The 57,671-nt window shown below is 45.3% G+C and carries 57 protein-coding genes and 1 pseudogene (1 of these 58 running past the window's edge); 38 read left to right on the forward strand and 20 right to left on the reverse strand.

Annotated features, from left to right (window positions below; translation table 11 throughout):
- Positions 1-45 precede the first annotated feature (45 nt).
- The 6 genes from DW205_RS13715 (at position 46) to DW205_RS13740 (ending at position 9,214) form a co-directional block, all read left to right on the forward strand.
- Positions 46-3,189, forward strand: a complete 3,144-nt coding sequence (locus DW205_RS13715; protein WP_036623335.1) for a TonB-dependent receptor — start codon at positions 46-48, stop codon at positions 3,187-3,189.
- A gap of 17 nt (positions 3,190-3,206) precedes the next feature.
- Positions 3,207-5,006, forward strand: a complete 1,800-nt coding sequence (locus tag DW205_RS13720; protein ID WP_005865951.1) for a RagB/SusD family nutrient uptake outer membrane protein — start codon at positions 3,207-3,209, stop codon at positions 5,004-5,006.
- A 32-nt stretch (positions 5,007-5,038) separates the two neighbouring features.
- Positions 5,039-5,935 carry a sugar phosphate isomerase/epimerase gene (locus DW205_RS13725; protein ID WP_005865953.1) on the forward strand — a complete coding sequence of 299 codons (897 nt, stop codon included), beginning with the start codon at positions 5,039-5,041 and terminating at the stop codon, positions 5,933-5,935.
- 183 nt (positions 5,936-6,118) lie between these two features.
- Positions 6,119-6,313: a PspC domain-containing protein gene (locus DW205_RS13730; RefSeq protein WP_005865954.1), complete on the forward strand. Its 195-nt coding sequence runs from the start codon at positions 6,119-6,121 to the stop codon at positions 6,311-6,313.
- Between the two features lie 3 nt (positions 6,314-6,316).
- A complete protein-coding gene (gene uvrB / locus DW205_RS13735; protein WP_005865956.1) occupies positions 6,317-8,338 on the forward strand; it encodes an excinuclease ABC subunit UvrB in 2,022 nt (673 codons plus the stop codon).
- Positions 8,339-8,341: 3 nt separating this feature from the next.
- A complete protein-coding gene (locus tag DW205_RS13740; protein WP_005865958.1) occupies positions 8,342-9,214 on the forward strand; it encodes an N-acetylmuramoyl-L-alanine amidase-like domain-containing protein in 873 nt (290 codons plus the stop codon).
- Here DW205_RS13740 and DW205_RS13745 read toward each other — a convergent pair.
- Positions 9,208-11,412, reverse strand: coding sequence for a DUF5686 family protein (locus tag DW205_RS13745; protein ID WP_121963103.1), 2,205 nt, complete (start codon positions 11,410-11,412; stop codon positions 9,208-9,210). The two genes, DW205_RS13740 and DW205_RS13745, sit on opposite strands and share 7 nt — an antisense overlap.
- Before the next feature lie 213 nt (positions 11,413-11,625).
- Here DW205_RS13745 and DW205_RS13750 point away from each other — a divergent pair, with 213 nt between their 5' ends.
- Positions 11,626-12,276: a Crp/Fnr family transcriptional regulator gene (locus DW205_RS13750; RefSeq protein ID WP_369799702.1), complete on the forward strand. Its 651-nt coding sequence runs from the start codon at positions 11,626-11,628 to the stop codon at positions 12,274-12,276.
- Between the two features lie 62 nt (positions 12,277-12,338).
- On the opposite strand, the gene kdsA is transcribed toward DW205_RS13750, so the two are convergent.
- The 10 genes from kdsA to DW205_RS13805 all read right to left on the reverse strand — a co-directional run bounded on the left by kdsA (position 12,339) and on the right by DW205_RS13805 (position 18,943).
- Entirely contained in the window at positions 12,339-13,142 is an 804-nt protein-coding gene (kdsA, locus tag DW205_RS13755; protein WP_005865962.1) for a 3-deoxy-8-phosphooctulonate synthase, read from the reverse strand.
- Positions 13,139-14,062 (reverse strand): tRNA (adenosine(37)-N6)-dimethylallyltransferase MiaA, encoded by a 924-nt coding sequence (miaA, locus tag DW205_RS13760; protein WP_005861832.1) that lies wholly within the window; start codon positions 14,060-14,062, stop codon positions 13,139-13,141. Before miaA ends, kdsA begins: the two co-directional genes overlap by 4 nt.
- 69 nt (positions 14,063-14,131) lie before the next feature.
- Entirely contained in the window at positions 14,132-15,133 is a 1,002-nt protein-coding gene (gene gap, locus DW205_RS13765) for a type I glyceraldehyde-3-phosphate dehydrogenase (protein ID WP_005861834.1), read from the reverse strand.
- A gap of 185 nt (positions 15,134-15,318) precedes the next feature.
- Entirely contained in the window at positions 15,319-15,693 is a 375-nt protein-coding gene (locus DW205_RS13770; protein WP_005865964.1) for a hypothetical protein, read from the reverse strand.
- Positions 15,653-16,060 (reverse strand): phage holin family protein, encoded by a 408-nt coding sequence (locus DW205_RS13775; RefSeq protein ID WP_005861838.1) that lies wholly within the window; start codon positions 16,058-16,060, stop codon positions 15,653-15,655. The genes DW205_RS13770 and DW205_RS13775 overlap by 41 nt, the downstream gene beginning before the upstream one ends.
- 7 nt (positions 16,061-16,067) lie before the next feature.
- Positions 16,068-16,289 carry a YtxH domain-containing protein gene (locus tag DW205_RS13780; protein ID WP_005861840.1) on the reverse strand — a complete coding sequence of 74 codons (222 nt, stop codon included), beginning with the start codon at positions 16,287-16,289 and terminating at the stop codon, positions 16,068-16,070.
- A gap of 89 nt (positions 16,290-16,378) precedes the next feature.
- Complete coding sequence (gene prmA, locus DW205_RS13785; protein WP_005865966.1) at positions 16,379-17,230, reverse strand: 50S ribosomal protein L11 methyltransferase; 852 nt, start codon at positions 17,228-17,230, stop codon at positions 16,379-16,381.
- 78 nt (positions 17,231-17,308) lie between these two features.
- On the reverse strand, positions 17,309-17,755 hold the full coding sequence (locus tag DW205_RS13790) for an N-acetylmuramoyl-L-alanine amidase (RefSeq protein WP_005865969.1): 447 nt from the start codon (positions 17,753-17,755) through the stop codon (positions 17,309-17,311).
- Between the two features lie 317 nt (positions 17,756-18,072).
- Positions 18,073-18,171, reverse strand: coding sequence for a smalltalk protein (locus DW205_RS22155; RefSeq protein WP_005861849.1), 99 nt, complete (start codon positions 18,169-18,171; stop codon positions 18,073-18,075).
- A 274-nt stretch (positions 18,172-18,445) separates the two neighbouring features.
- Complete coding sequence (locus DW205_RS13805) at positions 18,446-18,943, reverse strand: HU family DNA-binding protein (RefSeq protein ID WP_005865971.1); 498 nt, start codon at positions 18,941-18,943, stop codon at positions 18,446-18,448.
- 227 nt (positions 18,944-19,170) lie between these two features.
- Here DW205_RS13805 and DW205_RS13810 point away from each other — a divergent pair, with 227 nt between their 5' ends.
- Positions 19,171-19,410, forward strand: a complete 240-nt coding sequence (locus DW205_RS13810; protein WP_005865973.1) for a DUF4248 domain-containing protein — start codon at positions 19,171-19,173, stop codon at positions 19,408-19,410.
- Between the two features lie 233 nt (positions 19,411-19,643).
- On the opposite strand, the gene DW205_RS13815 is transcribed toward DW205_RS13810, so the two are convergent.
- Together DW205_RS13815 and DW205_RS13820 are read right to left on the reverse strand one after the other, a co-directional pair.
- Positions 19,644-21,449, reverse strand: a complete 1,806-nt coding sequence (locus DW205_RS13815; RefSeq protein ID WP_005865975.1) for a DUF3987 domain-containing protein — start codon at positions 21,447-21,449, stop codon at positions 19,644-19,646.
- A gap of 27 nt (positions 21,450-21,476) precedes the next feature.
- On the reverse strand, positions 21,477-22,109 hold the full coding sequence (locus tag DW205_RS13820) for a BT4734/BF3469 family protein (RefSeq protein ID WP_008778054.1): 633 nt from the start codon (positions 22,107-22,109) through the stop codon (positions 21,477-21,479).
- A 142-nt stretch (positions 22,110-22,251) separates the two neighbouring features.
- On the opposite strand from DW205_RS13820, the gene DW205_RS13825 reads away from it, so the two are divergent.
- The 21 genes and pseudogenes from DW205_RS13825 to DW205_RS13915 all read left to right on the forward strand — a co-directional run bounded on the left by DW205_RS13825 (position 22,252) and on the right by DW205_RS13915 (position 40,661).
- Entirely contained in the window at positions 22,252-23,184 is a 933-nt protein-coding gene (locus DW205_RS13825; RefSeq protein ID WP_005865979.1) for a site-specific integrase, read from the forward strand.
- 516 nt (positions 23,185-23,700) lie between these two features.
- Complete coding sequence (locus DW205_RS13830) at positions 23,701-24,822, forward strand: transcription termination/antitermination protein NusG (RefSeq protein ID WP_005865981.1); 1,122 nt, start codon at positions 23,701-23,703, stop codon at positions 24,820-24,822.
- A gap of 53 nt (positions 24,823-24,875) precedes the next feature.
- A complete protein-coding gene (locus DW205_RS13835) occupies positions 24,876-25,277 on the forward strand; it encodes a hypothetical protein (RefSeq protein WP_005865983.1) in 402 nt (133 codons plus the stop codon).
- Between the two features lie 14 nt (positions 25,278-25,291).
- Positions 25,292-25,429, forward strand: a complete 138-nt coding sequence (locus tag DW205_RS22280) for a hypothetical protein (protein WP_005861865.1) — start codon at positions 25,292-25,294, stop codon at positions 25,427-25,429.
- Between the two features lie 2 nt (positions 25,430-25,431).
- The gene (locus DW205_RS22285) at positions 25,432-25,575 is read left to right on the forward strand and encodes a hypothetical protein (RefSeq protein ID WP_005865985.1); all 144 of its coding nucleotides are present in this window, start codon (positions 25,432-25,434) and stop codon (positions 25,573-25,575) included.
- A 17-nt stretch (positions 25,576-25,592) separates the two neighbouring features.
- The gene (locus DW205_RS13840; RefSeq protein ID WP_005865987.1) at positions 25,593-26,717 is read left to right on the forward strand and encodes an MraY family glycosyltransferase; all 1,125 of its coding nucleotides are present in this window, start codon (positions 25,593-25,595) and stop codon (positions 26,715-26,717) included.
- A gap of 82 nt (positions 26,718-26,799) precedes the next feature.
- Entirely contained in the window at positions 26,800-27,060 is a 261-nt protein-coding gene (locus DW205_RS13845; RefSeq protein WP_005865989.1) for a DUF3791 domain-containing protein, read from the forward strand.
- A gap of 155 nt (positions 27,061-27,215) precedes the next feature.
- Positions 27,216-27,422, forward strand: a complete 207-nt coding sequence (locus tag DW205_RS13850; protein WP_008778057.1) for a DUF3791 domain-containing protein — start codon at positions 27,216-27,218, stop codon at positions 27,420-27,422.
- 87 nt (positions 27,423-27,509) lie between these two features.
- Positions 27,510-27,754 (forward strand): annotated as a pseudogene (locus DW205_RS22550) (IS66 family transposase); the annotation flags it as partial.
- A gap of 116 nt (positions 27,755-27,870) precedes the next feature.
- Positions 27,871-28,689: a hypothetical protein gene (locus DW205_RS13860; protein ID WP_005865991.1), complete on the forward strand. Its 819-nt coding sequence runs from the start codon at positions 27,871-27,873 to the stop codon at positions 28,687-28,689.
- Between the two features lie 56 nt (positions 28,690-28,745).
- Positions 28,746-29,579 (forward strand): hypothetical protein, encoded by an 834-nt coding sequence (locus DW205_RS13865; protein ID WP_005865993.1) that lies wholly within the window; start codon positions 28,746-28,748, stop codon positions 29,577-29,579.
- Positions 29,580-29,590: 11 nt separating this feature from the next.
- Complete coding sequence (locus DW205_RS13870) at positions 29,591-31,132, forward strand: lipopolysaccharide biosynthesis protein (RefSeq protein ID WP_005865995.1); 1,542 nt, start codon at positions 29,591-29,593, stop codon at positions 31,130-31,132.
- Positions 31,122-32,252 (forward strand): UDP-galactopyranose mutase, encoded by a 1,131-nt coding sequence (gene glf, locus DW205_RS13875; protein ID WP_005865998.1) that lies wholly within the window; start codon positions 31,122-31,124, stop codon positions 32,250-32,252. The genes DW205_RS13870 and glf overlap by 11 nt, the downstream gene beginning before the upstream one ends.
- 12 nt (positions 32,253-32,264) lie before the next feature.
- Complete coding sequence (locus DW205_RS13880; protein WP_005866000.1) at positions 32,265-33,155, forward strand: DUF4422 domain-containing protein; 891 nt, start codon at positions 32,265-32,267, stop codon at positions 33,153-33,155.
- Between the two features lie 21 nt (positions 33,156-33,176).
- Positions 33,177-34,397, forward strand: a complete 1,221-nt coding sequence (gene wzy, locus DW205_RS13885; RefSeq protein ID WP_005866002.1) for an oligosaccharide repeat unit polymerase — start codon at positions 33,177-33,179, stop codon at positions 34,395-34,397.
- Complete coding sequence (locus tag DW205_RS13890; protein ID WP_005866004.1) at positions 34,369-35,517, forward strand: hypothetical protein; 1,149 nt, start codon at positions 34,369-34,371, stop codon at positions 35,515-35,517. The genes wzy and DW205_RS13890 overlap by 29 nt, the downstream gene beginning before the upstream one ends.
- The gene (locus tag DW205_RS13895; protein ID WP_005866006.1) at positions 35,514-36,593 is read left to right on the forward strand and encodes a glycosyltransferase family 1 protein; all 1,080 of its coding nucleotides are present in this window, start codon (positions 35,514-35,516) and stop codon (positions 36,591-36,593) included. Before DW205_RS13890 ends, DW205_RS13895 begins: the two co-directional genes overlap by 4 nt.
- Positions 36,590-37,705 carry a glycosyltransferase gene (locus DW205_RS13900; protein WP_005866007.1) on the forward strand — a complete coding sequence of 372 codons (1,116 nt, stop codon included), beginning with the start codon at positions 36,590-36,592 and terminating at the stop codon, positions 37,703-37,705. The genes DW205_RS13895 and DW205_RS13900 overlap by 4 nt, the downstream gene beginning before the upstream one ends.
- Positions 37,702-38,742, forward strand: a complete 1,041-nt coding sequence (locus DW205_RS13905; RefSeq protein WP_005866009.1) for a dehydrogenase — start codon at positions 37,702-37,704, stop codon at positions 38,740-38,742. Before DW205_RS13900 ends, DW205_RS13905 begins: the two co-directional genes overlap by 4 nt.
- On the forward strand, positions 38,739-39,332 hold the full coding sequence (locus DW205_RS13910) for an SIS domain-containing protein (RefSeq protein ID WP_005866011.1): 594 nt from the start codon (positions 38,739-38,741) through the stop codon (positions 39,330-39,332). Before DW205_RS13905 ends, DW205_RS13910 begins: the two co-directional genes overlap by 4 nt.
- Before the next feature lie 6 nt (positions 39,333-39,338).
- Positions 39,339-40,661 (forward strand): HAD-IIIA family hydrolase, encoded by a 1,323-nt coding sequence (locus DW205_RS13915; protein WP_005866013.1) that lies wholly within the window; start codon positions 39,339-39,341, stop codon positions 40,659-40,661.
- Positions 40,662-41,078: 417 nt separating this feature from the next.
- Here the strand turns inward: DW205_RS13915 and DW205_RS13925 are convergent, their stop codons facing one another.
- Positions 41,079-42,209 (reverse strand): type II toxin-antitoxin system HipA family toxin, encoded by a 1,131-nt coding sequence (locus DW205_RS13925; RefSeq protein ID WP_005866016.1) that lies wholly within the window; start codon positions 42,207-42,209, stop codon positions 41,079-41,081.
- A complete protein-coding gene (locus DW205_RS13930) occupies positions 42,209-42,544 on the reverse strand; it encodes a helix-turn-helix domain-containing protein (RefSeq protein ID WP_005866018.1) in 336 nt (111 codons plus the stop codon). Before DW205_RS13930 ends, DW205_RS13925 begins: the two co-directional genes overlap by 1 nt.
- Positions 42,545-42,765: 221 nt before the next feature.
- Here DW205_RS13930 and rplU point away from each other — a divergent pair, with 221 nt between their 5' ends.
- The 5 genes from rplU to gcvT all read left to right on the forward strand — a co-directional run bounded on the left by rplU (position 42,766) and on the right by gcvT (position 47,374).
- Positions 42,766-43,083, forward strand: a complete 318-nt coding sequence (gene rplU / locus DW205_RS13935; protein ID WP_005861907.1) for a 50S ribosomal protein L21 — start codon at positions 42,766-42,768, stop codon at positions 43,081-43,083.
- 22 nt (positions 43,084-43,105) lie between these two features.
- The gene (gene rpmA / locus DW205_RS13940) at positions 43,106-43,372 is read left to right on the forward strand and encodes a 50S ribosomal protein L27 (protein WP_005861909.1); all 267 of its coding nucleotides are present in this window, start codon (positions 43,106-43,108) and stop codon (positions 43,370-43,372) included.
- Between the two features lie 156 nt (positions 43,373-43,528).
- A complete protein-coding gene (locus tag DW205_RS13945; protein WP_005866021.1) occupies positions 43,529-44,935 on the forward strand; it encodes an amidophosphoribosyltransferase in 1,407 nt (468 codons plus the stop codon).
- 119 nt (positions 44,936-45,054) lie between these two features.
- Positions 45,055-46,275, forward strand: coding sequence for a peptidase T (gene pepT / locus DW205_RS13950; RefSeq protein ID WP_005866023.1), 1,221 nt, complete (start codon positions 45,055-45,057; stop codon positions 46,273-46,275).
- Between the two features lie 13 nt (positions 46,276-46,288).
- The gene (gene gcvT, locus DW205_RS13955) at positions 46,289-47,374 is read left to right on the forward strand and encodes a glycine cleavage system aminomethyltransferase GcvT (RefSeq protein WP_005866025.1); all 1,086 of its coding nucleotides are present in this window, start codon (positions 46,289-46,291) and stop codon (positions 47,372-47,374) included.
- 83 nt (positions 47,375-47,457) lie between these two features.
- Here the strand turns inward: gcvT and DW205_RS13960 are convergent, their stop codons facing one another.
- Complete coding sequence (locus DW205_RS13960) at positions 47,458-48,045, reverse strand: DUF4251 domain-containing protein (protein ID WP_005861917.1); 588 nt, start codon at positions 48,043-48,045, stop codon at positions 47,458-47,460.
- A gap of 166 nt (positions 48,046-48,211) precedes the next feature.
- On the opposite strand from DW205_RS13960, the gene DW205_RS13965 reads away from it, so the two are divergent.
- The 4 genes from DW205_RS13965 (at position 48,212) to DW205_RS13980 (ending at position 54,835) form a co-directional block, all read left to right on the forward strand.
- Complete coding sequence (locus DW205_RS13965; RefSeq protein WP_005861919.1) at positions 48,212-49,225, forward strand: Gfo/Idh/MocA family protein; 1,014 nt, start codon at positions 48,212-48,214, stop codon at positions 49,223-49,225.
- Between the two features lie 154 nt (positions 49,226-49,379).
- The gene (locus DW205_RS13970) at positions 49,380-50,567 is read left to right on the forward strand and encodes a hypothetical protein (protein WP_005866027.1); all 1,188 of its coding nucleotides are present in this window, start codon (positions 49,380-49,382) and stop codon (positions 50,565-50,567) included.
- Between the two features lie 85 nt (positions 50,568-50,652).
- Positions 50,653-51,222, forward strand: a complete 570-nt coding sequence (locus DW205_RS13975; RefSeq protein ID WP_005866029.1) for a hypothetical protein — start codon at positions 50,653-50,655, stop codon at positions 51,220-51,222.
- Positions 51,206-54,835, forward strand: a complete 3,630-nt coding sequence (locus DW205_RS13980; protein WP_005866032.1) for an ATP-binding protein — start codon at positions 51,206-51,208, stop codon at positions 54,833-54,835. Before DW205_RS13975 ends, DW205_RS13980 begins: the two co-directional genes overlap by 17 nt.
- A gap of 145 nt (positions 54,836-54,980) precedes the next feature.
- Here DW205_RS13980 and DW205_RS13985 read toward each other — a convergent pair whose 3' ends face one another.
- The 4 genes from DW205_RS13985 to DW205_RS14000 form a co-directional block, all read right to left on the reverse strand.
- Positions 54,981-56,903 (reverse strand): NAD(+) synthase, encoded by a 1,923-nt coding sequence (locus DW205_RS13985; protein WP_005866034.1) that lies wholly within the window; start codon positions 56,901-56,903, stop codon positions 54,981-54,983.
- A gap of 12 nt (positions 56,904-56,915) precedes the next feature.
- Positions 56,916-57,239 (reverse strand): type II toxin-antitoxin system RelE/ParE family toxin, encoded by a 324-nt coding sequence (locus tag DW205_RS13990; protein ID WP_005866036.1) that lies wholly within the window; start codon positions 57,237-57,239, stop codon positions 56,916-56,918.
- A complete protein-coding gene (locus DW205_RS13995) occupies positions 57,218-57,415 on the reverse strand; it encodes a hypothetical protein (RefSeq protein ID WP_227154411.1) in 198 nt (65 codons plus the stop codon). The genes DW205_RS13990 and DW205_RS13995 overlap by 22 nt, the downstream gene beginning before the upstream one ends.
- Positions 57,416-57,621: 206 nt before the next feature.
- On the reverse strand, positions 57,622-57,671 hold the 3' portion of the coding sequence (locus tag DW205_RS14000; protein ID WP_121963104.1) for a glutamine synthetase III. It continues 2,137 nt past the right edge of the window; the window shows 50 of its 2,187 coding nt (coding positions 2,138-2,187); its start codon lies off the right edge, out of view; the stop codon is at positions 57,622-57,624.

The raw sequence follows: 57,671 nt of genomic DNA on the forward strand, positions 1-57,671 counted from the left end.
CCCCCCCCCCCCCCCCCCCATAATTATTCTGTAAATCAGGGTGATATAAGATTTACGGGTACCGTTATTGATGAAGCCGGTATACCTGTGATTGGTGCGAACATTCTTGTAAAAGGGACGACAAACGGAACGATTACCGATATGGATGGTAGGTTTACGTTAATCAATGTCCCTGAAAACGCAATCTTGGTGGTTTCTTATATCGGATATCTAGACCGCGAGATTCCTGTGGCAGGGAAAAGTACGTTGGAAATCCGTTTGAAAGAGGATACACAGAAGTTGGATGAGGTCGTTGTCGTAGGTTATGGCGTGCAGAAAAAAGTGAACATGACCGGGTCTATATCGAACGTGAAAGCAGATGATCTATCAGTGATCCCGAGTACAAACCTTTCAAACTCTTTGGCCGGACGTGCGCCGGGAGCTACGATCACGGGTAACTCTGGTTTGATGGGAGCTAAATCCGAGATCCGTATGCGTGGAGGATTCGGTGATCCTTTGTTCGTTATTGATGGGGTGATTCGCGATAAAGAGGCTTTTGACTTGCTGGAACCTTATGAAATAGACCAAATGAGCTTTTTGAAAGATGCGGCTACCGCCTCAATCTATGGTTCCGCTGCAGGAAATGGTGTCGTGTTGGTAACGACCAAGGGAGGAACGAAAAATCAGAAACCGATATTTAATTACCAAGGTTCTTATGCGTTTAGTAAACCGACTCAGGAATTGTTTGCCGACCGTTGGGATGCGATTGATGATTTGGACTATCAGAATGCGGTAGCTCGTTTCCAAGGTACGCCGCTTCCAAATGGCGAGGAGGAGTATGCCTATTTCCGTGACAATAAGATCAACTATAACGTGAACGATTATATTTGGCAGAATCCCTGGAATACGAAACACTCCTTGAGCGTGAACGGTGGTACGGACAAGGTAAAGTATTATGTGATGGGATCGTTCTTGGCCGAGGAGGGATCGTATGTGTCATTGGCGAATAAGAAATTTTCTTTACGTTCGAACCTTTCTGTCGATTTGACCAAGTATATAACCATGAATGTGAACTTGGATGCGAATCAATCGAACGATAAGCGTTTCTACTGGCCTTTCTCAGACGATGACGACCAAGCGGTGTACGATTTATACCGTTGTACCTTCAACGCAATGAAGACAACGCCGTTTTACTCTTACTTAGACGGAACGCCCGCTAACACCATCACGGACTATCCGATCTATCAAGACTATGGTTCTTGGCAGGGATGGAATCCCGTGGATCAAGTGGTTGGAAACCGTTATTTGAAGACACGTCGGCGTAACTTGAACGGTATCGTTTCGTTTAATATCAACCTTGATTTCATAACGAAAGGTTTGAGCACGAAAGTGATGGCCTCTTATCTGGGCCACGATTACAACCGGAAGCGCTTTATGACCTTCCAGAAAAACTATAAATTCCAGCAAGCGGATCCGCAAGGCAATCGTTTCTTGCCGGCTCCATTGAATCTGAATGAATATAATACCTTCAACTTCTCGCAGAATTACGAGAATCTGGAGTATAAGACTAAACAATTGTGGACCGAGCAATTCAACTGGTTCGTGAATTATGCCAATACGTTCGGTAAGCATGATGTGGCAGCCATGGTGGTATTCGAGCAGGCATCTAATGGTGGCGAGGAGGTATCGGCCAAAGGTGAGTCTCCGCTTACGAATTTAGACCAGATGTTCAACTATTCGTCCGATGCTTTGCGGCGCTGGGGCGAGGCGAAGGAGAAGACCGGAGGGCGCCTTTCTTGGATCGGCCGTTTCAACTATACATTCGATCAGAAGTATATCGCCGAGTTCTCTTTCCGTTACGATGGTAACACCCTCTTCCCGGAAGGTAAGCGTTGGGGCTTTTTCCCCTCAGTGTCCGCCGCATGGCGTATCAGCCAAGAGTCGTTTATGGAGTCGACGTCCGATTGGTTGAGTAATTTGAAGATCCGTGCCTCTTATGGTACGACGGGTAACGATATGGATTTGAGCAAGAACCCGGTAGACAAGGTGGATGCGTTCTCTTATTTGCAAAAGTACAAACTGGGTGAAAAATATATCTTCGGTAATAACTTGGCAAATACGATTGTGGCTGGAGCGACTCCGAACTATGCCTTGACATGGGCAACCTCTACTACTTATAATGGTGGTTTGGATTTTGGTTTCTTCAATAATCGTTTGTCTGGAACGTTCGATGCCTTTTATCGGAAAGAGGTAGATATCCTCGGACCGCGTACGGTGACACTCCCAAGCACGTACGGACAGGCTTTGGCTCCGGAAAACTATGCCGAACGTTCTTGGCGAGGCGGTGAGTTGGCCTTGACTTGGATGGATAAGGCTGCGAATGGCGACATTACTTACTCCGCCTATTTGAATCTGGGATTCGCACGTGATCGTTGGGATGTATTGGATGAGGATGCCACTTATCGAGAAGGGGGTAACCTGCATGCATTGTCGAAATTGGGCAAGGCTGAGGGAATCTTGACGGGTCTGATCGCCGATCACTTGCTGACGGATCCGGCTGAGGTGGAAGCCTTGAAGGCGAAAGGTTTCAAGCAATTCGGACGAGATCCCTATCTGGGTGGTATCTTGTATAAGGATACGAGAGGTGATGGCTACTCGGAGGGACCAGACGGACGGATTGATAGCAATGATGAGTATAATTTGTTGAGTGAGAATGGTACGCCGCGTATCAATTATGGTTTTGGCGGTAGTATCAAGTGGAAGGGAATCACGCTGGATGTGCATTTTCAAGGAGTCGGAAAATATGATCGCTTCGTAGGTGGCGTAGATAAAGGTTTCTATCAACATGGTGGTACGATTCGTCCTTATTTCCCGATTTGGACGAGTGATAAAGTGTACGATCCGGAACTTAATCCGGATGGAGTTTATCCACGTATCACGGGTACGAGTTGGTATGAGTCTGGAGCGGGTAATACGAGTTACTGGATGCGTAATGGCGCTTATTTGCGTTTGAAGAATCTGAATATTGGTTACGATTTGCCTATGGCTATTCTTCGTCCGTTAGGAATCACGCATGCTCAGGTATTTGCGAACGCTACTAACTTATTCTGTATTTCAGCTGTGACCGAGTTCTTGGATCCGGAACAGGAATATTATGATTCTTATCCTTTGATGAGAACGTTCTCTTTTGGTCTTAATTTCTCATTCTAAATATAATATAGGAAGATATGAAAATGATTCAATTTAAATACGCGATAATTAGTACAGCCTTTTTGTTAGGTGGAATGACAACAGGCTGTGACACGTTGGATATCGACAACCTAGAGACCTACGATGAGTCTATGGTTTGGGGAGACCTTAATCTGGCTCAGGCTTACGTGAACAATCTGTATGAGGAGTGTTTTGAGGGATGGAGTGTTTCTGCCGACCAAAATTCGGATCAAGTGACGGGTATTCCTTGGTATTTGGGTACGATCACGGAGACCGGGGATAGTTATAAAAAATGGGACTATACCAAGATCCGCCATATCAATGAGGCGATCTTTAAACTGGAGTCTAGCGTGATAGAGGATAAGGATGCTGTGGATTTCATGTTGGGACAAGCCTATTTCATGCGTGCCTATATGTATTATTGGATGGTGTTGCATCATGGTGGCGTACCTTATTTGAAAGTGCCGCAAGATAAAGATAAGGATGATTTGTACGTGAAACGTAACTCTACGCCGGAATGTTTCCAGTTTATGATAGAGGATTTGGATCATGCGATTTCCTTGTTGCCTGCCAAGATTGCTGGTAGTTCCAGTGATTATGGGCGTATAGACCAGTGTTTCGCAAAGTCTTGGAAAGCAAAGACCTTGTTACTGAAAGCTTCTCCTCAGTTCAATCCGAAACGTATGTATGATAACGCATACTGGAAAGAGGCTTACGTGGCGGCTAAGGAGGCGTATGATTTTTGTGTGCAGAATGGCATCGCATTGACTGAGAATCCGGCGGATATTTGGTTACAAGAAAAAGGTCCGGAGGTAATCTTCCCGGTTATTTATTCAAATCCGAACCGTGTCGCTACTTGGGAGTATGGGACGCGTCCGGCTTCCGTGAGCCGTGATAAACCTTATCATAATCCTACTTGGGAATTCGTAAAGGATTTCCCGATGTTGGATGGTAAGCGTTACGACGATCCTACGGGTAAGTATTACGTGGGCGACGAGCAGGCTTTGCTGAAGGCTTTCTGGAAGAATCGCGATCCGCGTTTCAACAGGGCTTGTTTGTATAACGGACGCGAATGGCCGGTTGCTGGTAGACCTGCCGACAACCGTATGTATAATGCCTTGGGTGTGAGCAATGCGGACGATCAATATGGTGTCAATCCGAATGCGGGTGTCAATGCGGCCAACAATGATATTTTTTCTGGAATGTATAATTACAAAGTGTCCGATCTTTCCTTGACACAAGACAAGGTGATGACGTTCGATATTGATTATATCTTGATGCGCTTTGCCGAAGTGATGTTCATCTATGCGGAGGCCGCTAATGAGAACGGGCATTCAGATGTAGCTATCGATTTGTTGAAACAGATCCGCAAGCGTGCGGGTATAGAGGCTGGAGCTGATGGTTTGTATGGCTTGAAGGTGGGTAGCCGTGAGGAGATCCGTCAGGCGATTTTGGATGAGCGTCATATCGAGTTGTGCTATGAGGGACATCGTTTCTGGGACTTGCGCCGTACGCGTAATATGATGATGTTGGCCGGTTGGACAAAACATGGTATCGAGGCGATCGCAGTCAACCCGGATGGCTCGGATATGGACTTGAACATCGCTCGCGACCGGATCGCCAAGAATGAGTTGACTACCGGTGATTTCCGCTACGTAATCCATCAAGTTCCTTATACGGAGGCAGCTGAGCGCCAGTTCGTGATCGAGGAAAGCTTCTATTTCTTCCCGATCAAGAAAACTTACTTGGACGAGAACCCGAATTTGGAGCAGAATAATAATTGGGGAGGTACGTTCAATCCGACTATGGAACAATAATTAATTGATTCTTAGATTGAATAATAAGGAATATGAGCATTAGGAATTATATATGGACGTGCGCGGTGGCTATGGCCTTGATTGGTCCAGTCATGAAGGCGCAGGAACAGATCACGATCGGTGTCATCCAATATGATGTATGCGATATAGACAAGAGCTTCAAAGACCTGCATGAGCAGGGCTTTGGTTCTTGTGAGTTAAATTATAGTGAAAAAAGATTTACGAAGGAATTGGCGGAGCAGGTGAAGGCCGCTTCCAAGAAGCATCGGATCCGGGTAACTACGTTGGTTGGTGTGCCGGGAAGTAAAAGTACGTGGAATTTTCGTCAAGGACCGGCCACGATCGGCCTGGTACCTACCGATGAGCGTTCCGAGAAGTTGGACGTATACCGTAAAATGATCGATTTTTGTGTGCAGGCAGGTATTCCGGCTATGCACTCGCATTTTGGATTTATTCCAGAGGATCCGTCTTCGGTGCAGTATAAGGATTTCATCGAGGTGATGCGTGGCTTGGCTACTTATGCGAAGGAGCGTAATGTCATGATTTATTTCGAGACAGGGCAGGAGACTCCTATCACTTTAATTCGTGCGATCCGGGATATCGGTACGGGTAATTTGTTTATCAATTGTGATTTGGCGAATTTACTAATGTATGGCAAGTCGAACTCCTTGGATGCGGTCAAGTTGTTTGGTAACTTGATTAAGGAGTTCCATGCGAAGGATGGCAAGTATCCGGATCCTGGCAATCCGTATGAGCTGGGCCGTGAGGTACCGATCCCTACGGGCGATGTAGATTTCCCCGCTGTGATCGCTGAGTTGAAAAAACAAGGATTCAAGGGCGCTATAACAATTGAATGTGAGCTGAATGGTACTCGCCATGATTATGTGATCCAAACTCGTAAATATTTGCAAGAGTTGCTGGAACGATAGGCTGCTTAACCGCAATTGTAAGCGGTGTTGAATGCCCATTGTAAGTGCTTTATAATGCCCATTATAAAGAGCCTGCAATGGGCATTGTCGTAATTGTAAGAATTATCGACTGGAGTTGTTATTTTATTAGAAGGAAAAAATTATCTTTGCGTGTATACTGTCTAATTGTTAAAATAGAGGATAATGGAAGAGAAGAAAAGATTGACTCGTTCGGATGATAAGATGATAGGTGGCGTTTGTGCCGGTCTTGCGGAATACTTGGATATCGATCCGACGATCGTACGGATCGTATGGGTATTGATGGTTCTTTTCGCCGGATTCGGTATACTGCTTTACGTCATATTATGGTTGATAATGCCTAAACAACAGATCGGATAAAGAATGAATTTTGAAATATCGTCTTCGTTCAGTCCCACGGGTGACCAACCCGAGGCGATTGCGGCATTGTCGGAAGGGATCAAGAACGGCGTTCCTTTCCAGACACTTTTAGGTGTTACCGGTTCGGGTAAGACGTTTACGATCGCTAACGTGATAAAGGAAGTTCAGAGACCGACCTTGATACTCAGTCATAATAAGACGCTTGCCGCTCAGTTATACGGTGAGTTTAAAGCGTTTTTCCCCAATAATGCGGTAGAGTACTTTGTCTCTTATTATGATTATTACCAGCCGGAGGCCTATCTACCTTCTACCGATACCTATATAGAGAAAGACTTGGCGATCAATGAGGAGATCGATAAGCTGCGTTTGAGGGCCACGGCTTCCTTATTGTCGGGTCGTAAGGACGTGATCGTGGTCTCATCCGTGTCCTGCTTATATGGCATGGCAGACCCTACGGCTTTCGCCGAGAAAGTGACGCATCTGGAACGGGGTATGCGTATCGACCGGGATAAGTTGTTGCGCCGGTTTGTAGACGCTCTGTACGTGAATAATAAGCTGGAGTTCAAAAGCGGCTGTTTCCGTGTGAATGGCGATACGGTGGATATTTTCCCGGCGATCGAGACCTTCGACGGCATGGCGTACCGTATCGAGTTCTGGGATGATGAGATAGACCGCATCTCCTCTTTCAATCCGTTGACAGGCGAGGAGTATGATGAGCAAGATGAGCTGAATATTTATCCTACCAATTTATTCGTGACCACCCAAGAGCGTATCAATACGGCGATCGGTCAGATCGATGTGGATCTGGGGACGCAGGTGAATTTCCTCAAGGAGATCGGTAAGCCCTTCGAGGCGAAACGCCTGTATGAGCGTGTCACGTTTGATCTGGAAATGATCCGGGAGCTAGGGCATTGCTCGGGTATCGAGAACTATTCCCGTTATTTCGACGGACGCGCGGCGGGAGATCGTCCTTTCTGCCTGTTGGACTATTTCCCGAAAGACTTCATGCTAGTCGTAGACGAGAGCCATGTGACGATCCCGCAGATTCGTGCGATGTATGGCGGGGATTATGCCCGGAAGAAAAACTTGGTGGAGTATGGTTTCCGTTTGCCCTCGGCGATGGATAACCGTCCGCTTACCTTCGATGAGTTCGAGTCGTTGACGCCTCTAGGCATTTATGTGAGCGCTACTCCCGCCGATTACGAGTTGATAAAGAGCGAGGGAGTGGTGGTGGAGCAGGTGATACGTCCGACAGGCCTGCTGGACCCGATTATCGATGTCCGTCCTTCATTAAACCAAATCGACGACTTGATGGAGGAGATCACGCAGCGCTCGGCAAAAGACGAACGAGTCTTGGTGACTACCTTGACCAAGCGTATGGCGGAAGAGCTGACTACGTATATGACCCGCATGGGGGTACGATGCAACTATATACATAGCGATGTAGATACCTTGGAGCGGGTACAGATTATGGATGACCTGCGGAAGGGCCTGTTTGACGTGCTGATCGGTGTCAACCTGCTACGCGAGGGGCTGGATTTACCGGAAGTCTCGTTGGTCGCTATCTTGGATGCGGATAAGGAAGGCTTTTTGCGTTCCCACCGATCCTTGACGCAGACAGCCGGACGTGCCGCCCGAAACGTGAACGGAAAGGTTATCTTCTATGCCGATAAGATCACGGCGAGTATGCAGCAGACCATGGACGAGACCAATCGCCGGCGGGAGAAACAGATGGCTTATAACGAGGCGCATGGCATTACTCCGAAGCAAGTCATGAAAAACAGTGTATCCATGCTTGCCGAGAAACAACAAACGGCGGAGCCATACGCTTATATAGAGCCGGAACCAAGCTTGGTGGCGGACCCGGTCGTGCAATACATGAACCGTACGCAGCTTGAGAAGGCGATCGAGCGGACTCGCAAACAGATGACGGAAGCAGCGAAGAAACTGGATTTCATCGAGGCTGCCCAATTCCGTGACGAGCTGGTGAAATTGGAGGATTTACTGAAAACGAAAAAGGATTAGCTTATGAGAAGGGGAATGATACTGCTCGGTTTTTGGATGTGTGTATGTATGGTGTTTTTAGTGAACGCCCAAGAGCATACATCCCGTAAGTTGTATTGTACGGATGAGGATCGTGCTATTTTCGATCGGTATTGTACTCAGATGGAACCTAAGAAGTCGTTACCCCTAGACGAGCTAATGATCCATACCGCCCTTTTCTTCCGGGGGACTCCTTATGTCGCCTCTACCTTGGAAAAGGAGCCGGAGGGCTTGGTGGTCAATCTGCGGGAACTGGATTGTACCACATTCGCGGAGACCGTATTGGCTTTATCCCGCACCCTGTGGGAAGAAAATCCTACCTTTGAGAACTTCTGTGAGAATTTACAGCAGCTCCGGTACAGAGAGGGTACGATAGGGGATTACACGGATCGTTTGCATTATATGACGGACTGGTTCTATGAGAATGAGCGAAAAGGAATCGTGAAAGATATGGGGAGGGAAATCGGTGGTGCCTCCCTACCTTTGGATTTATCTTTTATCTCTACGCATCCGGATAGCTATAAGCAACTGAAGAACCATCCGGAAAGAGTTCGAAGGATGGCCGATAAGGAAAAGGAGATAAACCTACGTCCTCATTATTATGTGCCTAAACAAGAGATCGACAAATGTTCGTTCAGAATCAAGAATGGCGATATCCTCTGTTTTGTTACTTCTATCAAGGGGCTGGACGTGACGCATGTCGGGATCGCCTATTGGAAGGATGGACAACTGACATTTATCCATGCCTCTTCTTCCGCTAAAAAGGTAATCATCCAAGCATCCTCCTTACGAGATTACGCCGAGGGGATAAAGAGCTGTAAAGGGGTATTGGTAGCCCGCCCGCTATCCATTCATTGAAATAACTCGAAGGCAAACTTGAATCCCATGCTTTGGTAATGCCAGCGATCGAATCCGGCGAATATCCCGATATTAAAGATATGGTTCCCGATCCCGTATCCGACTTCCGTATAGCTAGGCAAGACCGGTGTCCATAGCTGGCTCCAATAAAAGCGTTCGGAGAGGATATAACGTGAGGCCGTTTGCATGAACTTTTTCGTGGAGTTGATGCGGAGGATCTTGAATAAGACAAAAGGGCTTTCATACATGAAATGCGCTTGTATATACTTATCGGAGGCATTGAACCACTCGCCTTTCAGCAGATTGAAGACTCCGCCGATCTGATCATCCCATGTATCGGGGAAATTCCTGCGGGTGAAATACCTAAAGTCCGCGAAATAGGTAGACTTCTGTTGCGTATAAAGACCGGCGCTGATATGATAGTTCAATCGTCTGCATAGGCCAAGCATAAGGCTTTGATGCACGTCCGCCTCTATACGTCCGTAATCTCCCGAGCTTTTCCCGACTCCGGGGATACCTCTCGCTATTTCGATTGATATCGTGGGATAGTAAGAATAGACATACTCCTTCCGGTATCCGTCCATGCGATAATATTGGCGGGGGGTATAGGAGAAACCGAGCGTGGGCGTAAAGTCATTATAATTTTGGCTGAGTATTTCCTCTACATCATCCCCGGGATCGATCTCCACTCTCTTTTTAGAGGGGATACGCCGGTGGTAAGTGATACCCGTCGTTAATTGAAACCCATTGAATAACTCGATGGAGTTTTTTATTTCCGCATAGTAATGTTTGAAATACTCAAGGTTTAAATCATCGAAATTGAAGGTGGAATCCTTCAATTCCTCATTGATCTTTTGGGTGATCTCGGAAGAATAACTCTCATTACTGTTTCCTACTTCTACCGATAAGATTCCCCGTTTCTGCGGCGAGTATTCCCAATCGCCTCCGACCTTGAAAAATATCTGCTTGAGCTTGAATACGTAACCAATCTCCGGACGGAAACGAATTTGTTTGTCACGGGCGAATGTCTTGCTGATACGGAATCGCTGTTTGTAAGTGATGCCGTTACGGGCGGAATAACCCAATTGGAACGGATTTAGAAAGCCGGAATATTTAATACGGGTCGTTTTATAATCCATATTGACCGTATTCGTCAACTGCTCCGTTAGCTTAACGTACTTCTGGAGATCATCGGCCGTATCGATTTTACTTATATTCTGCTCTTGGGCTTTACTGTATAAGTGGGCTTCATCCGGACTCAAGGGATTGTCACGATGGATATTCCAATACGTGGAATCCCTGATAATAGGAACCGTATCGGACGAGAGTTTGTAATAATTGGTCAGGTCCAAGGATTTCCACTTATGGCTTTCGTTGTCCTCCTCCACCCATTCCACTTCCTGATACTTAAAGGAAGAATGGTAGGTGGTTGCCACCGCGTTTCCCAATACCCTGTATCGGAGGAATAGATCCGCCTTCTCGGGTAGGATGAACCGCCTGAAATCCCGTCCGTAGCTCATGACTAGGTTGAATTCGGCGAAAGAGTAACGACCGTTCATATCGATCTTGTCGATCGTCCATGACTGGTCGATGACATATAAATCCCCGCATACCAATTTCTGGCTCCATTGCTTCGGCAGGAAACGGATTTTGTAAATCGTCAAGCCGTTGATAGTCTCCAGCCCTTCCAAGTTGAACGTATAAAACTTAAAAGCGTTGCTGGCTATCGGCATGAAGATGGCATCATCGTAAGCGGTAGGGGAATATACGTTCAAATTCAAGAAAGCCAAGGCCTCCTGTTGCTTTTTCCCGTTGGGTATGCTGTTTCCGTTGACCGCCTTTAGATCATGAAGATAATTCTGCGGGGCGTTAAATTTAGATTGGCTGACCATTTCAAAAAGCATATCCTTATTTTTCCGGTCGATAGGAAAGATATGATGGGCGAGACGTATTAACATATTTTGTTTTAAAATTTCTGTACGTCCTTTGATATAAATCTCAGCCTCGTATTTCGATACCGTATTTTGGTATTGGGTCGCTTTTTCGATGACAAGGTGCATGATCGAGTCCGCCCGTTCTCTCGTTTCTCGATTCCCCTTGCCAAAAGACAGGATCTTATCACTATAAGTATCAGTGCTCTTTGCGAAAATACTTATAGAGATTAAAATCAAGGTAAGTATCGAATATAACTTTTTCAACGATTTTACATTCTTTCCAGACAAACATAATGAATAAATTTCAGTTTAGACGTGAAAGAAAGTAAAATGTTACAATATGGTGTAATTAATCGTACAAAAGTTTTTATTTTATCAAAAGAAAAATCGTATATTTGTGCTTCATAAGTATGTTATATAGCAGTCGTGGTTAAACAGCAAAAAGAAGAGGTCGATTTATCGGCCAGTTTATCAGAGGTGTGGAGGGTTCTGACCGATAAGGAACGTGAGATCCTCCGTAGTAATTCGACGATCCAGCATTTCAAACGTAACGAGTTGATTTATTGCGAGGGCGACGAACCAAAGGACATGATGTGCTTGTTAAAGGGTAAAGTGAAGATTTACAAGGATGGAGTAGGTGGCAGAAGCCAGATTATCCGAATGATTAAGCCTGTGCAGTATTTTGGTTACCGGGCTAGTTTCGCTCAAGAAGATTACTTGACGAACGCTTCCGCATTCGAGGCTTCTACGGTTTGCATGATTCCTATGACAGTGGTTACGGGCCTTTTAATGAGTAATCCGAATTTGGCTATGTTTTTCATCCGACAATTATCCATTGATCTCGGTATCTCGGATGAACGTACGGTTAACCTTACGCAAAAACATATTCGTGGGCGATTAGCTGAATCTTTGTTATTCCTGAAAGATAGTTACGGACTGGAAGAAGACGGTGCTACGTTAAGCATCTATTTGGCTCGTGAAGATCTGGCAAATCTATCTAATATGACTACATCGAATGCTATTCGCACGTTGTCCACCTTTGTGGCGGAACGTATCATTGCTTTAGACGGTAGAAAGATTAAGTTGATAGATGAAGATCGGTTGAAGAAAATCAGCAAGATGGGATAATTAGATTATTGATCGTAAAAATAAGAAATAAAGGGGCCTTTTTAGTAAGGGCCCCTTATTTTTTATAGGATCGCTTGGCGTAGACGTACCAAACGTGTCAAAAGATCTTCCAATAAATCCAGTCTGAGCATATTGGCCCCGTCGGATTTGGCTTGGCTTGGTTCCGGGTGGGTCTCTATAAACAGGCCGTCCGTGCCTACGGCTATAGCGGCTTTCGCTATCGTCTCGATAAGGGCGGGCAATCCACCGGTCACGCCGGAGGTTTGGTTCGGTTGCTGCAAGGAATGGGTTACATCCATAATGACTGGGAAACCGAATGTTTGCATTTGCGGGATACCCCGGAAATCGACAACAAGGTCGGTATAGCCGAATGTCGTTCCCCGCTCGGTGATCATGACATTATCATTTCCTGCGTCCACTACCTTTTGTACGGCGAATTGCATGGCACCCGGCGAAAGGAACTGTCCTTTCTTTATATTGACGATCTTCCCGGTCTCGGCCGCCGCTACCAATAAATCCGTTTGGCGGCATAGGAAAGCCGGGATTTGAAGGACATCGACATATTCGGCGGCCATGGCAGCTTCCGTTGTCTCATGGATGTCGGTAACGGTGGGAATATTGAACGTCTCGCCCACCTTCCGTAAGATCTTTAACGCCTTCTCATCCCCGATGCCCGTAAAAGAATCCAGACGGGAGCGATTCGCTTTCCGATAGGAGCCTTTGAATACATAGGGTATATGCAGTCTTTCCGTGATACCCACTATTTTCTCGGCGATACGTAACGCCATATCTTCCCCCTCGATTACGCAAGGACCTGCCATCAAGAAGAAGTTCTCGCTTTTATTTAGATCGTTTATTGTTATCATAGCTGATTATTTAGAATTCGCATTGTTGTCGCTATTTTTTCTTCGGTCGGTAGGGTGGCGTCTATCCAATGAATCTCGCAACCCCGGCGTTCCATGCCCCGGAACCAAGTCATTTGCCTCTTGGCGAATTGATGGATCGCTATCTCGAGTTGCGAGACCATCTCCTCAAAAGAAAGCTCCCCGATAATATATAAAGTAAGAAACTTATATTCCAATCCGTAATAGATCAAGTCCTCCGGTTTAACACCCGTAGCCAAGATCGTACGAACCTCATCCACCATTCCTTCGTCCAACCGGGTCCGCAAGCGTCTGGATATTTTTTCCCTACGTAATTCCCGGTCGATGTGGATACCGATGATCAGGCTGTTGATCGGATTATATTCATTTACGTCTGGTGCCTGAGTCTTATAATACTCCTCGATCTCGATCGCACGGATAGCCCGCTGGGCGGTGTCCACGTCCGTTTTATTATGTAATATCTTATAAGAGGCGAGGATGGTTTCCAGCTCCTCCAAGGTTTTATTCCTCAAGGATTCCCTTAGCTCAGGATTTTGAGGCACGTCTAATAGCTTATATCCTTTTAATACGGCCTCTATGTACATCCCGGTTCCTCCGCATAAGATCGGGAGTTTACCCCTCCGCTTCATATCCTCATAGACCCGGAAAAAGTCATGCTGATACTCAAATACGTTATATTTATAGCCGGGCTCGCAGATATCGATCAAGTGATAGGGGATTTGTTTTCCATTCACGTTGTAATCGGCCAAATCCTTACCCGTCCCGATATCCATAGAACGATAGATCTGCCGGGAATCAGCGCTGATGATCTCCGTATCCAACTGGGCGGCGAGAGCGGCGGCGAAGGTCGTCTTTCCGGAAGCCGTAGGCCCTAGAATCGTGATAAGTTCATATGATTTCATGATACAAACGTACGAAAAAAAAGGCCATCCTCAAAGAGGATAGCCTTTTCTATGTAGAGTGGTAATAAATTACTTACCAGCGATAACGCGAGCCATCTCACAAACTTTGTTTGAATAACCCCACTCGTTGTCGTACCAAGATACGATCTTAGCGAAGTTAGAATCCAAAGAGATACCAGCTTTAGCGTCGAAGATAGAAGTGTTAGCACAGCCACGGAAGTCAGTTGAAACAACTGCGTCTTCAGTATAACCAAGAACACCTTTCAATTCGCCTTCAGAAGCTTCCTTCATTGCAGCGCAGATGTCAGCCATAGAAGCCTCTTTCTCAAGAACTACTGTCAAGTCAACAACAGAAACATCAGAAGTCGGTACACGGAAAGCCATACCTGTCAATTTGCCGTTCAATACAGGTAATACTTTACCTACAGCCTTAGCGGCACCCGTTGAAGAAGGGATGATGTTCTCAAGGATACCACGACCACCTCTCCAGTCTTTCTTAGAAGGACCGTCTACAGTCTTCTGAGTAGCTGTAGCAGCGTGAACTGTCGTCATCAAACCTTTAACGATACCGAACTTGTCGTTCAAAACCTTAGCGATAGGAGCCAAGCAGTTTGTAGTACAAGAAGCGTTAGAGATAATGTCTTGACCTGCGTAAGTTGTATGGTTAACACCGTAAACGAACATAGGAGTAGCGTCCTTAGAAGGAGCAGACATGATAACTTTCTTAGCGCCAGCTTGGATGTGCTTGCGAGCTGTCTCGTCTGTCAAGAAGAAACCAGTAGACTCAACAACAACGTCAGCGTCAACCTCGTTCCATTTCAAGTTAGCAGGATCCATCTCAGCAGTTAAACGGATCTTGTTACCGTTTACAACCAAAGCGCCGTCTTCTACAGCTACTTCGCCGTCGAAACGACCGTGTACTGAGTCATATTTCAACATGTATGCCAAGTAATCAGCATCCAAAAGGTCGTTGATACCTACAACTTGAATATCGTTGCCAAAGTTAGCAACTGCAGCACGGAACACCATACGTCCGATACGGCCAAAACCGTTAATACCTAGTTTGATCATTGTAATAAAACTTTTTATGGGTTTATTAATAATAAGTCTTTATTTTTATCTCTTATCCATCGCAAGGAGTAGATATTCATTTTATCCTTGCTTTAACGACTGCAAATGTAGTCATGTTTTTTGTATTGAGCCTTATAATATAGCGAGAAAAAAACTGCCCTCTAACATAAATTAATTGTTGGAGGTTATTTCTTTTTCTTGAATAAGAGATTTGAGAACCATTTTTTCGCTTTTTTGATTCCCCACGTCATAATAAATGGTTGAGCGAGATCCCAAGCGATGGGAATCATACCTTTCGCTATGGATAAATAGTCTGAGATCCCTAAAGCGATGGAGGGTTGTCCGGCCGTTACGGGAGCTGTGTTCTTGTCGTTTGTTTTTGTCGTTGACTTATTGCTAGGGAAAAGGAGAGACGATAGTCCGGATAACAACAAACTTCCGGCGTTCTCCTGTATATAAGAGAAATCCTCATTCAATTTCTGTTCCTGCCGCTTACATTGTCTCTGTATGCGTTCTTTGTCAGAAATCAGTTTCTCCAGTGGGGTTTGCTGGTTGTTCATCGTTTGTCGCATTATTTTTATCGTCATTCGCCGTCATGGCGGCTATTACCTCATTTAATACTTTTGTGCTGATCCTGTCCCTATTCATTATTATAATGCCGATAAGTAGCAGGTACAAGACCGCCACGATACCGAATCCGAACCCGGAGGAGCCGAGCCAATCCCCTAGGAAGAAGCCCAAGGCCAAGAATATGAACAAGATGGCGAAGAATGCCAAAAACAATAATATCAAGCCATATGAGAGAACGGCTATGACTTTACCCGTTCTCTCATATGTACTCAACTTTAGGAGCTCAAGTTTTAACTCCACATAAGCCGATACATCTTCTTTCAGCTCACGGAAGACTGTTCCTGAATCTTTCTCCATACAAAGCTTATTCAGCTACGATTTCTTCTGTTGCCTGTACTACTTCTTGCTTTCCTTCTTTATATTTGGCAAGAGCGGAGTTAAAACCTTCTTTTACTTTTCCGACAACACCGTTCAATTCTTCCAGTAATTGTTCTCTCTTATCTGTCGCTGCCAAATAACCTACAGCGGCACCAACAGCCGCGCCTACTACAAGGCCAAGTAATAATTTTGAATCTACGCTTTTCATAACTTTTTCTTTTTAGAAGTTTCCACTAAGATAACGTATTTATTTGGATTAAGGTTTATCCTTGTCTTAACTTTTGTTGTTAAAAAAAGTTATCCTTTTAAGACCTTCACGGCAACCCAGTTATTTCTTTCGTTATAAGAATCCAATTTCAGCCCGTTTTTCTGACATTCAGCTTCTATCGCCGGGATATCTTCTACATAAAAGCCGCTCATAAATAGGATGCTTCCCTGTTTCATACTGTTTGTATATTGACAAATGTCATTCAGGAGGATGTTCCGGTTGATATTGGCAAAGACGATGTCGAATAGTCCGAATTCCTTGATTTTCTCGGCGCCGCCCAAGGCAACTTGTATGTCTTCGGTATGATTCAGGCGGATATTCTCTAGGGCGTTGTTATAAGCCCATTCGTCGATGTCGATGGCCGCTACCCGTTTCGCCCCTTTCAGCCGGGCCAAGATGGCCAGCACGGCTGTGCCGCATCCCATATCCAGTAGCTCCTTGCCTTCTAGGTCTAGTTTCAGCATCTCGCTTATCATCAAATAAGTCGTTTCGTGATTGCCGGTGCCGAAAGCCATTTTCGGGTCTATTATTATATTATATGTATAGCCGGGCTCCGCCTCGTGGAAGGAGGCACGGATGATGCATTCGCTTCCGATCCGGATGGGTTTGAAATAATTCTTCTCCCATTCCTCATTCCAGTCCTTGCTTTCTACCCATTTGGAGGTGTAATCGATCCGGGTATTCTCTAGCGGAAAGTCGACCAGTTTATCATCCAATGTCTTTTTGTCGTATAAAGCCTCGGATATATATCCCAGCAAACCCTTCTCGCTTTCCGTAAAGCTCTCAAAACCGATTTCCCCCAACTCGGCGGCCAGCACGTCATTGATAATCTCTTTCTCGATAGGGGAGGTGTATGTGAAACTAAGTTCGTAGTAGTTCATGTCGTATCTTTTTGTTTATTTTCTATATTGTCCGCAAACATACGAAAAAATCTGTTGCCTATTCAAATATCACGAAGCCTAATACAATTCCGCATATTCTTTCTCTGCGTCGAAGCAGGGGCAAGCCTTGCGAATGTTGGTGCTGAGTTGATAATGTCCTAAGATACGTGCCGACGGGTAATCCCTTCGTAATTGCCGTAACAGGTCCATCAAGGTACACCGCTGGGCATACGTCCGGGTATCCGCGGGAAGTCCTCGCTCATCCAATCCGCCCTCGTAGCAAATACCCAGACTGTGATCGTTCCAGCCCGAGGCGTGTGCCCCGATCTGGTTCTCCGGCCGGCAGCGGTGCAGCTCACCATCCCGGGTGATATAGTAATGATAGCCGATGTCGGCGAACCCACGATCCTTATGTGCGCTTCGAAGCGCTTCCACGGGAAAATCCCGGTCGTAGCGTGTTGCGCTGCAATGAATTACAAGGAGGCGAACCTCCCTGTAATTCTGGTAAAAGCAATATTGTTTCATTTTTATTCTTTTTTTAGTTTGTGTGTTACTTTTCTCTTGAAAGAAAAGTAACCAAAAGTTCAAGGCTGACGCTGACGGGCTACTCGTCGGCCTTCGCTCGCTGTCGCATCCCAACTCGCTTCGCTCAAACAGGGACGCTCCTGTCGCTCACTTCGGCCGCCTCGCTTTACGCCCGCCCGCTAAGGCCGGATGGAGAGCCGTTCCCGGCTCTTTGAGGAGAGGCCGGCCCCTTGAGAAAGACTGTCCTTCTGGTAGAGGGTGTCCTCTTTTGGGGAGGTTGTCTTCTTTAGGGAGTGGGAACGGGTGGGGGAGGCTTGCTAAAACAATTGGCAAGCTTGCAGGCCGAAGGCCCCTGCGATGGCGGTAGCAACGGCGATGATCACTTTGAGAATGGTACTCCAAACAGACTTCTTCATGATAATTAATAATTAATAGTGAACAATGAATAATGATATCCCGGCTGATATAAGAGGAAAGCGACGCTTTCCTTTGGACGGCCTCAGCGGACGGGCGTGAAGCGAGGCGGCCGAAGTGAGCGACAGGAGCGTCCCTGTTTGAGCGAAGCGAGTTGGGATGCGACAGCGAGCGCAGGTCTCGAAGTAGCCCGTCAGCGTCAGCCTTGACCTTTTGGTTACTTTTGGGTCAAGCCAAAAGTGACATACCGATTGGGTGCAAGCCAAAAGTGACACGCTAGATCTCGTCAGGCGATTCCGAGTCGTCCCCTCCGGAAGCGGGCTTCTTGCTGATATCGACAGAGGTCTCCCCAGCCTTCTCCGCACGAAGCACGGCTTGCTGAGCCTTGCGACTGGCCACCGGCTGGAACTCCAGTCCGGCGAAGATGTTCTTCAGGTCCTCACCCGGTATATACTGGATGTTGACACCGGTGATGTTTGTAGATGTGAATTTCTCAAGACTCTCCGCCCCCTCGTTGAGTATCTGTAGACGGAATTTGCCTAAATCGCCGAAATCCACCTGCTTTCCCTCTTGGAGGGCATCGAGCAGGTTCTCGACGGTGGAGATCAATACCGCTACCACGTCCGCACGGCTGACGGTGGTTTGCATGGATACCCGGCGACTCAGTTGCTTGAGCGACAGCTCTCCATTGACCTGTGCCGTGGCGTACGCTTTCGCCGGCTCGTCTTTCTTCAAAGGGTTGGGCCGAAGGGCCACACTGTAATTTAATGCCATAGTTTTAATAATTAAAAATTGATAATTGATAATTGAAAATGGGATCGATCTGTTTTCGATTACGAATGTACGACTTCCGGTTTCCTCCGGAATGAGTCTCGTAGAGGCGGTGTGAAATCGGGGTATATAAGGTGATAAAAGATGAATATTAGTGGATCGGATCGTTGCCGGATTCGTACTTTTTCAGTATCTTTATTCCTGTAAATGAATTGAAAAACACCTATTTTATGCAGACAAATAACGAATATCAGGAAGGGTGGCCGGTGCGCCCTTATAGCAAACGGGAGTTGGCCATGGCCTATGCTCCCGATATCAGTCCGAGTTCCGCTCTCAACCGCTTGGCGGGATGGGTCCGACATCATCAGAAGCTCAGCGATGAGCTGGACGAGACAGGTTACCAAAACCGGCAGCGGATTTTCACCTCCCTGCAAGTGGAACTGATCTTTCGCTATTTGGGCCGTCCTTGAACGAGGGTCTTCCATGTTCGCTTTCGCATGCGTATATCGGCATCGCTTCATGCGTATATTGACGTTAGCCCACACGTATATCGGCGTGGCCCTGTACGGGCGTAGGCGTGAGGCGATGCCGGTGTACGTGTGGGGCGTGCGACTTATGCGAGTAATGCAAATAATGCAAGTAATGCAGTACCTGTTTTCCCACACACGTGCGTACATACTTAAAAGAAGAGGAGGAAGAGGGATTATGTTTTCTTATAATCCCCTCGTTTTTCTCCCTTTCGGACGATTCTCTGTTTCTGCCAACGTTGCAAGCAACTGCATGCGGTGTTTTTGGGTATCTTCAGCTTCTCGGCTTCTTCCAAGAGGGATTGATAGGTGAAACCCGTATCCAAGGTGATGAAGAGACGTTCTTGGTCGGCCATGCCCCGGTTCTTCACCTCGTTGGCGGGAAGGAACGAGAGTATGTGTACGGCGTGTAGGTACATAGGCTCGGCCAAGGAAAGGACCGCTTGGAAATCATCCTCTTGGATGGAGAGATCCCAGCGGGTGATGATCCCGTCCTTGATGTTGTCGGAGCAGGTCTGCGGGTCTGGCGTGAGCCGGGGCGACTTGCGCAGGCTGGCGGCGAAGTCTCCCGCCTCCTCGCATTCCCCTGTTATTCGCAATAGGGCGACGATCGACAGGATACGTCCGATATTGATGGCCATCCGTACGACGGAGCTGTTCATCTCGTTGCCGGTGCCCTTCCGGGAGCGCTCGAACAAGGTTTGGAACACCTCGTTGAAGGAGACGATTTGCGCGTCGGTCAAGCGAAGCGAGATCACCCCCAGTTTCTGGATCTCTCTCAAGTGAGCGATCCAGTCCTTGCCCAATTTCTGGAACTCCAGCGACGTGTCGGTCCGCTGTAGACTGAACTGGTTGATCCAGTGAAGTACACGGGGCATATAATAGAACATTTGCCGGGAGAACAATCCGTTCTCGCTGGAAGGGATCAGCGGCTTCACCTGCCCGGGCGTTCCGCTTATCAATACCGACAGGTGTGAGTGCCGCAGCTCCCGATACTCCCGGTCTGTCCGCCGGTTGTAACTGAGCGGGTCGTGATCGAACGAGCAGCGGATCACCTCGCTCCAATGGCCATAATCCGAGGCGATGGAGTTGCTGACCATGTCCGCCTCGGTCTCGCAGATGATCCCCACGCCGCCTGAGTCGATGATATTCTGCAAGATACCGGTACCGGTGTTGTTGCCGGAGAATATAAACATACGGTTGAGAGGCATTTCTGGCTCCTCGGCTTTCGCCTTTTCCCGTCCCAAGGAATTGAAGGAGGTCATCTCTTTCTTATACCTTTTCATCTCCTCCGCCACGGTCGCCCGGATCTCGTCGTGGATCGGTTGCACGAGCATTCGCGTCCATGCGAGCACGCCTTTTCCGGAGGCGGGGGGAGCGACGACGAAGGTTTGCAAACTGGAGAAGAACCATTTGCCTCCATATAGGAACCGCAGCGTCTGGGCGAGCGAGGCGCCCAAGGTGGTGAGCCCGCCCAGAAGGAGTACATCCCGTTGCTCCCGGCTCTGTCCGAACGCCATGATCTGCCGCAACATCCGGGGCCACTCATGCCCCTCGGGGAAGAAGGGCAGGTGGGTGAACGGATCGACCTGCTCTTCGATCTCGATCTCTACATTATTATCGCACGCACGTGTGTGGGAAACAGGTGCTGCATTATTTGCATTACTTGCATTACTTGCGTGCGTATCGCGGGGGCGGCTTGGAGGCTCCAAGCGTACGCCCGCCAGTTCGGCCAAATGGAAGGCCGTACCGAGGTGTATCCTGTGGTCTCCCTTTTTCAAGGAGTTGGAGAAAAGTCGTTCGGCCTTCTCCCGGTTGAACTTCACCGATAGGGAACACAGGGCGATGAAACCTTCTCGTCCTGCCTCGCCGCAATCGTTGGCGATGGCAAACGCCAAGCGCACGTATTCACAATATCCGGGGGCGATATCTACACCCGCCGAACGAACCGCTTCTACTAAGCGGGATAAACTGTCTGACATGTAATTTATGATTTATGAGTTATGATTTCAAATCCTAAAGAGCGCGTTGGGATCATGACATAGGAAACAGGAGCGGACGATGTCTTTGCCGCTCGGGTCTACTTTCTGGGAGCCTCGCGTCTCTCCGTCGCCATACACATATTCCACGTAGTTCATTACGCCTAGGATATGCTCGGAGATATAGGCGGGTGTCTCGTTTCCGGGATGTTCCGGATAGGGGACGAAAGCCTTTACGCCTCGTTCGCTCGGGCTGATGAAGCAGAGGGCGGGGCATAGGTAGGCATCGTCGAACAGCTGTCTTCGGAGAGCTTCCGCCTCCGCGGTAGAGTCCAATCCGTCTACATCCACAACCACCAATCCGCTCGGGGCCAGGAGCCGATCGCTTTTCCGGTATGAGAAAGTCCCGCAAGGCGTGACATACGGTAGCGTTTGCCGTTTCAGCTCGCTGAATCGTTCCTTGTCACCCGTCTCAAGCGGGAGGCGGAGCTGCCGGGTGAGGCGTTCGAGGGCCGGATCGCCGGTGATGAGTCGGACCACCTCCTGTAAGGTGACTTCTCGACTGGGATATACGGTAGCCGGTCGTGATACTCGTCCCGTTAGGCTATCTTTGACCGGTGAGATCGGGGCTGCGAAAAGGGACATTTTAAATTCATTTTTCATGTATTCTTTTTCTTAGATTAACGGCGGTGAAGGTCGGATTAATAAAATAAAGTGCGGGACGAACAGTTCGTCCCAATGTTAATGGTGTTGACATGATTAAATAAAAGATAACAGAATAAACAAGGATTTAAGGAGGATTTATATGAAAAAAGAAGACGTGGTGGGGGGTATGTTGGCTTATATAGCCCACCTTCGTGAGGTGGGGCGTTATTCCACGGCGAAGAGTTATCTGGACGCTTTACGCTCGTTCAAGTGTTTTTGCGGGATGGAGGAAATCCCTTATGCCTATATAGACAAAGAGAGGCTCTTGCTTTATCAGGCATGGCTGTCGAAGCGGGGCTGTATGCGCAATACGGTGTCCACCTATATGCGGCGAATCCGGCATATCTATAACTTGGCGGTGGAGGCTGGCGAGGTTTCGTATATCCCGAATCTGTTCAAGGGGGTGTTTACAGGCGTGGAGAGCAAGCGGAAGAAGGCGTTGCCTCTGGATAGCTTGCGCTCGTTGATGGGGACTCCGAGAGTTGAGCCGGAGATGCGGAGAACCCAGCTGTGTTTTTGCCTGATGTTCTCGTTCAGCGGGATGGCGTTCGTGGATTTCGCCCATTTGCGGAAAGAGAATGTCAAGGACGGGGTCTTGTCGTACCACCGTCAGAAGAGCGGGTCTTTCATCCGGGTGGAGATCCCGGCCGATGTACGGCTCTTGTTGGATGAGTTGGCGGTTTGCACGGACAAGGACTCGCCTTACCTGTTCCCGTTTCTGAGCGGGAAGAAAACGGGTGAGGCGGCCTATGCGGAATACAACGGCGCCTTGTTGCGCTTTAACCGCAACTTGAGGTCGCTGGCGGAGACTTGTGGTGTGGGTGAGCCGGTCACCTCGTACACGATCCGTCACTCTTTCGCCACGACCTTGAAGGAACAGGACGTACCGATCGAGATGATCAGTGAGCTGTTGGGGCATACGTCTATCAAGACCACGCAAATTTACTTGAAGAGCTTTTCCTTGGAACGTCTGTCGGCGGTGAACCGGGCTTGCTTCGAGAGCGTGTATAAACCGGTATCCGAGGTGGGGTAAGAGATTGGCTACTCGGGAAGTAGCGTAAAAGGAGGGGAAAATTACCCAGCTGTAGAGACGGAGCGTGCTCCGTCTCCCATCGTCTGACGGTAATTTAAATACCATTTTGAGGAGATGAGACGAGGCACGCCCCGTCTCTACAGGAATACACACACAGGTTATGAGGCATGGTGGAATGATACCGGGAACAAGAGGTCGTTTCACCCGCATCACCATGTCTATACGTTTAGGATAAAATGGGAAAATCAAAGAATAGAGAGGATCAAACGCCTACAATGAGTAAACAAGCGGATCTATTCGCTTGTTTTTAATTATTTTTTACTATATTCGCGGCATGAAAGAATACGCTACTTCCCGAGTAGCTAAATATTCACTAGGTATGGTAATTTTCAGAAATGCCATAATTGAAAACTTAAAGTGCTGTGTGTTAGGCGTAAATAGGGTACGCTTGGCAGGGCTTTGAATTGTCGTTTAATCAGAGGGGAACTCCTCGTATATCTTAGGGAAAAGAGAATCATGCCGACGCGTATTTTGAGAAACGATCGTCCGAAGGGGGGCCTGACACAGGCCGGCAAGCGTCATGACTTGAAAGCCGTGCGCTGGTACGTGCTCACGCTTCCTACCGCCGCGGGTGGACGGCGTGACCGGATCAGCCCCTCCAAAGGCTTGGACGTGGAGCTTTCCCGGCGGGAACGTCGGGGAGAGGCTCTTTTCGAGTATTTCGCCCCCTCGTACGTGGAGGTGCGAAAGGTGGGTGGCAAGCTGGTCAACACGAGGCGACCTTTGCTGTTCAACTACGTGTTTATCCGTTCTTCGGTAGAGGAAATCTTCCGCATGAAGCAGGCACTCCCCTTGTATAATTTCCTTCCCCGTGTCTCTTCCGGGAGTACGACCTATTTCCCGCACCTCTTGGATCAGGAGATGGCGAATTTGCGCTGGGTGGCGGAGGCTTACTCCAACGAGCTTCCGGTGTACGTGCCGGAGAGTACCCGCTTGTTGAAGGGGGATCGGGTACGCATCACGTCCGGTTATTTCACCGGGATGGAGGCCGAGGTGGTGATCCAGCCGGGCGGCGGTCATAAGGAGGTGATGGCACGCATACTGGATTGCATGTGGGTACCCTTGTTCGAGGTGAAGGCGGGTGAGTACGAGTTGATCGAGTTGAACGCGAGGAGCAAGCACGTTTATACCCATCTGGACAACGACCGCCTGTCGGAGGGCCTGCACGAGGCCTTGGGACGTTACCATGCTTCCGGCAGTGTCTGCGAGGAGGATCGACGATTGGCCGGCGAGGTACTGCGGGGATATGCCTCTTTGCGTGCGGAGACAGACGTGATGCGTTGCAAGCTGTGCGCGTTGCTCCTCCCGACCTATAAGCTGTCGGGCGATGAGGAGGCTTTCGTTCGCTTGCACGACACGATGCGCGGCTTATTGCCTGTCGTGAAAGCACCGCAATCCCGTGCCCTGTTGCTGGTCACCTTGTACGGCTGTACGGATAACGCTCTCTACCGTCGCATGGCACACGAGCTAGTGGATCCTTGGCAAGTCGATCCCTCGCCTAAGAAAAGTAAATTATCCTTGATCCGCCGGCTGGGCGACTATGATAGATGGCTGGGCCACGAATCAGTTGACAGTTGAGAAGTGGCAGTTGACAGTTTAAATCATAATCCAAAATTCATAATTCAAATTTGATGTCTACCCTTCCTTCCGGCGTTCGTTTGGTGGCGTTGCTGAACGACCATTTGCGCGAGATCATGGGGCGCGAGCGTGCGAACCATACCTCCATGCACTTGTATTGTACGGGGCCTTACTGGGTCGCCTTCGAGCGTTCGGCCTATCAGTTGCGTCGTGCGTTCCCGGACAGCGAGACCACGCCGATGCGCCTGTTCGGGTATCCGTTTCCGGTCGTGATGGTGTCCGTAACGGATCGCTCGCTGCGTTCGTACGCCCGCAAGCATATCTTGCGGATCGACGAGCCGGATTATAAGCGATTGACCGTCCCCGTTTTCCCCGCGGAAGATTACCGGTCGTGGCACGAGCGGGAGGTATCGGGACTGCCGTATCCCCACACGTACGGATTTCAGAGAAATTAATACGATTATCACATATGTACCGACAACAATTCTTTCCCCGTCTGGGTGATTACATCGACACGCTGCTGAAAGTCACCAAGCTGACCAAATCCATCGTCTGCGTAACCGGAGGTATGGGCGGCAGTACCTATAACGCTTTAAAAAAGGTATAGACATGCATTTCAGCATCTATGTCCGTCTGTTGGACCTCCTTTGGGAACATCTGGATGACGAGGATCGGTTCCGCCGACTGGCCCATGAAGCCGTGGAGCGGTATATCGCTTACATGCGGGGGAAGATGGATGAAGGAAAGAATTAATCTTATACGTTAGGATCATGCAAACATCTTTGTTTCTATTATTCGGTTTCCTGTTTGCCGTATCGCTCGGCATGGTGATCATCCCGAGGATCTTGGTGATTTCCCATAAGAAACGGCTCTATGATGTCCCGGACGCCCGTAAGGTGCATACGATGCCGGTTCCCCGTCTGGGTGGGCTGTCCTTTTTTCCGGTGATCCTGATGTCGATGTTCTTGGTGATCGGTTTTCGTCTGTACTTTTGGGATGTGAACGTGTCCGGCTTGTCATTCAATATGCTTTATGAGTACCTGTTCCTGTTCGTGGGCATGACGCTACTTTATCTGGTGGGTGTTTGCGACGATCTGGTCGGTGTAGGCTACCGCTATAAGTTCGCCGTGCAGATCGCCGCTGCGTTTCTGTTGGTACTGTCAGGCAACTGGTTCGACTCGTTTGGTGGCTTGTTCGGTATTTACTCGGTGCCGGTTTGGGTAGGGGTGCCGTTCACGGTGTTTATCGTGGTATATATAACAAATGCCATTAACTTGATTGATGGTATCGACGGCTTGGCCTCGGGTCTGTGTTGTATCGCCTTGTCGGTCTTGAGCGTTATATTCTTTCTTCGTGGACAGTATGTTTACGCCTTGTTGGCGATCTGTACGCTGGGTATCCTTATGCCCTTTTGGTGCTACAACGTGTTCGGTAACGCCAACCGTGGACATAAGCTTTTCATGGGGGATGCCGGCAGCCTTACGCTGGGCTACGTGATCAGTTTCTTGATCATTCACATGAGCGTGACGAACGAGGTCTCTCCGACATTGTCCAACCCGTACATGGTGATCGCTTTCTCTACGGTGCTGGTTCCGCTGTTGGACGTGATCCGTGTGGTCTTGCATCGCCTGCGTGAGCACAAGAACCCGTTCTTGCCGGATAAGAATCACTTTCATCATAAGTTGCTGCGCACGGGGATGCGGGTGCGGATGGTGATGGTTTGTATCATCGCGATTTCCGCTTTCTTTATCCTGCTTAATAGCTCGTTGGCATGGCGTGTGGATATAACTTATTTGTTTTTCTTGAACCTCTTTTGCTGGAGTATATTGCATGTAGGCTTGAATGGGCTGATTAGGCGTAATCGGGAACGGAAAGAGAGCGAACAACCGCGATAGGTGAAGAATTATTATTGGGATCAGTGTGGAGGAATCGTAAATGTCATTATCTTTGCCACAAAGAAGGATAAATATAAGACTCATGGATACTCGACAAGCGGAAATAGGAGATAAGATCCATTTTGCGGTGATGGCCATAGAAGCTTCTGCCAAGGAAATGAGTATCTCTCCGATGGAAATGCGTAGACGTTTGGAAAAGGTCGGATTGGTGCGTCGCCTGCTGTTGGATTGTTATGATGTCATGCACACCCAAAGTCTGAGGCATGTAGCGGAGGATGTCGTGGAGGCCTTGCGAAACTGGGAAGCCGCCGCATCCGGAGGTGAGAGAGGAGGTGAGTTATGATTGTTCTGTATCATCACGGTTGATCAAGCATTGGGTAAATTGCGATATACCTCACCTAATAATCAAATATGTATATTGAGTCAGTCGTTGCTCGATAAGTATTTACGTTTTGTTGATAGCGAGCGGCTTAATGATATACGAGAAGGGAGGCCGGTATGAGAGAGCAAGTGCTTTGGAGAAAGGTCGCCCGGATTATTATGCGACTAGCGGAGCGTTTGCAAATATCCCCGGAGCGTGCGCTTGCCATCTTCTATGATACGCGTACTTGTTCTATGTTGCATGATAGCAAGTATGGACTTCATTTGATGAGTGACGATTATATTTTAAATGATTTATTGAGGGAACTTGGGGACAGGCAGTGAGTAGTTTGATCTGCGCTAAAGGTTGTGCCGATGCTGTTGTTAAAACGGTAAACTATATTTATTTATTCGAATTCAAATTGAACGGCACCGTTAGATAATAATTTAGCGGAATGAACGATCTGTAAGTTGACCACCCAGTGAAACACCGCTCTACATTATGGAAGTGATGGTGGGCTGAAATGGCTGCCACTTATCATAGCGTGATAGGAACCGTGAAGTTGCAAGGGAGTTCAGCCTGGGTATTCATCGGGACATTTTTCCACAAAATCTTTAATGGCTGTAGGGATTATCTGAACTTAATCCCCTCTAAAATCTCATTGGCCAATGGCTAATGTTAAAATCAGAATTAAATTTTAACAATAATCGGTTTAGGACACTGTAAAGTGCCCTTTCAAAGGGGTATGTCCTAAATTGAGTATGAACTTACTAACAATTCATTATACATTATATGAGTATTTTTAAACGATTAAAAGGGAAAACGAAGGGAGATATTATTAACTGGGTGGAAAGTGAGCTTTCAACTTCGTGCATAAGACCATTCAAAACCTTATACGTCAATTTTAGGTGTCTTCCACTAAAACAAGCAATAAGGTTTCCTATTGTTATACGTAGAAAATTTTCAATTCATTGTCTTGGAGAGATAAAAATAGAATCGGACGAAATTTGTAGAGGCATGATATGCTTTGGTTCATTTAATAACAAATCGTCACGGCCGACAAGGATTGTAAACCGAGGAACAATAATTTTCAGAGGTAGCTGTACAATTTGGGAAGGCGTTTTGCTGGAACTTGGACCAAAATCTTTACTTGATATTGGCGATAGTAGTTTATTAGGAGAAAACGTGAACATTATGATAAGGAAAGGGTGTAAAATTGGTGATTATGCAAGAATAGCTTTTGATTCCCAAATTATGGATTCTGATTTCCATTACATGTTAGATATGGAGACAAATGAAATAAAAGATTGCACCCAACCTATAATAATTGGGAATTGTAACTGGATTGGCAATCGATCAACGATAAAAAAAGGGACAATTACCCCAGATTATACGATAGTTGCGTCAAATAGCTTATTATCAAAGAGTTATGTAATGGGAGGGGGTAAATATCCTATTTTAGCAGGATGTCCTGCAAAAGTAATCGGGAGTGGAAAACGACGGATCTATAATTACGAATGGGAAAAGATTTTATACAATCATTTCAAGGATAACAAGGAACCCTATCATTATAAAGATAATGGGATAAATCCTTTCTTAATCCCAAAGTAGTATAGAAAAATTTAAGAGCCCATTCCTTCTATCAAGAACTATTAATTAAAATATTTATGATAAAGATTATGAAGGAGTGGGTTGGTCCATTCGCGATACTATTACTCAAAAGAATACGAGTTCAGCACCACCGTCTTAGTTTATCAAAAACTATTTATTTCAATTTTAAATGTTTGCCTTTTAGACAGGCTTGTAAGTTGCCTATTTTCATTTATCATAACACTTCCATCTACCGGATTGGGAAGATTGAGATTAAATCAAAAGAGATTTTCCAAGGTATGATACAGTGGGGAAAATTAGGTTATAAAAGTTCGGGGAAAGGAAAGATTTGTAATAATGGCAAGATTGAGTTTGAAGGACCTGTTTTTTGGTGGGGAGGGTGTATATTGGAAAATAATGGCACTATGGTATTCAAGGGTTATACTCAAATAGGAGAAGGCACATTGATTCTAATTCGTGATTATTTGGAGATTGGTAGGTATACCAGAATTGGATTTCTTAGTTTTTTCATGGATTCCGATGACCATTTCACCGTAAATATGGAAAATCAGAAGGTTGCTCGTAATAAGGCTCCTATCATCATAGGAAAATATAATTGGATAGCCAATAAAACTGTCATCAAAAAAAACACGAAAATTCCGGACTATACTATCGTGGCATCCTCCAATACCCTTCTTTCAAAGGATTATACGGAGAATGGAGAGTTTTGTGTGTTAGGTGGGATTCCTGCCAAGGTGATCGCTAAGGGAATTAGAAGGATTTACAATTACAAGGCAGAAGCAGAAATAAACGATTATTTCAAGCATAATCCTGATTGTAAATATTTACAATTAGACCTTCCACAGGAAAGTCTTGAAAAGTATTGTATAGACAATGCCCTACATTTCTAATAATATCCTACGTGCGTGATAATAAAAAAATAGCTGTTAATACGGTAATAAGCTATGTTCGCCTGTTGGCTATCATGGCCTTATCCCTGTTTTCAACCCGCTACATTCTGTTAGCTCTTGGGCAGACAGACTTTGGTCTTTATAATCTTATAGCCGGAGTCGTTTTCCTATTTTCCTTTATTGCCAACACAATGGCGACTACCACCCAAAGGTTTATTTCCTTTACAATGGGAAAGGAAAAAGAAATAGGGAAGGTAAGAGGTGTTTTCTACAACAGTCTCGCTCTTCATTTGATTATTGCAATCACGGTTGCCATAATAATCCAAATTGGTGGTCAATTGATAATAAAATATTTGCTTGAAATACCATATGAAAAAATAGATGATGCATATTTTGCTCTGGCCACTGTAACAATTGGTATAGTTGGCACAGTGATAACAGTCCCCTTTGAGGCTGTATTGATGGCTCATGAGAATATTTTCTTTGTTTCTTTATGCCAACTGTTTAACTCTATAATTAAATTTGTGATAGCCCTGTCTGTCATGGCTATTGAGAGTGACAGACTTAGGACTTATGCGGTTCTCATTGCAATAATTCCATATATACAGTTTGCTACCGAATGGCTTTATTGTCATAGAAAATATATCGAAACAAGGTTTACAATTAGTAAAATAACTGACTTCTCTGTCATTAGACACATTGGTGCTTTTGCCAGTTGGGTTATGATTGGTACTACATGTGGCACCATAAGGCAACAAGGCTCGTCGATACTTTTGAATATGTTCTTTGGTATTGCAATTAATGCCGCTAATGGTATAGCCACTCAAGTGAATGGGGTTTTAATGCAGTTTTCAAGTTCCATTACGACTGCAATAAGACCGCAACTTGTAAAAAGTGCTGGAGAAGGAGATAAAGATAGGATGTTGTCTCTAACTTATATCGCCTGTAAATTTCCATTTATCCTCACTGGTATTTTGGCAGTACCTTTAATAGTGGCAATGCCTACTGTTTTACAATTGTGGCTTAAGAATGTTCCGGAATACACTGTAACCTTTTGTCGTCTGTTGTTAATAAGTGCGGTACTCAATCAATCCACAATCGGAATGACTGTAGCATTGGAAGCCTATGGAAAAGTTAAACTTATCCATTCAGTTATAGGACTTTCTTTTTTACTTGTTATACCTGCGGGTTACATATTGTTTTTGAACGGTATGCCGCCGGGATCTGTTATATTCTGTATTGTGATTAATGAGGCGTTTGCGGCTATTTCTCGCCTTGTTATTGCAAAAATACAGTTAGGCTTTAGCGTTTGGGAGTATATCAAGAAGGTAGGGATAAGATGTATTCTAATTGTGTCTATAGCTATGGTGATAGACTATGTCGCATGGAAATACCTACCATCTGATTTTATTGGGTTAGTTATAATCGGAATTATTACCCTAATTGTTTTTTCAATTCTCACATATTTTTTAGGCTTGACTAAAAATGAAAGGAATAAAGTGAATAATATCATTAATAAAACAAAACGACATTTCATATTTTATGAGAAGTGAGTATGATTATTTGATTGTGGGGGCAGGGCTGTTCGGAGCCACGTTTGCCTGTCTTGCTAAAAGGCAGGGGCGGCGGTGCTTGGTTATCGACAAGCGTTCTCATGTTGGGGGAAATCTCTATTGCGAGGAGATAGAGGGAATTAACGTGCATAAGTATGGCGCACATATCTTCCACACGTCCGACCGCGAGGTGTGGAATTTCGTCAACTCGATAGTGCCATTTAACCGTTACACCAACTCTCCGGTGGCGCAGGCTCCCGACGGACGGCTGTACAACCTGCCGTTCAACATGAATACGTTCTACCAGATGTGGGGAGTGACGACTCCCGCAGAGGCGCAGCGTCGACTTGACGAGCAGCGCCGGGAGGCAGTAGCCAAGATGAAGGCCGAGGGAGTCGTAGCACCGCGCAACCTTGAGGAGCAGGCCCTTGCGCTTATCGGTCGCAACATCTATGAGCAGCTTATCAAAGGTTATACCGAGAAACAATGGGGGCGATCTTGCACCGAGTTGCCTGCATTTATAATCCGTCGTCTGCCGGTGCGCATGACCTTCGACAACAATTATTTCAACGACTCATACCAAGGCATACCCATCGGCGGTTACAACCGGCTGATTGGGGGACTTCTTGAAGGATGTGACGTGGAACTCAACACTGATTTCTTCCACGACCGTAACCGTTGGATGACCATGGCCGACAAAGTTGTGTTCACGGGAAGAATCGACGAGTTCTACGGCTACCGTTTCGGTAAACTAGAGTACCGCACCATGCGCTTCGAGACCGAGCTACTTGACGAACCCAACCATCAAGGCAATGCCGTGGTCAACTACACTTCATCCGACGTACCCTACACCCGCATTATCGAGCACAAGCACTTCGAGACCTTTGGCAATGCAGTCTACAATAATCCCCACACCGTCATCTCTCGCGAATACTCAACTGAGTGGATCGACGGCATGGAACCCTTTTATCCCGTCAACGATACTCGCAACCAGACAATCTATGAGCAATATCGTACTCTCGCTGAGCAAGAACAGAACATAATTTTTGGAGGTCGCCTCGCCGAGTACCGTTACTACGACATGGCCCCTATAATCCGCCAAACTCTCAACCTTTTTTAATATAAAACAATCATGGACAATAAAATGCACCCTCGGATCAAGATACTTGTGGCATGCCACAAGGCCGATCCTAACATCCGCCACGACGACATCTACATGCCCATTCAAGTGGGCAAGGCATTGCACCCCGAACTTGACCTCGGATTCCAGTGTGACAACACTGGCGACAACATCTCTGAGAAAAACGGTTCCTACTGCGAACTCACCGCCCTCTACTGGGCATGGAAAAACCTCAAGGATGTCGACTATATCGGTCTCTGCCATTACCGTCGTTACTTCGACTTCTCCAAAAATAATTCTGCATTGAAACCGATTAAATCAGATGAATTTCATTTATTAAAAAATAATGTTTTTGCTCCTATTATAAATAGAAATGAAGTGTTTCTTCCCAGTTTTACATACTTACCCCATTCTGTAGGAATGGACTTTCAGAAGACTGTGTTAACAGAAGATATGTATATACTCTATAAAATATTAGAAAAATACTACCCAGAATATCTTTCTGTATTTTCAAATTATATGACAGGAAACCATCGAACAGGATTCAATATGTTTTTAATGTCATTTGCTCTATTTAGAGATTATGCAACGTGGTTATTTGATATATTGGGTAAAGTTGAGGATCGAATAAAATTATCAGAATATATCTCGTATAAACGTGTCTTTGGGTATATGGGTGAATTTTTATTGCCCATATACTGTATCAAAAATCTGTTGAAAATAAAAGAACATCAGGTAATGTTTGTTACTGATGAAAAGATTAGATATAGAGGCAATGGTATAACCCAGATGCGGAATTTTTTGAATCAAATTGCGTTTAATATAGGGCGTTTAGGACAGAATAATGAACTGCATGATTCTTATTGGGAAATGTATCTGAAAGCTGATGGTATAAAAATTTAATGCATTAAACTAATATGAATTATGAGTAATCCATATCTAAAACCTGTTAAATTAGTTATTTTTACATATATTGCTTTTTCAGTTATTAGTTTCTTATATTCTTTGATTACCGGAAATTATAATGGGGATTTTCTCGATTGTGAAGTGAATCTAAATTGGATAGGTCTTCTTGTTGCTCTTATAATATGCATAATTCCTAATATAATCTTGTATGATCTATATAAATATTTTGCAAAAATAAGATACAGAAAATATGTTTCTTTAAGAATGGATATATTAGAGCCTATGGTAATTGTAATATTCATACTCCATATATTGCTTGGCTTCTTGTTTGGCGTAGGCAGAGCCGGTGGTGACGAATACAATGTTCCGCCTATTGTCAAACCGATAATTCAAGTAATGATACGAGTAAGTCCATCTTTGTGGGGTACAATACTTTTAATGATAATTCAAAAAAGGCAATATAAAAAAGTTATCATAATTTGCTTCCTTTTTTGTGTGCTGGGTGTGGCACGTGCGGCATTTGGCTTTATCGCTTCAATTGCAGTTGTTCTTTTTGTCAAATATTATCAGGAAATTGTTCGTTGGATAAAACGACATAGATTATCAGTGATCGTTAGTTTGATGACAATGCCTGCATTTGTTAGAATAGGATATGAGATGCGGTCAGCTTTACGTGGGGATGGATATGAAACGCCTAAAAATGCATCAACTCTAATTTGTGGAAAATTAATCGGAAGATTAAGTAGTTTTTCAAATACGGCAGTGCTAATAGAGAAGGCTCCATTGTATCTTGTCACAGCAAAAGAAGTTGATAACTGTTTTTTTTTTAAGGGATTAGGTAGTGCGATAAGTCGAAAGTTCGCATTAGAGAATCGGCCAGAAAAAATATTGATGTTGGACGAAAATGTACCTGAAAATGCATCATTTATCTTGGGATCAGGTGGAATTCTTGTTTTTTCGTTTTATAATTCACCTAATTTAATGATAATTAATGCATTTGCTATTGTATTTGTGTGTTTAATTGTATTTAGATTATGCTCTATGTTTAAAAATCCATTGGGTTCGACAATTGCTGTTATAATGTTGCTAGGCCCTATTTTGAGTGGAGTTGCAGGTGAATATTCTTTAATTTGTATATGTATTTGTATTGCAATATTTTTAATAGCGTTGATAAATAATTTGATTCATCTAATAAAGAGTAATAGGAAATATGGCAATAAAGAAAGTGATATATGTTAACACATATGCTTATAAGGGGCAACATGAAGTTATTAATGCCGCATTACTATCGGCTATATGTGAAATATTTGAAGAAATAAAAGTATATACTGGAAAATTATCTTGGCGAATACTCTTAAATTATATCCAACGAAAAGATTTGATCGTTAGATATATTGGTGTCGTTTCAGGTAAATCTAAGATTGCTAATGTTTTGCGATACTTTGTGAGTGCTATGTATAATCTCTTAATATTATTCATTTCTCCTAGGTGTTGTGTAATAATATATGTATTTAATAATTTGTTTTCATTGCATATTATAAATTGGTTAAATAAGCTTCTAAAAAGGAATGTTCTGATTGTATGTCATGGGGAAATGGAGTTGTTGATTTCTTCAGAAGGGGGTATGCAAGCTAAAATTATGAGAAACCTATGTAGGAACTTCTTTAAAAAAAATAATTATTCTGCAGATATCAATTTTTGTGTGTTAGGTGATTGTATCATTGATAATTTGAAAGATATTCTAACTAAACAACAGCTAAAACATTTTAAATCAATCGATCATCCTTTTTTTTCTGAATATAGGGAGTTTTTAATTAATAATTCACTTGGAGTCTTGAAAATTGGAACTGTTGGAGAACTTAATACTTATAAGGGAGCAAATGACTATTTGGAGCTCATCAAGAAATTATCTGGTGATATTAAAAATAAATTTTCATTATATGCCATAGGAGCTGTAAAAGATAATTACGAAGAATTATTAGAAAATGGCGTAATAATACCAGGGGGTAAATATGGCTTGGATAGAATCTCGTTTGACAGTTATGTGAAAGAATTGGACTATATTTTGTATTTTTATGGAATTGAAAAATATAAACTGATTGCGAGCGGAGCAATATTTGATGCTATCAGACATCAAAAGCCAATAATTGCATTAAAGAATACATACTTTGAATATTTATCAAATAAGTATGGTGATATTGGCTTCTTATGTGATAATATTGAACAAATGGCAACTATTATTGAGAATCTTTCAACTACAATATCCATGAAATTTAATTTTTCCAACTACTACGTTAATTTGAATCAAGCGTCATTCATAAAGCATTTTAGAAAACTTATATTTGATAGCTATATATGATATATATTAATGGTAGATTCCTTATCAATAATCCAACGGGAATTGAGAATTTTGCTTATGGTATGTGTAAAGCGATGTTGGAAAAAGGAATAAAATTTATTATTCTTACACCGAAATCGGCAATTAGAAGCTATGATGTTATTGGTTTTGATATGATTAAGATTGGATTGTTTACTGGTCCGCTTTGGGAACAGATAGATTTATCTTTCTTTATGATTGGAAAATCTCGTGATATTTTGATTAGTTTTTCAGGGGCAGGGTCACTGATAATTAAGAATCAAATTATTACTATCCATGACGTTGCTGTATTCCAACATCCAGAATGGTTTTCAAAAACATATAGTATTTTGTATAAAACTATTACGCCTATTATTGCACGAAAGTCGAAAGCAATTTTGACCGTAAGTGAGTTTTCGAAGAGAGAGATTACTAATTTATTTGGAATCAATTCTGACAAAGTGATTGTTACATACTCTAGTCCTAAAAATTATTCGAAATGTGATTTAATCCATGAACAACAGAATAATACGAATATTATTTCATCACCATATATCTTAGCAGTATCGTCGATTGATCCACGCAAGAATTTTATATCTCTAATTGAGGCGTTTACTCGTTCAAATGTACACTGCAATTTGGTAATTATTGGAAAAAAGCACAAGTCTTTTAAACAATTTGAGATAGAGGCTGAATCTGATAAGATAAAATTTTTGGGGTATATTCCTGATGCTGAACTAATAAGCTATTACAGGAACGCAATAGCCTTTGTTTCTGTTTCCTTATATGAAGGATTTGGTCTACCGCCAATAGAAGCTATGTCCTTAGGGTGTCCTGTTATTGTCTCTGATTTGAATGTATGTCATGAAGTTTGTAAGGATGCTGCATTGTATGTTAATCAAAATGACATAGACTCTATCGCTTCGGGTCTAAACAAAATCTCATCAGATTCGTCATTGCGAAAATTACTGAAATCAAAAGGATATGTAATATCTGCTCAATATACATTTAGTAATTCATTACAAAGATTAGTTTCTGGATTATCGCAAATTAAATCTTGTTCAAATATATTCCAATGAGAATACTACATTTAGGTAAATATTATTCACCTGTAAAAGGTGGAATTGAGTCTACTAGTAAATATATCGTAGACTATCTTTCGGATTATGAGCATTGTGTTTTATGTTTTAATGATAAATTTGAGTCGAAGCAAGATATTGTAGATGGCACTTCAGTTTTGCGCACATCAACAATAGCGGTCATAAAAAGTCAGCCAATTTCATTGTCTTATATGACGTTGCTGAAAAAAAAAATTGATGAATTCCAACCAGAGATAATACATTTTCATTATCCAAATCCGTTGGTCGCATTATACATTCTAATAGTGGTACCTAAAAACATTAAACTTGTCGTACATTGGCACTCTGATGTCGTTGCACAGAAAAGTATTCATAAATTAGTAAAGCCAATTGAATTAAAACTGGTAAAAAGAGCTGACGCTATAATAACAACGAGTCCATTATATGGCCCTGCATCTGATATTTTAAGGCTGTATCAAAAAAAGATATTTGTTATAGCTTCTGCCATTGAAAAGAAGAATTTCACATATGATGATGCTACTGAGCGAAAAGTAAAAAAACTCAAGGCAATTTATCCCTATAAAATTGTTTTTTTCATTGGAAGGCATGTTGAATATAAGGGCATTCGCTATCTATTTGATTCTGTACCTCATATTAAAACACCTTGCCATATTCTAATTGCAGGAGACGGACCGCTAACAGAAGATTTAAAGAAAAAGTACAATTATGAAAATATTGTATGGCTGGGCCGAATTGCAGATGAAGATGTAAAATCATATCTGTATGCATCGGATATATTTGCATTCCCTTCTGTTTCTCGTAATGAAGCATTTGGTTTAGTTTTGGCTGAAGCTATGTATTGTCAGTTGCCGGCTATCACATTCACAATCGACGGCAGTGGGGTTAATTGGGTGTCACTAAATAGTGAAACGGGAATAGAAGTATCAAACTCAAATGCTTTAGAATTTGGTAATGCCATTGAAAAATTATTGTCAAATGATGCTTTACGTGATCAATATGGCCGGAATGCAAAAAGACGGGTTGAGGAAAATTTCTTAATGGAAATTGTAGGTCCACAATATAATCAATTATATAAAAGTTTAAAATCATGATAATAAGAAGTAAGGCCCCTCTTCGGCTTGGTTTAGCTGGAGGGGGCAGCGACGTGTCTCCTTACAGTGATATTTATGGGGGATTAGTGCTTAATGCAACCATCAACCTTTATACTTATTGCACAATAGAGGAGATTGCTGAAGATGAAATTGTAATAAATTCATATGATGCAAGCTGTTTTAAAAACTACCATCTCTCTGAAAGTTTAGAGATTGATGGTGAGGCTTTTCTTATAAAGGGGGTATATAACCGTATTATAAGGGATTATCATTCGCAATTAAAAGGTTTTAGAATCACTACATATAACGATGCTCCTATTGGCTCCGGTCTCGGAACGTCCTCCTCGATGGTCGTGTGTATCCTTAAAGCCTTTATCGAATGGCTATCCCTTCCATTGGGAGATTACGAAACGTCCCGGCTTGCATACGAGATTGAACGCAAGGATTTAGGTCTATCCGGTGGTAAACAAGATCAGTATGCGGCTGCGTTTGGTGGTTTCAACTATATGGAATTTCTTAAGGAAGATTTAGTTATTGTTAATCCGCTAAAGATCAAACGTTGGATTGTCGATGAGCTTGAGGCATCAATTGTACTCTATTTTACAGGGGCATCCAGAAGCAGTGCCAAAATTATCAATGAGCAGAAAGAGAACACATCTAAGGGCAATAGCGAGGCTATAGAAGCCATGCATCAGATTAAGCAATCGGCAGTGGATATGAAGCTCGCATTGCTTAAAGGTGATATGCACGCTTTTGCCGAAATTCTTGGCAAGGGGTGGGTAAACAAAAAGAAAATGGCAAATGCCATTTCCAATCCCATGATTCAAGAAGCATTTGATGTGGCGATTCCTGCCGGAGCTATGTCAGGTAAAGTAAGCGGAGCCGGAGGTGGAGGATTTATCATGTTTATGGTCGAACCAACAAAGAAGAAAGATGTAATCAGCGCTTTAAGTGGGCTTTCAGGATTTGTAATGCCGTTCCAGTTTACAGATGGAGGGGCGCATGGTTGGAAAATTTATGAGTCAGATAGAGTATGAATGCAAAGGATATAATCAGAGAACAGATTTCAGCCAGTGCTGAAATTAAACAGCAATTGCTGTCGGACAATAGAGTTTGTGACGTGATTGCTAAAGCGGCACAGATATGTGTGGAAGCATATCGAAATGGCAAAAAGACCTTGTTCGCTGGCAACGGTGGAAGTGCCGCTGATGCACAGCATCTTGCGGGTGAGTTTGTCAGCAAGTTTTATTTCGACCGTCCAGGGCTTCCCTCAATAGCCCTTACAACCGATACCTCGATACTCACCGCTATCGGTAATGATTATGGCTATGATCGTCTGTTTGCCCGACAGGTTCAAGCGCAAGGTAACGAGGGGGATGTTTTCATTGGAATATCCACATCAGGAAATTCCAAGAATCTCGTTGAGGCATTACCAGAATGTCACCGTAAGGGGATTTATACTATAGCACTTACTGGTTCAAAGCCATGCAAAATGGATGATTTCGACTTGGTAATTAAAGTGCCCAGTGACTCACCCCCCCGTATTCAGGAATGTCAGACTTTGATTGGCCATATAATCTGCTGTATTGTGGAACAGGAAATATTCGGTGAACAATCCTTGAAATAGCTTACTATGAAAGTTGTGATTATGGCAGGTGGAAAGGGAACAAGAATCTCCTCATTGTTCCATGATATTCCTAAACCTATGATTAAGATTGATGACCGTCCCGTACTTGAGCATGAAATTGAGTGCCTTAGACGGCAGGGATTCGATGATATAATTATAACTGTCTCTCACCTTGGGCATGTTATAATGGATTATTTTGGAGACGGATCCAGAATATCCCCGGCAACGGGGAAACCATTTGGCGTAAAAATCGAATATTTCAATGAAGAAGTGCCATTAGGTAATGCCGGAGCACTTTATAAATTAAGGGATAAGTTGACCGATGATTTTCTGCTGCTCAATGCCGATGCCATATTTGACATAGATTTTAACCGTTTTGTCAACTTTCACAAAGAGTCTGGTGGTTTAGTCACTCTGTTTACGCACCCCAACAGTCATCCATACGACAGTGGTCTTATTATTGCAGACGATAGCCATAAGGTTTTGGCATGGCTTACAAAAGAAGATGAAAGGCCGAAATACTACAATAATCGTGTTAATGCCGGACTCCATGTTATAAATCCAAAGATTCTTGAGAATTGTAAATTTGATGTCGAATCCATAGGTAAGGTTGGTACCGATGGGAAGATATGCAAGGTGGACCTGGACCGCGATTTGTTAAAACCACTTGCCGGAGCTAGTAAAATGTTTTGCTACGACAGCCCTGAATATGTCAAGGATATGGGAACTCCTGACCGATTTGAGACTGTGAGAAAAGATTTTCTTTCGGGAGTGGTAAAAGCCAGAAACCTGTCAAATCCTCAAAAGACGATATTTCTTGACAGAGACGGAACCATCAACAAATATGTAGGTTTTCTCAGAAACATCGAAGACTTCGAACTGCTCCCTGGTATCGCAGAAGCAATCCGTAAAATTAATGAGTCCGGTTATCTTGCAATTGTGGTTACAAACCAGCCAGTGATTGCAAGGGGCGAAGTTTCAGTTGAGCAATTGGCTGAAATTCATAGAAAGATGGCAACTGAGCTTGGTAAATTAGGAGCCTATGTTGATGCAATATATTATTGTCCCCATCATCCAGACAAAGGTTTTGAAGGTGAAATCCCCGAACTAAAAATCAATTGTAATTGCCGCAAACCCAAGCCTGGAATGATTTTGGATGCAGAAAAAAATTATAATATAGATTTATCTGCCTCATATATGATAGGCGATAGTGACATTGATGTTGAATTAGGTCATAATGCAAGATTAAAAGGTTCATATAAAATTCAAACGAATAATCCTGACCAAATGAATAAGATTGTGGATTCTATTTTTGAAAGCATAAAGTAATACTTTCCACCCGATGGTGATCTTCTTTGGGTATTTCTTGATGGTAGGGAAGGGGAACAAACTGAAGTCGATGGTCTATGTGGGCAACATCGTGGCGTTTGTGAAGTTTTAATAGAGAATGTGACGGAAGGGGTAAGTACTCAATTGCTTCTTTGTCCTATCTAAATTAAATCTCGACCTTCGTTCCCGATCAATAAAAAAAGATATGGCAACAGGTATAAATTTTAAGGACCTATAGGGTCGTTATCAACGTGAGGGAGTTCCGCATCAGCTCTCAATCGTCTGTTTCTGTCAGATGAACAGTGTAGTGTATGGATATTTCGGGTCTGAGAAGTCTGATAGCTGTTCTATGGTAGTGAATGCGGTGTTGAAAAACAAGGGTAGTGGAGGTAAATGAGTACTTACCTGTCATCGAAATTACTCCCAGTCTTTGTTCCGCAACAAATCTCCGCAACCAGCTCTAACCTCTTCAATGATTCGCATGCAGTGCGGTTTATTCATCTTGCTTTTAGCGCCGATGGTTATCATGTCTTGAATGGTGGGATGTCCGGTACCATTGACCGAAGTCGCATGTTCGCCATTATAACCTTCTGTGCATAAGGTGAGATCGTAGGCGGGAGCAAGATGCCATTGCCATGTGTCGGTATCACTTTTCTGTATTGTAAAACTGAAATTCTTGCAATGATCATCTTTGTTGTCCGTGAAATAGTTGAAAACCATACGACGAAACATTTCTTCCACTTCTAAAGGATTCTGCGTTAGATAGCCAGTTAGGGCCAGTAAGTTGCTATAATCGAGAATTGGGTTGGATAGTGGAATGTTAAGTAGCCCTCCGGCTGTGACTGTATGCAAACGTTCTCCTTCTTGCGAGATGTCGAAGCGGCGTGTCGTGAAATATTTACCGTTGGTCAGTTTGAAGTCCGGAACGTGGATGCCACATTGTCGTGCTAACTCATTGTAATGAAATTCTATCAATCCCATGTTTTGAGGGTCGTATGTATGGCGGAACTTCACCATCCAATGCCCTTCATTGTTGGAGAACAATGCCTTGGGTCTGCATCCGCCGCTATTTCGGCTGTTGAAAAGAAGAAGTTCTACGTCATCGTCGTTTTTCTCATGCAACACTTCCAAGGCTTTTTCTTGCAGCAGATCGAAATCAAGGGCCTCATGCAAAATGCCTATGGTGGTTTCCGGTTCGTATATGAGTGCTCCCATACCCCCATTTCCCACTAGGCTTAGACGGTCGAGCGCTGACAATTGGGTATCGTTGATGCCTTCTTTGAGCAAGGTCTTATGCAAGAGGTAGCGACCATAGCCGTCGGGCAGACTGTCTTCGAAAACGCCGAAATTTCCATAAAAAGGTGAGGGCTTTGCGATGAACAATCCCGGTTTCAGCGGCAGTTCCAATGGGGATATACTGAAACCGTTGGAAAGCCATGCTTTATCGTATTCAAAGGCACACTGTTTGTTGTCGGGAGTGAGCGAAAGCGTCCCGACTATCTGTTCGTGATACTTTACGATAAGTCTTTCTATTTTTTTGATTCTCATTACTTATGTACTTTTTTCTTGTTGGTATTCTTGCGGATTTGTAGTAGCTCCTCCATGGTGGAGTATTTTGGTTCGGAAAAAAGGTTCTTTATCTCCGAAGTGTAACCTAATGCCATTGCTATGCCGATAAGGTTCTTGAGTGAGATAAGGCCTTTCTGTTCAAATCGCACGATATTGCTGACTGCTACACCTGCCTTCTCCGACACTTGTTCGCGTGTCAGATTCTTCTCTATACGTCGCTTGCGGAAGTCGTTGGCTATTTCTTTAGCGATCTCATCCGGGTTGTCTAGTGTATAGCTGTCAAGAACTGATAACATATTGTTTGTTTCTTGCATCTTTATTTGGATAATAGTAATATATTATTAGTTGCAAAGGTAGTAAAAAGCTCTGTATTCTCATCGTCTTATGCGTGGCTTTTTAAAAGTTCAAGAAGATGTTTGTGGAATTAAATAAAAAACTCTATCTTTGCACTCGATTTTCCGCAGAGGGTAAATAAGTGGAGCCGGAGACGGAGCCCACCCCCGGGACCTAACCTGTTTAAAAGATTTTAAGACAGATGTACGTAATCGTAGAAATTAACGGACAACAGTTCAAGGCTGAGCAAGGCAAGAAATTGTTCGTTCATCACATTCAGAACGCAGAAAGCGGTGCTGTTGTGGAGTTTGACAAGGTGTTGTTAGTAGATAACAACGGTGAGGTAACAGTGGGTGTTCCTACTGTAGAGGGCGCAAAGGTAGTATGTGAGGTATTATCTCCGCTGGTAAAAGGTGACAAGGTGCTGGTATTCCACAAGAAGAGAAGAAAAGGTTACCGTAAATTGAACGGTCACCGTCAGCAGTTCACTGAGGTGAGTATTAAAGAAGTTATTGCTTAACGTTTAAAGGAGAAGAAAAGAAATGGCACATAAGAAAGGTGTGGGTAGTTCTAAGAACGGCCGTGAATCACAAAGTAAAAGATTAGGTGTTAAGCTTTTTGGTGGTGAGGTTGCTAAAGCTGGTAACATCATCGTTCGTCAAAGAGGTACGGTTCATCATCCGGGTGAGAACGTAGGTATCGGTAAGGATCATACGTTGTATGCGTTGGTAGATGGCGTTGTTACTTTCCGTAGAGGAAAAGAAAACAGATCATTCGTTTCTGTAAAAGAAGTTGTTGCTGAGGCTTAAGTTTCTGCGACCAAAGAATAAGGAAAAGGATATCCCGAAAAGGGGTATCCTTTTTTTATTGCCGATGATAATAAACGTTATGAAGTAAATTTTGGAACATATATAAATAAACTTGTAACTTTGTGGTCTCAAACATAAATACAAACATAAAAAACAATGGGTGGTTTTTTCGGAACTATTTCTAATGGAGACTGTATTACGGATTTATTCTATGGTACGGACTACAATTCTCATCTAGGAACCCGCAGAGGCGGTATGGCTACGTACGATAAGGAAGAAGGATTTACGCGTTCGATCCACAATCTGGAGAATTCTTATTTCCGCACCAAGTTTGAACCGGGGCTTCCTAAATTCAAAGGAAATGCCGGGGTCGGTATTATCAGCGATACGGATGCGCAGCCAATCGTTATCAACTCTCACTTAGGAAAATTTGCGATCGTGACGGTGGCGAAGATCAATAACTTGGACGAATTGGAGAATGAGTTATTGGAGGCGAATATGCATTTTTCGGAATTGAGTTCAGGAAAAACGAATCAGACGGAGTTAGTCGCTTTGCTGATTACACAAGGCAAGGACTTCGTGGAGGGCATTGAGAATGTTTACAATAAGATAAAGGGCTCTTGCTCCATGTTGCTCCTGACGGAGGATGGTATTATCGCTGCCCGTGACAAATGGGGGCGTACGCCGATCGTAATCGGAAGGAAAGACGGGGCTTATGCGGCGACCAGCGAGTCCAGCAGTCTTCCGAACTTGGATTATGAGATCGAGAAATTTATAGGCCCGGGCGAGATCGTCCGTTTGCGTGCCGATGGTATGGAGCAGATGCGTAAACCGAATGAAGGGATGCAGATCTGCTCTTTCCTTTGGGTATATTATGGATTCCCTGTTTCTTGCTATGAGGGAAAGAACGTGGAGGATGTCCGGTTTATGAGTGGCTATAAGATGGGGCAGAAGGATGACTCGGAGGTGGATTGCGCTTGTGGTATACCGGACTCCGGTGTGGGTATGGCTTTGGGGTATGCGGAAGGTAAGGGGGTGCCTTATCATCGGGCTATCGCTAAGTATACACCGACGTGGCCTCGTAGTTTTACCCCGGCTAACCAAGAGATGCGTTCCTTGGTGGCTAAGATGAAATTGATACCGAACCGTGCGATGCTGGAAGGCAGACGCATCCTTTTCTGCGACGACTCGATCGTGCGTGGTACACAGCTTCGTGATAACGTGAAGATCTTATATGATTATGGGGCGAAAGAGGTACATATGCGTATCGCTTGCCCTCCATTGATTTATAGTTGCCCGTTTATCGGTTTTACTTCTTCCAAGAGTCCTTTGGAGTTGATAACTCGTCAGATTATCAAGGAACTGGAAGGGGATGAGAATAAGAATCTGGATAAATATGCTACGACAGACTCTCCGGAATATAAGAAGATGGTCGGAATTATCGCCGAGCGTTTCGGGTTGAGTTCCTTGAAGTTTAATACGCTGGAAACCTTGGTGGAGGCGATCGGCTTGCCTAAGTGTAAGGTTTGTACGCATTGCTTTGATGGTTCAAGCTGTTTTTGATGACATTTTTTGAGATAATATGGAATAGCGAAACAATTTGTTTCGCTATTTTTTTGTTATGTAACCTGCTTTACCTACTTTTATGCCTGCAATGTTTTAATGGCTAAAAAGAGTGAGTTATGACAGTTTTAGATAGATTTTTAAAGTACGTTACGTTCGATACCCAGTCGAACGAGGAGACGGGTACGACTCCTAGTACGCAGGGACAACGTGTCTTTGCCGAGGCTTTGGTGAAGGAATTGGAAGCGATCGGTATGGAGGAGATCTCCTTGGATGAGAATAGTTATGTAATGGCTACTCTGCCGGCTAATACGGACGAGAAAATCCCGACTATCGGTTTTATCGCTCATTTGGATACGAGTCCGGATATGTCGGGTAAGAATGTCCAGCCTCGTATCGTGACTTATCTGGGTGGTGATATTGTCTTGGATGCGGAAGAAAATGTTGTACTATCTCAATCGATGTTCCCAGAGCTTTCAGATTATAAGGGACAGGATATTATCGTAACGAATGGTAAGACTTTATTAGGTGCCGATGATAAGGGAGGTGTAGCCGCTATCGTCGCCTCTATGCAATATTTGAAGGATCATCCGGAGATCAAGCACGGTAAGATCCGTATCGCTTTTACCCCGGATGAGGAAATCGGACAAGGTGCCGATCATTTCGACGTGGAGAAGTTCGGTTGTGATTGGGGATATACGATTGACGGTGGACAAATCGGTGAGTTGGAATATGAGAATTTCAATGCCGCCGGCGCTAAAATTATCTTCAAGGGCTTGAACGTACATCCGGGATACGCCAAGGATAAGATGCAAAACGCTTCCTTGCGTGCGATCGAGTTTGCTTCTTGGTTGCCGGCCGAGCAACGTCCGGAGCATACGACTGGTTATGAGGGATTCTTCCATTTGACCGGTATGACCGGTTCAGTCGAGGAAGCTACTCTATCTTACATCATCCGTGACCATGACCGGAAGTTGTTCGAGGAGAAGAAAGAATTGCTTCGTATGTTGGTTGATAAGATGAATGAAGCGCATCCGGGATGTGCGCATTTAGAGCTTCGGGATCAATATTACAATATGCGCGAGGTTGTGGAGCCCCAGAAACATATCGTTGATTTGGCGTTTGAGGCGATGACCTCCGTTGGGGTAGAACCGATCGTGAAACCGATCCGGGGAGGTACGGATGGTGCCCGCCTGTCGTTTATGGGATTGCCTTGCCCGAATATTTTCGCGGGAGGCCTGAATTTCCACGGACGTTATGAGTTCTTGCCCGTTCGTTCGTTGGAGAAGAGTATGGAAACAGTTATAAAAATCATAGAGCTATCGGCTCGTAAATCTTAAATGCAATAATTACATGAAAACAACTCCGTTTACCGACGTGCATATCGCCTTGGGCGCGAAGATGCACGAATTCGCAGGTTTCAATATGCCTATCGAATATTCCGGAATTATCGACGAACACATGACTGTAGTGAATGGTGTAGGTGTGTTCGATGTTTCCCACATGGGCGAGTTTTGGGTAAAAGGCCCGAACGCCTTGGCTTTCATTCAAAGCGTAACTTCTAATGACGCTTCTGTCTTGCCGCTTGGTAAGGCTCAATATACTTGCTTCCCGAACGACAAGGGAGGTATCGTGGATGACCTTTTGGTATATCATTACGAGCCGGAGAAATATTTGCTGGTCGTAAACGCCGGTAATATCGACAAGGATTGGGAATGGTGCGTAAGCCATAATACGGTAGGTGCCGAGTTGGAGAATTCTTCCGACCGTACGGCTCAATTGGCTATCCAAGGCCCGAAGGCACAAGAGGTTCTTCAACGTCTTACTCCGGTTGACTTATCTTCTATTCCTTACTATTCATTCATAACGGGTGAGTTCGCCGGTTGCAAGAACGTGATTATCTCCAATACGGGTTATACCGGTGCGGGTGGCTTCGAGTTGTATTTCTATCCGAGTGATGGGATGACGATTTGGAACGCTATCTTCGAGGCTGGAAAGCCGGAAGGGATCAAGCCGATCGGTTTGGGAGCACGTGATACACTTCGTCTTGAGATGGGCTTCTGTCTGTATGGAAATGATTTGGATGATACGACTTCTCCGATCGAGGCTGGTTTAGGCTGGATCACGAAGTTCGCCGAGGGTAAGAACTTTACGAATCGTGCGGAATTGGAGCGTCAGAAGAAAGAGGGCGTAACCCGTAAGTTGTGTGCTTTCGAGTTGCAGGAAAAGGGAATTCCCCGTCATGGCTATGAGATCGCCGATGCGGAAGGGAATGTAATTGGCGTGGTTACTTCCGGTACGATGTCTCCGGTATTGAAGAAGGGGATCGGTATGGGATACGTGAAACCTGAGTTTGCGAAAGCTGGTACGGATATCTTTATCAAGGTGCGTAATAAGAACTTGAAGGCTCAAGTGGTAAAGGCTCCTTTCCGTAAATAAGAGATAAGGCTATCTATAAATAGTTCGAAGGCGATGTTCCTCACGGAGCACCGCCTTCTTTATTATAGAAAAGTTGGACATGATTAATATGTTGTTCCCTGGAAAATGTTCGATTGTGAGTACGGAAGTAGGGTACCGGTCATTCTCAAGTTTCTACCGGAGAAGTTCGGGTCTACGGTAACGGTTGCGTTGTTTGTTCCGTTGGTAAGCATCAAGCTAACGGTAGCGGAGATAAACACACCCTGTACGTTCATGTTCAGATAAACATTGCCCTTGTCATCCTGCTTGGTCTGGATATTGGAGGCGCTACCTTGTACGGTGATACCACCTAATCCGTTAGGACCGGGATACGGAGAGTTGGATGCGATCTGGACCATAGCCTGTCCGTCATTCAAAGATACGAAGTTCGTATTTGAATTTACGTAGAATACCTGTCCGTTCATCGGTTGTATGTTGTTAGCCTCCAATACGAATGATTGGTTGTTGATAGCTTGTACAGCGGCGTTAAACTCTTCTTGGCCTTCTACGGCATCTTGTGCCAGACGCTCTTGTTTCTTGATTTCTCTCTCTACTTTTTTGGCTTCCTTTGTTATCGATTTTTGAGCCATAACTTGTGTCATTCCGCACATAGCGACAGCGAGAACGACGATAAAAGATACAATTCTTTTCATACTTGATTTAGTTTTAAAACGGTTTTAAATTGTATAGATTAAACAGCGTCGTTGCGAAAAAGTTCCTGTGACTTATCCTTTTTATAGATACAATAACATTTCCACGGAGTATTTATGTTAAACAGAAATCGTACATTTGTAAATAAAGAACATAATACGATAGAATATGGATAAAGTACGTTTTGGTGTAGTCGGAACCAATTTCATAAGTGATTGGGTAATTGCCGGAGCCCGGCAGGATGAGCGTTTTGAACTGGTAGCTGTATATTCGAGAACTCAGGAGACGGCAGATGCTTTCGCCTCGAAACATAATATACCGTATACGTTTACCTCCTTGGAGGAGATGGCGAAAAGCCCGTTGATCGACGCCGTGTATATTGCCTCCCCGAACTTCCTTCATGCCTCCCAGAGTATTCTTTGCATGAGCTATGGCAAGCATGTTCTTTGCGAGAAACCCTTTGCTTCCAACGCGAAAGAAGTACGTGCGATGATCGAGGCTTCCCGTACATATAATGTCACGTTGATGGAGGCGATGAAGCCTACGCTTACGCCGAACTTTCTTGCCGTGCGAGAGAATCTTGGGCGTGTAGGTACGGTTCGTCGTTATTTCGCCTGCTATTGCCAGTATTCCTCCCGTTATGATAAGTTCAAGGAAGGAATCGTGTTGAACGCTTTCAAGCCGGAGTTGTCTAATGGGGCCATGATGGATATCGGTATTTATACGGTCTATCCGATGGTTGTCTTGTTTGGTCGCCCAAAGAAGATAGATGCCTCGGGCATAGTCCTGTCCTCAGGAGCGGACGGGCAAGGGGCCGTGAATTTCTTGTATGAGGGGATGAACGCCACGGTGCTTTATTCTAAGATCGCCAACTCCGCCTTGCCTACCGAGATACAAGGGGAGGAGGGGAACTTGACCTTGGACCGGATCAATATCATCCGTAAAGTGACGTATTCTCCCCGTTTAGCTCCGGCGATGGGAAAAGGCCCGGAACCGGTTCCGGAAGACCTAAGCGTGGTCGCCGATAAGGATGAGTACTATTATGAGGTAGCGGAATTTATCAACCTCGTCTTGTCTGGCAAGCGGGAGTCAGAAATCAATAGCCTTGATAATTCTTTGATTACATTGGAGATTATCGATGAAGTACGCCGGCAGTTGGGAATTGTCTATCCGGCGGATTGATAACTCTTCGTGATTTTCCTCTTTTTCCATCGGGGTGAAAAACTTTTTCCACCGTGATGAAAAAGCTTTTTCACTACGATGGAAATCCTTTTTCATCACGGAGAAAAAAGGGTTACTTGTATTTTTATTACCTTTGTGTCCTTAATTGTTTAGGATGTACATATATAATTCAATACCCCATATAACGAACACGCTAAATCTGGGAAAGGACCTATTGGAGGTCTTATTTGAGAAAAGAAAATCATTACCGTTTCGCTATGATTATGCGTTGGATATTATCGATGAGAATAAATTGAATATCTTGATCGAGCGTGAGGTGATCCGCAGGAACGGCCCTTATATCGAGATGGATGAGCATTATCTCTCTTTCTATGAGCTGCTTCTGGAGGCGAATGAGGAGATTTCTACCTCGGTGATCGATGAGAATATCCAGTTGGTGTATCAATTGATCGATTATTATGGCAAGGAGGATAACGATTTGCGTAAGCTGGGTTATCTGCGATCGGTCAAGGCGCATTTGCGGAAGATCGGGAAGATCTTGGTACGTAACGTGGTGTCCTTGCAACGGGTGATCGATAATACGTTCAAGAACGAGCCGAGCTATAAGGTGAAGATCGCCAAACTGGAGAATCTGGACGCTAAACGAATCGAGATCAACCGCCTGATCGTGGAAGTGGAGAAGCTGCTGGATCGGGAACGGACTCCCTTTTTCGCCCAAGTCCCGGACGAGGAGCTGTTGACGATCGCCCGTGAGTTGAAGACGGAGTTATTGAGCGCTGGCCATAGCTTGATCCATTCCCAACAGGATATCATTGATTACTTGAACCAGATCCGTACGCAGGTGGGTTTTACCCGTAAGCTGCGTCGTATCAAATATCTGCGGGAGCAGTTTGAGTTACAGGAGAACACGAATGTACGGGAGGTGGTAGATGCGGAGCGTTCCGTGGTATTGGAGGGCGTGCAGCCTACCTTATTCAAGATTTCCATTCCTTATTTGCAAACGGACGAGGCGCTGGATGTCATCTTGAAGGTGGCCGACGGCATACGGCCGGACAAGGTGATCCACCGGCAGGAGCTAGGCGTGATCTCCGCCGAGCAGATGGGGAATCAAGAAGTGGGGGAGGCCGCTATCAATACCCGGAAGATGATGGATGTTTTTAGCCGGACCGGAGGGGATTTGTTCTCTTTCGTGATGGGCTACGAGTATAACCGGGAGATGGATTTCGAGGCGAAGGTTACGTTATTTTGCCGTTTACTCTCCCTCTATGAAAATGAGTTGGAGATAACAGACCGTTTTGGGCATACGGAGCATATAGAATATGCCATTATTCAAAGAACCTAGTTGTAGAGACGGGGCGTGTCCCCTGTGATGAGACGGGGCACGCCCCGTCTCTACAACTGGATAAAATAAAACAACAATAATAAGGATGATAGATAATTTACCGGTACAGACCGCACAGATCTATGATTACCTGTCGAAAGGTAATTTTCTGTGCTCGAATACAAGTGTAAAGGAGTTGAGGACACTCTTCTCGGTCGTAGAAGATAATTTTGAGCGTTTACGTGATTATTTCTCGCATATCAATTTCGTGTTGGAGCAGGGGAATAATTACTTTTACTTCTCCCGCAAGGAGCCCCGGGCTACCTTGGAGCAAAAGCTCCAGCGTTTCTTCGCTTGGATCGATATCATGGACTTCTTCTGTACGTACGATACGGCCTTCGGGCCCGGTTTCACCTTCTCGCCGGCGGAGATATTGGTACGTTCCCGTATCGACATGGATCTAGAGATGAAGCTGGACGGGTTGAAAAAACATACCGGAGGCAAGGAGAAACGCAAGGATATCCTCGATACCATCTTGGACAGGATGACGAAAGAGGGCTTTATCGAGTGCGTAAGCGATATGAACGGGACGTGGAAAGTGCTCTCCTCGTGGGATTACCTCACGAAGATGATCCATAGTATTAACATAAAGAACGAAGATGAGATATCTCAATAAAATAGTATTTATAAACAGCGCCGCTATCCGTTACTCGGAAGTACAGCTGGATGGAAATATACATTTAATCGGAACGCAGGGAGTGGGGAAGAGTACGATCCTCCGTGCGATCCTTTTCTTTTACAACGCCGATACGCAGCGGCTCGGAATCCCGGTCGAGAAGAAGTCGTATCAGGATTATTATTTCCCTTATGCCGATTCCTCGATCATCTACGAGGTTGCGAGGGAGGATGGTTGGTTTACGGTACTTAGCTATAAGACGATGAACCGTATCTGCTACCGTTTTATCGCCTCTCCGTACCGGCCGGATCTTTTTATCGACGAGGAGGGAGCGCCTTATCCGTCGGATCGTATCCGCTCGGTGCTCGATAAGAACGGTATCAAGTATAGCGGGGCGATCTCCACGTATGAGGAATACCGGAATATCCTCTACGGAAACTCGGATAATAAACGGGATTACTCCTGTTATTCCTTGATGGAGAGCGGCTCGTATCAGAATATCATCCGTACGATCCAGAACGTCTTGCTGAACTCACGCTTGGAGGCGGATTATATCAAGCAGACGATCATCACCTCTTTGAACGAGGCGGATAGCGTGATCGACTTGAGCCGTTACCGGAGCCATCTATCCGGTTTTGAGGCGCAACTGAATGATATCGGTGTTTTCCGTGAGCCGGGCATGGTGCGGAAGGCCGCCGGGATCTCCACCTTGTCGGACGATATCCGTAAGCGGGATTTACGGATCAACGATCTGTGCCGCCAATTGCGCGGGGCTTATCTGGAAACGGAGCGTATCTTGCCGGAGTTGTCCCGGAAGATACACGAGCAGGAGGCGGTCAAATCGGATTTCTATAAGCAAAGGGATAAGCTAGACGCTGAATCGAAGAACCGGACAGCCACGATGGAAGGCGAGTTGGCCGTGCTGAAAAACGCCTTGTCGGAGGCGGAAGCGAAACGGGTTTTCTATGCCGGGAAAGATATCCAGACGGCGATGGATCGTTGTAACAAATTGGAGATCTTGCAGCAGGAACAGGAATCCTTAGTCGTGGAGAAAGATTTGCTTTCTTCCAAGAATAAAGAAGCCTCGGTCTTGCACGCCAATTTGATCGCTAATCTGAAGAACGAGTTGGCCGGCTTCGAGAACGAGAAACAGAAACAATTACTGGCAGCAGAGACCGAGATCAATGCTCGTCGGGAGGCTCGCCGGGAGTATTATCGACGGCTACGGGAGGAATCGCGCCATGCCGCCTCGGAGGAGAAAGAGCGTTTGTTGGTGGATCGGGAGAAACGTACGACGGAGGTCGCCGCCTTGAAGATGCGTATCAAGACTGCCCGGGGGCAGTCGGGAACCTCGGAGGAATTGGAGGCGGTCAAAGGGCGTCTCGGTAATTACGATGCGAACCGGAAGGACTTGGAGCTGAAGATCCGTGAACTGAAGTACGAGTTGAACTACCAGACGAAAGAGTTCGAGACCGCCGAGAAGCATCTGGATGAGGATTATCAAAAGCTAGCGGAATCCAACGAGATGAAGATCGAGGCCCTGAGCGCTAAGCTAGTGGAACTGACGGAGTTCTTGGATAACCAGAAAGATAGCTTCTTCAACTGGCTGTCCGAGCATAAACCCGGCTGGGAGCAGACGATCGGGCAAGTGTGTGACGAGCGCCTGCTTTACGGGAAAGAGTTTACGGCGGAGGTAGGCGAGGGAGATACCTTTTATGGAATCCGCTTCACCTCCGGGATTCACCGGAATGTCAAGACTAAGGAGGATTACTTGACGGAGAAGAAGGTGGCCGAGGAAAAACGTGCCGGAATCCAGCGGTTTATCGCTACGGCGCGGCAGGATTTGGAGGCGGCTAAGGAGAATCTTCGCAAGCAATATCAATCCTCGGTGAAGCCCATCAAGGAGGATATCTATCATGCGGAATATGAGTTGGAGCAACTGGCGGTCCGCAAGAAGGAAGACGAGTCTCGTCTGTCGGCCTTGCGGGATCAGGCGACCCGTCTGAGGCAGGAGGAGATCCGGCGCTTGGAGGAGGAGTTGAACGCTGCCGAGGCCGTCCTTTCCTCGATCCAGCAGGAGATCGCCACGCTTCAAGGCAAGATGGACCGGGAACTCGCTTCCTTGGATGAGCAAGAGAAAGACGAGCTGGCTGCTTTGGATAAGGAACTCTCCGTCGCAAGGGAAGCTATCTCGGAGGAGATCGCACGCAAGAAAGCGGAGCTGGAAGAGCGCAAATCCGGATATGACAGGGAGCAATTGGATAGCCTGACCGCTAGCGGTGGCGATCCGAAACGTTTGGAGGAGATCCATTCCCGCTTGGCGTATATCGGTGGGGAGATTAAATATATCAACGAGACCAAGGCATTGATTATCGAGTATCTGAAAGATAAACGAGAGATGCTGGATAAGGTACCCGACTGGACGACGGAGAGCCTACGTTTGCAGCAGATCATCCACGGGGAACGGGAGGAATTGAAAAAGCGTCTGGCGGACGTGAACCGGAGTATCTTCAAGGTAGATGCCGAGTTGAAGGAGCTGAAGGAGTCCAACCGGAAAGCGTTGGAGAACCGGGAGGAATATCACCGCTCTACCCTGTTGGACTGGTTTACCTCTAGGGAATCCATCTTCTCTTCCATGAACCGTACCGATACGGATGGCGATTGCCGTTCCTTGGTACGGGAGATCACGATCCGCGTCAGCGAGCAATCCCAGAAGCTTTCCGAGCTGCGCAAGGAGATAACCGCCTACACCGGCAATTTCTCCGAGGATAATGTGTTCGCCTTCAAGACGAGCTTCTCGGATGATAAAGAGTATATGGATTTCGCTTGCGACTTGAAGGAGTTTATCGACGAGGATAAGGTCTCGGAATACCAGTCGCGTATCAATACCCGCAACTCGGATATCTTCCGGCAGATCACGTCGGACACGAAAAGCATGGTCTCGCAGGAGGGTAATATCCGTGGCGTGGTGGATCAGATAAACGCCGACTTCAAGGAGAAGAACTTCGTGGGTATCATCCAGTGTATCGAGATGCGTATTGATCCGAGCCAGAACAAGATCGTCAATCTGTTGAAGGAGATCAAGCGATTCAACGAGGAATATAGCTGGGATTTGGGGCAGAACCTGTTCGCTTCCTCGACCGACGATACGACTACCCGGGAGAAGGCGACGACGTTGTTGCGTGAGTTGATCAAGTCGATGGACGCTTATTCCGGCAACCTGATCCGCTTGGCGGACTTCTTCGACCTTAAATTCCGGGTGATCGAGAACCGGAATGATACGGGCTTCGTGGAGCGCCTTACGAACGTAGGCTCCGAGGGTACGGATATTCTGGTCAAATCCATGGTGAATATCATGTTGCTGAACGTGTTCAAGCGGAACGCCTCCACGGTATTCTCCGATTTCAGGCTCCATTGCATGATGGATGAGATCGGGAAGCTGCACCCGAATAACGTGGCGGGGATCTTGAAATTTGCCAACGACCGGGATATTCTCTTGATCAATGGTTCGCCGACCGAGCAGGATGCCCTGTCCTATAAGCACATCTATAAACTGGAGAAGGATACGGATAGCTTCACCCGGATTCGCAGGGTGATTACGCAGTTCGATTAGTTACGATCTATGTTAGGGCCTCGGTTGATACGGGTGAGAGACGAGGCTCTCTCATAGGTCATAGATTAGGCTCTCTTATGGGGGTAGGTGTCTCGTCTATGGCCCATAAGAGAGCCTCGTCTATGACTATACCATTGAAAAAATGTTAAAGCCCTGCGATCTCATCCAGCCAAAGCGTAGCCATCGCGTCGCTCGGCATTCGCCAGTCTCCACGAGGGGAGAGGCTGATGGAACCTACTTTCGGGCCGTCCGGCAGACAACTGCGCTTGAACTGTTGCTGGAAGAAGCGGCGGAAGAAGGTATGGAGCCATTTCTTGAGGGTGGAATCGTCGTAGGTTTCCCCGAATGCCCGCTTCGCCAAGAAATAAATCTTCGCGGGTGAGGCTCCGAAGCGTAAGAAGTGATAGAGGAAGAAATCGTGCAACTCGTACGGGCCTACCAAATCCTCTGTCTTCTGCTTGATATTCCCATGCTCGTCGGCGGGAATCAATTCCGGGCTGATCGGAGTGTCTACTATATCTAATAACGTGGCGCGGGAAGCCTCGTCTACCTTGTTATTGGCCACCCATTCCACCAGATATTTAACCAATGTCTTGGGAATGCTACCGTTGACGCCGTACATAGACATATGGTCGCCATTGTAAGTAGCCCAGCCCAAGGCAAGCTCCGAGAGGTCTCCCGTACCGATCACGAGGCCGTTCGCTTGGTTCGCCACGTCCATAAGAAGTTGGGTACGCTCGCGGGCTTGGCTGTTCTCGTAGGTCACGTCATGTACATGGATGTCGTGATTGATATCCTTGAAGTGTTGGATGCAAGCCTCCTTGATGGAGATCTCCCGGAGGGTCACGCCAAGGGAGCGTATCAAGTCACAGGCATTGGTATAGGTACGATCCGTCGTTCCGAAGCCGGGCATGGTGATGCCGATGATCTTATCCCGTGGGATCTTCAAGGCATCGAAGGTCATGACGGTGACCAGTAGGGCCAAGGTGGAATCCAGTCCCCCGGAGATGCCTACGACGGCGGTCTGGGCGTGGGCATGGAGGACACGCTTGGCGAGTCCCGCTACCTGTATATGGAATATTTCCTCGCAACGTTCTTTCAAGGCATCGCCGGAAGGGGTAAATGGATGCGGGTCGATTGCCCGGGTCAAATCCAGTGTCCGGTTGGGAAGGCTGAATGAGACTACGGTGCCGTTATCCATGTTATGGTTGAGATAACCCTGCATGAAACTGGTGTTGATCCGTCGGTCGTTCTGTAAGTTCTGGATATCGATCTCGCTGATAACGAGTTGCTCCTCCATGGAGAAACGCTCGGATTCCCTTAACAACGTGCCGTTCTCCGCTATGATACCGTTTCCCGCGAATACGAGGTCGGTACTGGATTCCCCGAAACCGGCGGAAGCGTAGACGTATCCGGCGATACAACGTGCGGATTGCTGGCAGATCAAGGATCGTAAGTAAGCATGCTTACCGATCAACTCGTTGCTGGCGGATAGATTGAATATCAAGTTCGCCCCCTGCATGGCTAGCTCGGAGCTGGGAGGGATGGGAACCCAAAGATCCTCGCAGATCTCGATACCCACGCGTACCTCATCATACTCGAAGATCAGGTAGCAATCCAGCGGCACTTCCCGGTTACCGATCGTGATCATGGATTGCTGTAGGTGTGAAGAGGCCGTGAACCAACGCTCTTCTTGGAACTCCTTGTAGCTGGGCAGGTAACTTTTGGGCACTACCCCCAATATCTCGCTCCGTTGGAAAGCGACGGCGGCGTTTATCAGTTGGCTTCCGCTGACAAGCGGGCAACCTACGATCGTTAGTAAATCCAGATCGGCGGTGTTGTTCACTAAATCCAGCAAGGCTTTCTCGGCGTTTCTGAGTAAGGTCTCTTGCGAGAACAAATCCATGCAAGTATAAGACGTAACCGATAATTCGGGGAAGGCGATGATCTGGACCTCTTTTTGGGACGCTTGGCGCATCAATCCCTCAATCTGTTGAATATTATAAAAGCAGTCAGCCACTTTAACCTGTGGTACGGCTGCCGCTACTTTGACGAATCCGTAATTCATATTTGTTATTGTTTATCTGATAGATGTTCTTAATTTATCGGGGTTTTGACGACAGTCCCACCACAATACGATACGTATGGAACGTTTTCCTTCTTGGGTATATATAAGTTTATGATGTCCCTCGATCAAGGAGCGATATTCCTTGTCTCTATCGGCGAAAGTCTCTTCTATAGTACCAATAAGAGGATTGTTCTTTATCCGGATACAATTCTTCTCTAACTTATCGATAAAGTTGAGAGCAGCTTGTTTCCCAAAGTGCTTTAAACAGTAGGCTATGGCTAAATCAGCTTGTCTTTTCGCACGGGGTGCCCAGATTACTTTAGCTTGTTTCTCCATGTCTCAAAGAATTGGTGCATATCATCCTCATTGATGCCTTTACCTTCTTCTAGCTCTTGTTCGGCTATATCTATTTCCCTATTGGCTTCTTTCAAACTGAATGAAATGGGAGATGCTGCATTCGCCTTGGACATAATTCGTTTCATATATTTCTCGATCTTTAGGACCGTTTCCATATCGTCTATTTTATTGAGATACCTCTCGATAAAGCTTTCTCTCCATTGTTGTAACTCTATTGTCGTCATATCAATTTCCCTCCTATATATTTATGCCCCAAAGGTATGTATTTTGTATGGGATAAAAAAGAAGGAGAGGCATACTTCGCAGCATCCTCTCCTTGTAAACACAAAACAATCAACAAAAAACTACTGTCTGAATAAGACTATCTGATGAATAAAAGCTCACGGTATTTCGGCAAGGTCCATATCTGGT

Origin of the sequence: Parabacteroides sp. AM17-47, from assembly GCF_003434625.1 — a bacterium.
Taxonomy (GTDB): Bacteria; Bacteroidota; Bacteroidia; order Bacteroidales; family Tannerellaceae; genus Parabacteroides; species Parabacteroides distasonis.

Bases quoted from the DNA above. Each gene is read 5' to 3' on its own strand.
- DW205_RS13725 (WP_005865953.1), top strand. From the start codon at position 5,039: ATGAGCATTAGGAATTATATATGGACGTGCGCGGTGGCTATGGCCTTG.
- DW205_RS22285 (WP_005865985.1), top strand. From the start codon at position 25,432: ATGCATTTCAGCATCTATGTCCGTCTGTTGGACCTCCTTTGGGAACAT.
- DW205_RS13835 (WP_005865983.1), top strand. From the start codon at position 24,876: ATGTCTACCCTTCCTTCCGGCGTTCGTTTGGTGGCGTTGCTGAACGAC.
- DW205_RS13915 (WP_005866013.1), top strand. From the start codon at position 39,339: ATGAAAGTTGTGATTATGGCAGGTGGAAAGGGAACAAGAATCTCCTCA.
- DW205_RS13930 (WP_005866018.1), bottom strand. From the start codon at position 42,544: ATGCAAGAAACAAACAATATGTTATCAGTTCTTGACAGCTATACACTA.
- DW205_RS13865 (WP_005865993.1), top strand. From the start codon at position 28,746: ATGATAAAGATTATGAAGGAGTGGGTTGGTCCATTCGCGATACTATTA.
- DW205_RS13780 (WP_005861840.1), bottom strand. From the start codon at position 16,289: ATGAAAAGCGTAGATTCAAAATTATTACTTGGCCTTGTAGTAGGCGCG.
- glf (WP_005865998.1), top strand. From the start codon at position 31,122: ATGAGAAGTGAGTATGATTATTTGATTGTGGGGGCAGGGCTGTTCGGA.
- DW205_RS13775 (WP_005861838.1), bottom strand. From the start codon at position 16,060: ATGGAGAAAGATTCAGGAACAGTCTTCCGTGAGCTGAAAGAAGATGTA.
- DW205_RS13965 (WP_005861919.1), top strand. From the start codon at position 48,212: ATGGATAAAGTACGTTTTGGTGTAGTCGGAACCAATTTCATAAGTGAT.
- wzy (WP_005866002.1), top strand. From the start codon at position 33,177: ATGAGTAATCCATATCTAAAACCTGTTAAATTAGTTATTTTTACATAT.
- uvrB (WP_005865956.1), top strand. From the start codon at position 6,317: ATGAATTTTGAAATATCGTCTTCGTTCAGTCCCACGGGTGACCAACCC.
- DW205_RS13845 (WP_005865989.1), top strand. From the start codon at position 26,800: ATGGATACTCGACAAGCGGAAATAGGAGATAAGATCCATTTTGCGGTG.
- kdsA (WP_005865962.1), bottom strand. From the start codon at position 13,142: ATGATAACAATAAACGATCTAAATAAAAGCGAGAACTTCTTCTTGATG.
- DW205_RS13925 (WP_005866016.1), bottom strand. From the start codon at position 42,209: ATGAGAATCAAAAAAATAGAAAGACTTATCGTAAAGTATCACGAACAG.
- prmA (WP_005865966.1), bottom strand. From the start codon at position 17,230: ATGAACTACTACGAACTTAGTTTCACATACACCTCCCCTATCGAGAAA.
- gap (WP_005861834.1), bottom strand. From the start codon at position 15,133: ATGATCAAACTAGGTATTAACGGTTTTGGCCGTATCGGACGTATGGTG.
- DW205_RS13905 (WP_005866009.1), top strand. From the start codon at position 37,702: ATGATAATAAGAAGTAAGGCCCCTCTTCGGCTTGGTTTAGCTGGAGGG.
- DW205_RS13840 (WP_005865987.1), top strand. From the start codon at position 25,593: ATGCAAACATCTTTGTTTCTATTATTCGGTTTCCTGTTTGCCGTATCG.
- DW205_RS13850 (WP_008778057.1), top strand. From the start codon at position 27,216: ATGAGAGAGCAAGTGCTTTGGAGAAAGGTCGCCCGGATTATTATGCGA.
- DW205_RS13960 (WP_005861917.1), bottom strand. From the start codon at position 48,045: ATGAAAAGAATTGTATCTTTTATCGTCGTTCTCGCTGTCGCTATGTGC.
- rplU (WP_005861907.1), top strand. From the start codon at position 42,766: ATGTACGTAATCGTAGAAATTAACGGACAACAGTTCAAGGCTGAGCAA.
- DW205_RS13730 (WP_005865954.1), top strand. From the start codon at position 6,119: ATGGAAGAGAAGAAAAGATTGACTCGTTCGGATGATAAGATGATAGGT.
- rpmA (WP_005861909.1), top strand. From the start codon at position 43,106: ATGGCACATAAGAAAGGTGTGGGTAGTTCTAAGAACGGCCGTGAATCA.
- DW205_RS13825 (WP_005865979.1), top strand. From the start codon at position 22,252: ATGAAAAAAGAAGACGTGGTGGGGGGTATGTTGGCTTATATAGCCCAC.
- DW205_RS13995 (WP_227154411.1), bottom strand. From the start codon at position 57,415: ATGGAAACGGTCCTAAAGATCGAGAAATATATGAAACGAATTATGTCC.
- DW205_RS13820 (WP_008778054.1), bottom strand. From the start codon at position 22,109: ATGAAAAATGAATTTAAAATGTCCCTTTTCGCAGCCCCGATCTCACCG.
- DW205_RS22280 (WP_005861865.1), top strand. From the start codon at position 25,292: ATGTACCGACAACAATTCTTTCCCCGTCTGGGTGATTACATCGACACG.
- DW205_RS13975 (WP_005866029.1), top strand. From the start codon at position 50,653: ATGATAGATAATTTACCGGTACAGACCGCACAGATCTATGATTACCTG.
- DW205_RS13790 (WP_005865969.1), bottom strand. From the start codon at position 17,755: ATGAAACAATATTGCTTTTACCAGAATTACAGGGAGGTTCGCCTCCTT.
- pepT (WP_005866023.1), top strand. From the start codon at position 45,055: ATGACAGTTTTAGATAGATTTTTAAAGTACGTTACGTTCGATACCCAG.
- DW205_RS13720 (WP_005865951.1), top strand. From the start codon at position 3,207: ATGAAAATGATTCAATTTAAATACGCGATAATTAGTACAGCCTTTTTG.
- DW205_RS13860 (WP_005865991.1), top strand. From the start codon at position 27,871: ATGAGTATTTTTAAACGATTAAAAGGGAAAACGAAGGGAGATATTATT.
- DW205_RS13900 (WP_005866007.1), top strand. From the start codon at position 36,590: ATGAGAATACTACATTTAGGTAAATATTATTCACCTGTAAAAGGTGGA.
- DW205_RS13810 (WP_005865973.1), top strand. From the start codon at position 19,171: ATGCAGACAAATAACGAATATCAGGAAGGGTGGCCGGTGCGCCCTTAT.
- DW205_RS13815 (WP_005865975.1), bottom strand. From the start codon at position 21,449: ATGTCAGACAGTTTATCCCGCTTAGTAGAAGCGGTTCGTTCGGCGGGT.
- gcvT (WP_005866025.1), top strand. From the start codon at position 46,289: ATGAAAACAACTCCGTTTACCGACGTGCATATCGCCTTGGGCGCGAAG.
- DW205_RS13890 (WP_005866004.1), top strand. From the start codon at position 34,369: ATGGCAATAAAGAAAGTGATATATGTTAACACATATGCTTATAAGGGG.
- DW205_RS22155 (WP_005861849.1), bottom strand. From the start codon at position 18,171: ATGAAGAAGTCTGTTTGGAGTACCATTCTCAAAGTGATCATCGCCGTT.
- DW205_RS13990 (WP_005866036.1), bottom strand. From the start codon at position 57,239: ATGGAGAAACAAGCTAAAGTAATCTGGGCACCCCGTGCGAAAAGACAA.
- DW205_RS13830 (WP_005865981.1), top strand. From the start codon at position 23,701: ATGCCGACGCGTATTTTGAGAAACGATCGTCCGAAGGGGGGCCTGACA.
- DW205_RS13895 (WP_005866006.1), top strand. From the start codon at position 35,514: ATGATATATATTAATGGTAGATTCCTTATCAATAATCCAACGGGAATT.
- DW205_RS13805 (WP_005865971.1), bottom strand. From the start codon at position 18,943: ATGGCATTAAATTACAGTGTGGCCCTTCGGCCCAACCCTTTGAAGAAA.
- miaA (WP_005861832.1), bottom strand. From the start codon at position 14,062: ATGAAATCATATGAACTTATCACGATTCTAGGGCCTACGGCTTCCGGA.
- DW205_RS13770 (WP_005865964.1), bottom strand. From the start codon at position 15,693: ATGAACAACCAGCAAACCCCACTGGAGAAACTGATTTCTGACAAAGAA.
- DW205_RS13945 (WP_005866021.1), top strand. From the start codon at position 43,529: ATGGGTGGTTTTTTCGGAACTATTTCTAATGGAGACTGTATTACGGAT.
- DW205_RS13880 (WP_005866000.1), top strand. From the start codon at position 32,265: ATGGACAATAAAATGCACCCTCGGATCAAGATACTTGTGGCATGCCAC.
- DW205_RS13985 (WP_005866034.1), bottom strand. From the start codon at position 56,903: ATGAATTACGGATTCGTCAAAGTAGCGGCAGCCGTACCACAGGTTAAA.
- DW205_RS13740 (WP_005865958.1), top strand. From the start codon at position 8,342: ATGAGAAGGGGAATGATACTGCTCGGTTTTTGGATGTGTGTATGTATG.
- DW205_RS13980 (WP_005866032.1), top strand. From the start codon at position 51,206: ATGAGATATCTCAATAAAATAGTATTTATAAACAGCGCCGCTATCCGT.
- DW205_RS13970 (WP_005866027.1), top strand. From the start codon at position 49,380: ATGTACATATATAATTCAATACCCCATATAACGAACACGCTAAATCTG.
- DW205_RS13910 (WP_005866011.1), top strand. From the start codon at position 38,739: ATGAATGCAAAGGATATAATCAGAGAACAGATTTCAGCCAGTGCTGAA.